Genomic DNA, 54,561 nt, shown 5'->3' on the forward strand with positions numbered 1-54,561 from the left:
GTCCCAGGCGGTCTGCGCAGCGGACTGGCCGCCCTCGGTCGCGGCTCCCAGCAGCTCGAAGCGCTCCTTCAGCTCGGCGTTGTCCTCGACGTTCACCTTGCCGTCGGCGGTGTAGTAGCCCTCGTCGAGCTGGTTGACCATGGCGTTCCAGACGAAGCCGGAGTGGTCGTACCAGGCCTTGCCGGTCTTGGCCGTGTAGTCGGCGCCGACGGCGAAGTAGTTCTCCCAGTCGCCGTCGAGCAGCTGGGCCACGGACTCGCGGTCGCTGGGCAGGCCGGCGGCCTCGAACGCGGCGCCGTTGTAGCAGATGCCGCTCGGGCCGATGTCGGTGCCGTAGCCGATGACCCGGCCCTCGGCATCCGTCGCCTGGCCGTACTTCCAGTCGACCCAGTCGGCCTTGCGGTCCTCGATGCCGAAGTCGCGCAGGTCGACGAAGGTGTCGGAGACGTCCATGATGGCGCCGAGCCACCCCTCCTCGATCGCGACGATGTCGCTGAGGCCGGAGCCGGCGGCGATCTTGGTGAAGGCATCGGTACGGGCGTTGCCGCCGGTGTCGATGTTGGTCGCCTCGATCGTGACGTTCGGGTGCTCCTTCTCGTACTCGTCGTAGAGGTCTTCGTAGCCGAAGGTGCCGAACGTGGTGACGGTCAGCGTGACGTCCTCGTCGCCACTGCCGCCGGCGTCGCCGCCGGTGGCGCCGGAGCAGCCGGCCAGGGCGAGGGCGGAGACGGATGCCACGGCGGCTGCCGTCAGGATCCGGGTGCGGGCACGTGTGTTCACAGGTCACTCCTTTGTGGTGGGGGTCGCGCAGTGTGGTGCTCAGGGCGTTGTGGGAGCGCTCCCACGAACTGAGACGTCACTCTATGGGAGCGCTCCCACGGATGTCAAGCGCGACGGAGGAGGTAGCCTTGCCCGGTGCCCGAAGCCGCTCTCTCCCCCGCCCTCACCCGCGCCGCATCGCTGATCCGCAGCATCCCGGACTACCCGGAACCCGGCATCGTCTTCCGCGACATCACCCCGCTGCTCGCCGACGCCGAAGCACTTCGCGTCACCACCGAGGCGATCATCGAGCCCTTCGCCGGACAGTTCGACGTGGTCGCCGGCATCGAGGCGCGCGGCTTCATCCTCGCCGGAGCGGCCGCGATCGCGGCAGGGGTCGGCCTGATCCCGATCCGCAAGGCGGGCAAGCTGCCGCGGCCCGCGGCATCCGTCGACTACGCCCTCGAGTACGGCACCGCGACGATCGAGATGCACGACGACCTGCCCGCCGGATCCCGCGTGCTGCTCATCGACGACGTGCTCGCCACGGGCGGCACGCTCGCCGCCGGACGGGAGCTCGTCGAGCGCCTCGGCAGCCACGTCGCGGGCATCTCGGTGCTGTTCGAGATCGACGGGCTCGGCGGCCGTGCAGCCATCGGCGATCTGCACACGGTCTTCCACTCCGACCCCGCGTAGGACGAGGTGCCGGGGCCGGTAGACTGAGCGCGCCAGCCTTCCCGCGACTTCCGGAGCCGTTCATGCCCACCATCGTCGTCGACGTCATGCCCAAGTCCGAACTCCTCGACCCGCAGGGGAAGGCCGTCTCGGGCGCGTTCGCCCGCCTGGGCGTCGAGGGCTTCGCCGACGTCCGCATCGGCAAGCGCTTCGAGCTCACGGTCGAGGGCGAGGTCACCGACGAGCTGCTCGCCGAGGCGAAGCGCGTCGCCGACGAGGTGCTCTCGAACTCCGTGATCGAGGACGTGGTGGGCGTCGAGGTCGTCGAATGACCGTGCGCATCGGCGTCGTCACCTTCCCCGGCTCGCTCGACGACCGCGACGCGCAGCGCGCCGTCCGCATCGCCGGCGCCGAGCCCGTCGCCCTCTGGCACGGCTCGCACGACCTCGAGGGCGTCGACGCCCTCGTGCTGCCCGGCGGCTTCAGCTACGGCGACTACCTGCGCGCCGGAGCCATCGCCGCGCTCTCGCCGATCATGGCCGAGGTGAAGGATGCCGCGGCCAAGGGCATGCCCATCCTCGGAATCTGCAACGGCTTCCAGATGCTCGTCGAGGCGCACCTGCTGCCCGGCGGCCTGATCCGCAACGACCACCAGCACTTCGTGCGCCGCGACCAGAAGCTGGTCGTCGAGAACTCCGACACCGCCTGGACGAACGCGTTCCGCACGGGCCAGGAGATCGTCATCCCGCTGAAGAACGGCGACGGCGGCTACATCGCCGACGACGCGACGCTCGACCGCCTCGAGGGCGAGGGCCTGGTCGCGTTCCGCTACGCCGGCGTCAACCCGAACGGCTCCCTGCGCGACATCGCCGGGCTCACCAACGAGGCGGGCAACGTCGTAGGGCTGATGCCGCACCCCGAGCACGCGGTCGAGCCGGGCTTCGGCCCGGACACGGCGGTCGCGATGCGCAGCGGCATCGACGGCATCGGCTTCTTCGCGAGCGCGGTCGCCGCGGTCGCACGCGTCGCGGCGTAGAACCGCCAGGTCAGCCGGGCGGAAGGCGGAAGGGGTTGTCCCCGGCCTCCGCGAGCAGATACCAGGCGGTCGCACCCGTGTGCAGGCTCGCGTAGTACAGGTCGCCGAAGCCGGAGTCGAGGCCGTCGCTCGACGTCGCCACGATCCCCTTGCCGTCTCCGTTGAGGGCGTCGCGCTGCACCAGACGGATGCTGCTCAATAACGCCTCTGCACGATCCGCATCACCCTGCCCGCCCCGAAGCCGGAGCCCGAGCGCGAGGTTCCCCGCGCCCTCGAACCACACCTTCGAGACGTCGGTGTCGCTGATCGACGGTCCCGTGTAGGGGCCGTCGTTCGCGATCAGGTGGGCGAGCGTCCAGTCCAGCGCCGCGCCGTAGCGCGGGTCGCCGGTGCCGAGGTAGCTCCACGTCTGGGCATCCAGGGGCACGGGTCGGGTGTTGATCGTCGATCCGTCGAGGCCCGTGCCGGTGTCGACATGGCCGTCCGCGCTCTGCATCGCGGCGACGAACGCGGCGGCGACCGCTGCCCGATCCGCCCACACGGCCTCGCCGGTGAGCTGGGCCAGCTGCGCGAAGAACCCGGAGATGTCGCTGTTGTGCTCGGTCGACTTCCACGTCAGCGAGGTGCCGTCGTCCAGCTGGCCGCCCGTGTATCCGAAGGGAGCGCGGACCATGTCGGCGGTGTTCGCCTGGATCCACTCGGCGATCCGCAGTGCCCCGTCGAGGTACTTCGTCTCACCCGTCGCGTGGAACAGCCTCGCGAGGCTCATCCCGACCCAGGCCTGGTTCCCGGTGAAGGTACCGGGGCCGGTGATCTCCACCCGCCCCTGACGGATGCCGTGGGGCTCGTACGACGTGCGAACGCGGCCGTCGCCGATCGGATCCTCCTCCTGCACGAACAGCAGCGTGTCGCCGATCGCCTGCGCACGGCGGAGGTCGGCGGGCAGGCCTCGGGCCGTGTAGGCGATCACGACGAGCGCGTCGTCGTAGACGAACGACGGCGTGAAGTCCCAGCTCGGGGTGGTAAAGAATCCACCCTGATAGCTGCGGGGCAGACAGCGCCCGGCCCCGTCGCAGAACTCGTCGACACGGGCGTCGAGGAACTCGTAGGCCCGCTCCATCGACGCCGCGGCATCCGGAGCGCTCACGCCGGGCACGGGATCATCCGCCGGTTCGATGACCCCCGAGGCGGCAGGAGCCGCTCCCGCGAGCACGGCCGCGACGACGAGCGCAGCGATGACCGCCCACGGCGCGCGCGGTGAACCGGACATGCGGGCCCCTCCGTCGACATCCCGGGCCGAGTGCGCGACCCGCGGGCGACCGAGAGGTCACCAGGAAGAGCCTGACCGGTTCGTCGCGCTCCGGGAAGCGGCGAAAGTCCAGTGTTCCCGTGCCATTCGGCGAACATCGCGATCAGGGATCGCTCCTATCCCAGCGCGGGCGGCCAGACGCCGATGATGATCGCCATGACCACGACCGTGACCAGCTCGTGCGCGATGTTCAGGGTCGTGAGCCTGGTCGAGCGCCCTTCGAAGGCGTCGTGCGTGATGAAGCGGGCGGCCGTGAATCCGGCCCAGAGCGTCACGCCCGTCACGATCGTGCCCCAGAAGAACGGGCCGCCGTAGAAGTGCCAGGCGATGGCGGATGCTCCGGCGAGCACCCATGCCGTGAGGAAGCTCACGATGACCGTGGTGATGATGGGCCACATCGCCGTCGCGGCCGGCCGATCCATGTCGACGTTCGCGAGCTTCGACCAGCGCGTGCCGAACACCTTCGGGGCGTACCAGACCGAGCCGACGAGCATGCTCGACGCGGTTGCCAGCAGCACCGCCCAGTAGTTGATCTCGGGAACCATCATTGCCTCCTCGAATCGGATGCCGTCAGGCTACTCCCCTGTGGTCTCGCGGCCTGCAAGCGGCGCCGGGAGCGCGCATCCGCCCCACCCTCCGAACCGATTCGATCGCCGGTCTGGCGGGAATGTAAGCGTTTGCACTAGTCTCGTCCCATGGCACAGCTTGAACAGATCGCAGCCCCCGGTTCCGAGTGGTGGCGCAGCGCCGTCATCTACCAGATCTACCCGCGCTCCTTCGCCGACGCGTCGGGCGACGGCATCGGCGACCTGCCGGGCATCACAGCACGGCTCGACTCGCTGAAGGATCTCGGCGTCGACGCGATCTGGCTGAGTCCGTTCATGACCAGCCCCCAGCGCGATGCCGGCTACGACGTCGCCGACTACCGCGACGTCGACCCGCTCTTCGGCACCCTCGCCGACTTCGACGAGATGCTGGCCGAGGCCCATGCCCGCGGCATCCGCGTGGTCGTCGATCTCGTCCCGAACCACTCCTCGGCGCAGCACGCCTGGTTCCAGGAGGCGCTCAAGGCCGCCCCCGGAAGCCCCGAGCGTGCGCGCTACATCTTCCGCGACGGCAAGGGCGAGAACGGCGAGCTCCCGCCGAACAACTGGGAGTCCGTGTTCGGCGGCGGCATGTGGGAGCGCATCGTCGAAGCCGACGGCACTCCCGGCCAGTGGTACCTGCACATCTTCGACCCCACGCAGCCCGACTTCGACTGGAACAACGAAGAGGTGCGCGAGGAGTTCCGCTCGATCCTGCGCTTCTGGCTCGACCGCGGTGTCGACGGGTTCCGCGTCGACGTCGCGCACGGCATGATCAAGGCCGACGGCCTGCCCGACTACACGCCCCCGGCCGACGCCGACTCGATGGGCGGCGGCGAGGCGAACGTGCCGTACTGGGGCCAGGACGGCGTGCACGACATCTACCGCGACTGGCACGAGGTGCTCGCCGAGTACGACGGCGACCGCGCACTCTGCGGCGAGGCCTGGATGCCGACGCTGAAGCAGACCGCTCTCTGGGTGCGCCCCGACGAGATGCACCAGACGTTCAACTTCCCGTATCTCATGACCCCGTGGGACGCGAAGGAGCTCGGCGATGTCATCCGCGAGTCGCTCGACGCGTTCGGCGCGGTCGGCGCCCCCAGCACCTGGGTGCTCTCGAACCACGACGTCGTGCGTCACGCGAGCCGGCTCGCGCTGACGGCCGACAACCCGCAGGGCGAGGGCATCGGACCGAACACGCCCGACAAGCCCGACACGGCGATCGGACTGGCACGCGCCCGCGCGGCGACCACCCTGATGCTGGCCCTCCCCGGCTCCGCGTATCTCTACCAGGGCGAGGAGCTCGGTCTCCCCGAGGCGATGGAGATCCCCGACGCGTTCCGGCAGGACCCGACCTGGTTCCGCACGAACGGCGAGCGCTACGGACGCGACGGATGCCGCGTGCCGCTGCCCTGGACCGCAGAGGGCACCGCCTTCGGGTTCAACGACACCGGGGCATCCTGGCTGCCGCAGCCGGCCGACTGGGCGACCTACGCGCGGGATGTCGAAGAGGCCGATCCGACGTCGACGCTGTCGCTGTACAAGCAGCTGCTGGCGGCACGACGCGAGCACGGCTTCGGCAGCGGCTCGCTCGTGTGGGAGGACGCGGGAACAGATGCCGTGGCCTTCCGCCGCGGCGACGTGCACGTGGTCGCGAACCTCGGCACCGCCCCGCTCGAACTGCCCGCCGGCGCGAAGGTGGTGCTGTCGAGCCGGCCGTTCGACGGCACCTCGCTGCCCGTCGACACGGCGGCCTGGTACACGACGGCCTGATCACCCTTCCGTTCCGGTCGCGATTTCTCACCGAGAGCCACCCGCCGAGGGTGAGAAACTGCGACCGGAACAGGATCCGACGGAGGAACCGCATGGCGAGCATCGATGAGGTGGCCCGGCTCGCCGGGGTCTCCACGGCGACCGTCTCGCGCGCTCTGAGCGGCCGCGGGCAGGTCTCCGCGTCCGCCAGGGAGCGTGTGCAGGCGGCGGCGCAGACGCTCGGCTACGTCGTCTCCTCGCGGGCCTCGAGCCTCGCCTCGGGGCGCACGCGGAACATCGGCGTCGTGGTGCCGTTCCTCGACCGCTGGTTCTTCAGCACCGTGCTGTCCGGGGTCTCGGCCGCTCTGATGCGCGAGGGCTACGACATCACGCTCTACAACATCACCGCCGACAAGGACGTGCGTCGGCACGTGTTCGACACGTTCCTGCGCCGTCAGCGGGTGGATGCCGTGATCGCGGTGTCGATCGAGCTCGACGAGGACGAGACGCAGTACCTGCTCGAGCTCGGACTCCCGGTCATCGCGATCGGCGGACCGAACCCGAAGCTCGACACCCTGACGGTCGACGACGTCGCCGTGGCGCAGCTGGCCACCGAGCACCTCATCGGACTCGGCCACACCGACATCGCGCACATCGGGGCGAACCCCGAGTTCGACCTCGACTTCCATATCCCGACCAACCGACGACTGGGTTTCGAGCGGGCGCTGGCGAAGGCCGGCATCCCCCTCAACCCCGCCTTCCTGGAGCCCGCGGACTTCACGGTCGAGGGTGGCTATCGGGCGGCCAAGCAGCTGCTCGGCCGCCCGGGGCCCCGCCCGACCGCCGTGTTCGCCGCATCCGACGAGATGGCGATCGGTGCGCTTCTCGCTGCCCGCGACCTGGGCTTCGGCGTGCCGGACGACCTGTCGATCGTAGGCATCGACGGGCATGAGCTCGGGGAGTTCTTCCGACTCACGACCGTCGACCAGTTCCCGCTCGGCCAGGGGGAGCGAGCGGCGGATGCCGTGCTCGCGAAGCTCTCCGAGCCGGATGCCGTGCGCATCCCGGCCGCCCTGCCGTACGAGCTGAACGTGCGCGGGACGACCGCCCGACTCGTCTGAGCTGTTCCGCCGACCCGGCAGAAGCGGTCAGGTCATGATGCGACGATGAGGCCCTTCGCGGCGCGGGCGGTCTCGAAGCGGCGCTGCACGTCGGGCCAGTTCACGAGCTCCCAGAACGCCTTCACGTAGTCGGCGCGCACGTTGAGGTAGTCGAGGTAGTAGGCGTGCTCCCACACGTCGAGCTGCAGAAGCGGCGTCACGCCGAGCGGGGCATTGCCCTGCTGGTCGAACAGCTGGAAGATCACCGGTCGCGCTCCCACGGAATCCCAGGCGAGAACGGCCCAGCCCGAGCCCTGCACGCCGAGCGCGGTGGCGGTGAAGTGCGCGCGGAAGGCATCGATCGACCCGAACGCGTCGACGAGCGCGGCTTCGAGCTCGCCCTCGGGAGCCCCGCCGCCCTCGGGCGAGAGGTTCTGCCAGAACACCGAGTGGTTGATGTGGCCGCCGAGGTTGAACGCGAGGTCCTTCTCGAGCTTGTTCACGTTCGCGAGGTCGCCGGCGCTGCGTGCGGTCGCGAGCTGCTCGAGTGCGGTGTTCGCGCCGGTGACGTAGGCCTGGTGGTGCTTCGAGTGGTGCAGCTCCATGATCTTGCCGGAGATGTGCGGCTCGAGAGCGGAGTAGTCGTACGGGAGCTCGGGGAGCGTGTAGAGAGCGGACATGATGTCTTCCTTTCAGAGGTGGGTGTCGTGCGGCAGCGGATGGAAGCGGCGGTCGAGGTAGACGAGCGGCCGCCCGGCGGTTCCGGGAAGCACCTCGAGCACCTCGGCGATGACCACGGTCGACGAGCCGACCGGGACGGTCTGGATGGGGCGGCAGCGCAGCGCGACGCGGGCTCCGGCGAGGTGCGGCTCACCGGTCGGGAGCGTCGCCCATCCCTGCTCCGTCGTGAAGCGCTCGGAGCCGCTGACCGCGAACGTCTGCGCGAGAGCGGAGTGCTCGTCGTCGATGAGGTGCACGACGAAGGAGTCGGCTGCGAGGATCGCGCCGGCGGAGCCGGTCGCCCGGGTCACCGAGAACACGATCGCGGCGGGGTCGACGGCCACCGAGGCGACGCTCGACGCCGTGAGCCCGACCGGCCCCGCCGGGGTGCTCGCCGTGATGATCGCCACACCGGCGGGATGTGTGCGGAAGGCCGCCTTGAGCCCGTCGCCGACCGGCGTGGGCACGGGTGCCGTGCTCATCGAGCGACCTCCATCCGCTGCCCCTGCCTGGCGTGCGCGAGCATCTCCGAGCGATCGACGATCTTGGTGCGCTCGCGTCCTCGTTCGGCTCCGGCACCGCGCTCCGCGGCGTCGATCCGCAGCCAGCCGTCGAGATCGACGGCGCGCGCGAGGTGAGCGATCGGGTCGTCGTCGCGGTCCTCGCGTGCGACGTCGGCGACCGCGAGATCGTCCACGAGGTGGGAGACCGTCTGCGCGGCATCCGATTTGGTCGAGCCGATGAGACCGACCGGACCCCGCTTGATCCAGCCGGTGGCGTAGAGCCGCGGAACGGGTGACCCGTCGACATCCACGACGCGGCCCTCGACATGCGGCACGACGCCCGGATCTGCGGCGAACGGCACCCCGGGAACCGGCGACGACCGATATCCCACAGCACGGTAGACGGCCCCGACGTCGTAGCGCAGCAGCTCCCCGGTGCCGACCATGCGGCCCAGCTCGTCGGATGCCGTGCGCTCCATCTCGATCCCGGTGACCCGGTCGCTGCCGAGCAGCCGGACCGGACGCTGCCGCAGATGCAGGTGGATGCGGCGTGAGCCGGTGCGGCTCGCGGGATCGAGCGCGGCCCATTCGGTCAGGGTGCGCACGATGATGCGACGCTGCGTGAACTGCGCCATCATCCGCTCGGCGTGCGCGTCGAGCGCGAGCTCCTCGGGGTCGACGATCACATCGACGTCCTCCTGATCGGCGAGCTCGCGCAGCTCCATCGCGGAGAAGCGCACGTCGGCGGGACCGCGTCGGGCGAAGAGGTGGACGTCGCGCAACGGGCTCGCAGCGAGCCCGTCGAGCACCGCGTCCGGGGTATCGGTGCGCATCAGCGCCGATGCGGGCTTGGCGAGGATCCTCGTCACATCGAGCGCGACATTGCCTGCGCCGAGCACGGCGACCGACTCGGCCGTGAGCGGCCAGATGCGCGTCGTGTCCGGGTGGCCGTCGTACCAGGCGACGAACTCCGCGGCACCGAACGATCCCGGCAGGTCGATGCCGGGGATGTCGAGGGCGACGTCGAGGTCGGCGCCCGTCGCGATGATCACACCGTCGTAGGCTGCGCGGAGTGCGTCGACGGTGACATCGACACCGATCTCTACGTTGCACCGCAGCCGGATCCGGGGGTTCACGAGCACGTCGTGCAGCGCATCGGTGATCCTGCGGATGCGCGGGTGGTCGGGGGCGACGCCGTACCGGACCAGGCCGTACGGTGCGGGGAGCTTCTCGAAGAGGTCGATCGAGGCGTGCGGCACGCGCCCGAGCAGGATGTCGGCGGCGTAGATGCCCGCGGGTCCCGCCCCGACGATGGCGATGCGCGGTTCGGTGATGGTCATGCGTGCGCCTCCTGGGGTGGAAGGACGGCGACGACGGGGTGGTCGAACGACAGCATCCCCGTCTTGGCGGCGCCTCCCGGCGATCCGATGTCGTCGAAGAACTCGACGTTGGCCTTGTAGTAGTCCTGCCATTCGCCGGGCAGGTCGTCTTCGTAGTAGATCGCCTCGACCGGGCACACCGGCTCGCAGGCACCGCAGTCGACGCACTCGTCCGGATGGATGTACAGGGAGCGTTCACCCTCGTAGATGCAGTCGACGGGGCATTCGTCGATGCAGGCCTTGTCCTTCACGTCGACGCACGGCAGGGCGATGACATAGGTCATCGGGTGGTCTTCGTCCGGGTCACAATGTCACGGTAAAACCTCAACTGCACTTGAGGTCAAATCGGCGCGGCTCAGGCCACCTCGAACCCGGCGGTCAGCAGCACCTCGTCCCGCGACGACGGTCCCACCAGCAGCTCGAACGCCCCCGGCTCGACGACGCGGATGCCGGCGGCATCCACGATCGTGCAGTCGGCGACCGGCAGCTCCAGCCGCACCCGCACCGACTCGCCCGACTCGATGTCGACCTGGCGGTAGGTCTTGAGCTCCTTGTCGGTCCAGCTCACGCTGGTCACGGCATCCCGCACGTACACCTGCACGGTCTCGCGCACCGGGCGCTCCCCCGTGTTCGTCACGGTGATGTGCCCGACGATCGTGTCGTCCACCGCCAGCGCTGGCGACTCGAGCGCGAGGTCGGAGTACTCGACCGTCGTGTACGACCGCCCTTCCCCGAACGCCCAGGCGGGCGCCTGGGTGAGGTCGGCGTAGCGATCGCCGTGCTGCCCGCGGATCTGGTTGTAGTACGTCGGCTGCTGACCCACATGCTGCGCGAACGAGATCGGCAGGCGCCCCGAGGGCTCGACGGCTCCGGAGATGATCTCGGCGAGCGCGCGCCCGCCCTGCATCCCCGGGTTCGCCGCCCAGATCACGGCGGCCGCCCGCTGCACGGATGCCGGCAGCACGAGCGGCTTCGACGCGAGAAGCACCACGACCACGGGCTTGCCCGTCGCGATCACCGCGTCGAGCAGGGCGATCTGCCCGCCGATGAGCTCGAGCGTCGCGGTCGATCGCCCTTCGCCGACGAGCTCGATACGGTCGCCCACGACGGCGACGACCACATCGGAGGCGGATGCCGCCGCGACGGCCTCAGCGATCAGAGCCTCATCCGGCGCGCACGGCTTCACCACCGGCGGTCGCGGCTGGTGGTCCGGGAAGAACGCGCCCTGCGGGTCCTCCTCCAGGGTGAGGATGTCGGCGCCGCGGGCGTAGGAGACGTTCCAGTCGTCGATGCCCTCCAGTCCGTCGCGGACGGTCGTGATCATGTCGCGCGGCTGCCCGTCGAGCCAGCCGGCCTGTCCCGACCCTCCCGCCCAGTCGCCGAGCTGCGTCTGCGCGTCGTCGGCGAGCGGGCCGACGACCGCGACCCGGAGCGAAGCGGTGGCGTCGAGCGGCAGCACGCCGTCGTTCTCGAGCAGCACGATCGAGCGGCGGGCCGTCTCGAGATTCAGCTCCGCGTGCGCAGCGCTGCCGACGACGGCATCCAGCTCCGCTCCCGGGAGCCGCGGGTCCTCGAAGAGCCCCAGCTCGAACTTCAGCGTGAGGATCCGCGCGGCCGCGGCGTCGAAGGCGTCCTCCGCGAGAAGCCCCTGCGCCACGGCATCCAGAGCACCCTCGAAGAATCCGGGTGTCGTCATGATCATGTCGTTCCCGGCCCGCACCGCCGCCGCGGCGGCGTGCGCGATGTCGGGCTGGATGCGCTGCTCCCAGACCATGCGCCCGACGTTGTCCCAGTCGGTGATGAGCGTCCCCGTGTAGCCCCACTCGCCGCGCAGCACATCGCTGAGCAGCCACTCGTTGGTCGTGATCGGCACCCCGTCCATGGTCTGGTACCCGAGCATGAACGACCGGCAGCCCTCACGGGCGACCCGCTCGAACGGCGGGAGGAACCAGGACCGGAGCTTCCGTCGGGAGATGTCCGCCTCGCTCGCGTCCCGCCCGCCCTGCGTCTCGGAGTAGCCGGCGAAGTGCTTGGCCGTCGCGAGGATCGCGGTGGGATCGTCGAGACCGTCGCCCTGATAGCCGCGCACCATGGCACTGGCGAGCTCGCCGATGAGGAACGGGTCCTCGCCGAAGGTCTCGCTCACCCGTCCCCAGCGCAGATCGCGCGAGATGCAGAGCACCGGCGAGAACGTCCAGTGGATGCCGGTGACGGCGACCTCCTCCGCCGTCGCGCGGGCGACGCGCTCGAGCAGACCGGCATCCCACGACGCCGCCATGCCGAGCTGCGTGGGATAGATCGTCGCACCGGGCCAGAACGAGTGGCCGTGGATGCAGTCCTCGGCGACGAGCAGCGGGATCCGCAGGCGGGTCTCGGCCGTCAGCTCGTTCGCCCGCAGGATGCGCTCCGGCGAGGTGTGCAGGATGGACCCTGCCTGTCGGCGCAGGATGTGGTCGTCGAGATCGTCGCGTGCGTCGAGCTGCAGCATCTGCCCGATCTTCTCCTCCAGCGTCATCCGGTCGAGGAGATCGGCGACGCGCTCGGGGATCGGCAGTGCGGGGTCGCGGTACGGGAGGGTGGTCGTCAGCGTGGGAGAGGTCATCACTTCGTGTTCTGTGTCTTCGTCATGTTCGTCGTGTTCGGAGACGACGCGGTCTTCGGGGAGGTCGGGATGCTCCGCACGGCGGTGACCGCGTCGTTCACGTTGAGGCCCTTCTTCTTCATGGCCCTGGCCCGCTCGCCTGCCGAGCGCAGGCGCGGGTTGACGTACTCGTCGATCCCGAAGTTGATGAGCGAGAGCGCGACGCCGATGATGGCGATGCAGAGACCTGCGGGAACGTACCACCACCACAGCCGGGGGAACGCGCCGTTCTGCTGGGCCCAGAACAGGATCGTGCCCCAGTTCAGGTTGCTCACCGGGATCACGCCGATGAAGGCGAGCGTGGTGAGGCCCAGGATCGCAGCGGTCACGGTTCCGACGAAGCTCGACGCGATGAGCGCCATGAGGTTCGGCAGCATCTCGACGGTGATGATGCGGCGCAGGGGCTCGCCGTTCGCGCGCGCCGCCTGGATGAAGTCGCGATTGCGCAGCGACATCGTCTGCGCGCGCAGCACTCTCGCGCCCCACGCCCATCCGGTCAGGCCGAGGACGGCGGCGATCACGATCAGCGGCGGGTTCTCGAACTGCGACGCGATGATGATGATCAGCGGGATGCCGGGGATCACCAGGAACACGTTGGTCAGCGCCGAGAGAGACTCGCTCTTCCAGCCGCGCACGTAGCCGGAGATGACCCCGATCGTGATCGCGATGACCGTGGCGATGGCGGCGGAGAGGAAGCCGACGACGATCACGCCGCGGGTGCCGAAGATGATCTGGCTGAGCACGTCCTCGCCCATGTGGGTGGTGCCGAGCCAGTGCTCGAACGACGGCGGCTGCCGCAGCGCCGAGCGGTCCTTCTCGGTCGCGCCGTAGGGGGCGATCCAGTCGGCGAGGATCGCGACGAGGACGAACACACCGAGGATGATGAGCCCGGCGATCGACTTGCGGTTGCGGAACATCGCGAACGCCTGCGCGAGCTGCGAGCGGAAGGTGCGCTGCTCCGGAGGGACGGATGCCGGCGCACGCAGGGTCGCTGTCTCCGGCATCCCCGAGACGACCGGCGATCCGTCGGGGGCGGTGGTTCCGGCGGTGGTGGGAACGGTCATCTCAGGCCTCCGTCTGACGAGTGCGCGGGTCGAGGTAGGCGTACACGACATCGGCGAGGATGTTCGCGACGAGCACCGACAGCGTGATCACGAGGAACACGCCCTGCATGAGCGCATAGTCCTTGGCGTTGGTGGCGTCGAGCAGCAGCTTGCCGACACCGGGGTAGCTGAAGACCATCTCCATCACGATCGTGCCGCCGACGATGAAGCCGATCGAGAGGGCGAAGCTCTGGATCTGCGGCAGCACGGCGTTGCGGGCGGCGTAGGCCCACAGCACGCGGCGGTTCGGCATGCCCTTCGCCTGCGCGACGGTGATGTAGTCCTCGTCGAGCACGGTCAGCATCATGTTGCGCATGCCGAGCATCCATCCGCCCAGCGAGGCGATGATGATGGTCAGCGCCGGGAGGGTTCCGTGCATGATCACCTGGCCGATGAAGTCGAGGCTCCACTCCGGCGACTGTCCCTTGTCGTAGGCGTGCGAGGAGGGGAACCACTTCAGCGTCGAGGAGAAGATCGCGATCGCGATGAGGCCGAGCCAGAAGTACGGGATGGTGTTGAAGAACGTGGTGATGGGGATCAGCGCGTCGAGCCTGCTGCCGCGCCGCCAGCCGACGATGGCACCGCCGATCGTGCCGATCGCGAACGAGATGATCGTGGCGAGTCCGACCAGGCCGAGCGTCCACGGCAGCGCCGCCGACAGCACCTCGCCGACCGGGCGCAGACCGTGCAGGGTCGAGATGCCCAGATCGCCGCGGAACAGCATGCCCCAGTACTCGAGGTACTGCTGCCAGATCGACTTGTCGGTGTCGATGCCGAGCAGGATGCGGAGCGAGTCGGCGGCCTCCGGGCTCACGTTGCGGTTGCGCGCGAGGTACGAGCTCACCGCGTCGCCCTTCATGAAGCGCGGCAGGAAGAAGTTGATCGTGAGCGCGGCCCAGAGGGTGAAGAGGTAGAAGACGGCGCGCCCGGCGAAGAACCGCCAGGGCACCGGTCGGCGGGTGCGCTCGGCGGTCGTCGCCGTCGTGCCGACCTCGAGGGCGTCTTTCGCGACGAGATCGTTGTCGTCGAGCTGGGGGAATGCCGTGCTCACAGTGCACCTCCGGTCGATGCGGCCGAGGCGAAGTGCTTCTCCGGGTCGGGGGATGCCGCGCGCAGCTCGCGGGTGTACGGATTCTGGGGGTTGAGGATGACGTCGTCGGCGGTGCCGTACTCCACGACCCGCCCCTGGTTGAGCACCATGATCTCGTCGCTGAAGTGCCGGGCGGTGGCGAGATCGTGGGTGATGTAGAGCACGCCGAGCCCCTCCTCGCGCTGCAGGTCGGCGAGCAGGGTCAGCACGCCGAGACGGATGGAGACGTCGAGCATCGACACCGGCTCGTCGGCGACGAGCAGCGACGGGCGCGAGGCGAGCGCGCGGGCGATGGCGACGCGCTGGCGCTGGCCGCCGGAGAGCTCGTGCGGGCGGCGGTCGATCACGGCATCAGCATCGAGGCGCACCCGGGCGAGCAGACGACGGACCTCGGCGTCGGTGTCCTTCTTCGGCACGACGGCGTCGAGTCTGATGGGCCGCTCGAGGTGATAGCGGATCGAGTGGTACGGGTTGAGCGAGGCGAAGGGATCCTGGAAGACCATGCGCAGCTGCTGCCGGTAGCGCCGCAATCCCCTGCCACGACGCGGGATCGGCTGCCCGTCGAGCAGCACCTCGCCGCTGGTGGGCGTCTCGAGCTGCGTGAGGATCTTCGCGATGGTCGACTTGCCGCTGCCGGACTGGCCGACGAGGCCGATCGTCCGCCCCGAGGTCAGCGTGAAGCTGACGTCGTCGAGCGCCTTGATGCGTCCGGCACCGCGGACGTTGTAGCTCTTCGTGACGCCGCGGAACTCGAGCGTGGTCATCGGACCAGCACCCCTCTCTCCCCGGTCAGCCGGGGGAACGACGACAGCAGGGTCCTCGTGTACTCGTGCTGCGGACGCCGCCAGATCTCCTCGGCGCTCGCGAGCTCGATGATGCGTCCCTCGCGCATGATCGCGATCCGGTCGCTGATCTCGAGGAGCAGGGGGAGGTCGTGGGTGATGAAGATCACCGAGAAGCCGAACTCGTGACGCAGCTGGGAGATCTGCTTGATGATCTCGCGCTGCACCAGCACATCGAGCGCGGTGGTCGGCTCGTCCATCACCATGAGCTGGGGCCGCAGCGCGAGGGCCATGGCGATCATCACGCGCTGGCGCATGCCGCCGGAGAGCTCGTGCGGGAACGACCTCATGCGCTGTCGTCCGACCTTCACGATCTCGAGCAGCTCCTCGGCCTCGGCCCGGCGCTGGCGGCGGTTCATCCCCGGGCGATGGATCTCGAAGACGTCCTCGAGCTGGGAGCCGATCGTGTCGACCGGGTTGAGGGCGTTCATCGCCCCCTGGAACACCATCGAGACCTTGTCCCAGCGGAAGCGCTGCATCGCGTCGACGTCGAGGGCGTTGATGTCGACGTCGTCGCCGGAGACATCGTGGAAGATGACGTCTCCGCCGGTGATGACGGCCGGCGCGCGCAGCAGGCGCTGCACGCCGTACGCGAGCGTGGTCTTGCCGCATCCGCTCTCGCCGGCGAGTCCGAGGATCTCGCCGCGCTGCAGTTCGAGGGTGACATCGGTCACCGCCTCGACCGGAGGATCGACGTCGTACACGACCGAGAAGTCGCGCACGGAGAGGAGGGGGTCTGACATGGTGTGTGTCCTTCATCGATCAGAGGGGGAGGCGCCGACCCTTCGACAGGCTCAGGGACCCATTGCTGGGTGGCTGAGCCTGTCGAAGCCGCCGACGCTCCCCGTCGGATGCGTTACTCGGCGGGCTTCAGCTTCGTGAGGATCTGCACGATGTTCTGCTGCGTCGGGTCGGCCGACGCGTACGGGTCCTCCTCCGACGGCCAGCCCACGTAGTTCCGCGTGTTGAACTCGCCGAGCAGCGGGTGCGCACCCAGCGGGATCGCCGGAACCTGCTCGACGAAGATCTTCTGCATGGTGTCGAGGGCCGCCGTGCGCTCCTCATCGGATGCCGCGTTCGCGTAGGTGTTCAGCGCCTCCGTCGCGGCCGGGTCCTCGAAGCGTCCGAAGTTGAAGCCGGCGATGCCGTCGGGCGAGATCCAGCGCGGGTCCATCGTCGAGGTGTACAGACCGTAGGCGGTGCCGCTGTCCTCGAGCCAGTGGATGATCGCCGAGAACGAGCCGTCGTCGCGCGGGCCCTGCCAGCCGCCCCAGTCGGGCATGTCGATCTTCACCTCGGCGCCGATGGACTCGGAGACGTCTTCGGCGATCAGCTCCTGCGCGGTGTTCCAGTCGCTCCATCCGGAGGGAACCGAGAGCGTGAACGAGACGGGCGTGCCGTCGGGGTCGATGAGCGCATCGCCGCTCCACGTGTAGCCGGCTGCTTCGAGCACGCCGCGGGCCTTCTCGGCATCCACCGAGTAGTCCTTGCCCTGGAACTCGGGCTGGATCTCGTCCTCGAGGATCGAGGAGAGTCCGGTGACCGACCAGACCGGCTCGCTCGCACCCTCACGGGCGATGTCGACGTAGGCGTCGCGGTCGATCACCCAGGCGAGGGCCTGACGGAACGCGGGGTCGTCGAACGGCTTCTGGTGCAGGTTCATGAAGAGCGTCGCGGATCCGGTCGTCGGCGCAGCCCAGAACTTGTTGTGCTCGGGGTCGGCGGAGAGGAACTGCTCCTCGATCTGCGGGATGAACGCCTGCGCCCAGTCGGCTTCGCCCTGGGCGAGCGCGGTGGTCAGCGCGGTGTTGTCGCCGTACGAGACGTAGTGCAGCTCGGGCACGGCCAGGTCGCCGCCCCAGTAGTCGTCGCGCGCCTCGAGGGTGACCGACTCGGTCGACCAGTTCGACAGCGCGTACGGGCCGGTGCCGACCAGGTCGTCGCCCTTGACGGGGTTCGTTGCCGGATCGTCGAGGTTCTCCCAGATGTGCTTGGGGACGATCGGCACGTGCAGCACGCGGGCCTGGTTGACGAACTTCGACTGGCCGAAGGTCAGGGTGACGGCGTCGCCCTCGACCGTCGCACCCTCGAACTGCAGGCCGGCGGTGTCGAGCGCCGGGGTGGAGACGAGCTCGTACGTGAAGACGATGTCGTCGGCGGTGAACGGCTCGCCATCGCTCCAGGTGACGTCCTTGCGCGGGACCACGGTGACCGCGGTGTAGTCGTCGTTCCATTCGATGCTCTCGGCCAGCCACGGGGTGACCTCGCGGTCGCCGGTCTGGTTGACGAGGCCGAGCGTCTCGAAGATGACCTTGCCGTAGCCGTACTTCGAGGCGGACGAGTCGCCGACGAACGGGTTGTTCGACTCGGTGGTGATCGCGCCGTCGGGCTTCGCGATGGTGAGGGAGGCCGAATCGCCGGAGCCGGCGTCGTCGTTTCCGCCGGCGGAGCAGCCCGCGAGGGCTGAGATTCCGAGGGCGGTGATCGCCGTGACGGCGATCAGGGATTTCCTGAGCTTCATTGCTTCTCCTTGGGCACGGTCGTTGTGCTGCGTGGGGGACATTCACTTACTGGCGAGAAAGTAAGTGATTGCGAGGTTACCCACTGGTAAGTTCATTGGCAAGTACGAGTCGGAGAGGAGCACCGCGTGGCAGACGAGAAGTCGCGAGTGCGTCCGTCGACCCTCGCGAAGCGTGAGCAGATCCTCACCGCAGCGGTCGAGATCTTCGGCAACAAGGGGTCGACGAACGGCACGCTGGCCGACGTGGCCGAGCAGGTCGGCCTCACCCACGCCGGCGTGCTCCACCACTTCGGCTCCAAGCAGAAGCTGCTGCTCGAGGTGCTCTCCTACCGTGACCAGGCGGATGTGGCGGCACTCGAGAAGAAGCACATCCCCGGCGGGCCCGAGCTCTTCCTGCACCTCGTGCGCACGGCCTTCGCCAACGAGAAGCGCCCGGGCATCGTGCAGGCGTACACCGTGCTCTCCTCCGAGTCCGTCACCGACGACCATCCCGGGCGGGAGTACTTCGAGGAGCGGTACACGACGCTGCGCCGCGAGGTGACGGCGGCGTTCCACGAGCTCTGCGCCCAGGAGGGCGTGGACGACCCGCAGAGCATCGCCGCGGCATCCGCCGGCATCCTGGCCGTCATGGACGGGCTGCAGCTGCAGTGGCTCCTGCACCCCGGCGTCATCGACCTCGGAGAGGCGAGCGAGTTCGCGATCCGCGCGATCGTGAACGGCGTCCTGCATCCGGGACCTGAGCTGGGGACCTACGCCCGCGAGTAGGCTCGGGGCCATGACGATCGACCTCGAAGCGCTCTACATCGACCTGCACCAGCACCCCGAGCTCTCGTTCCAGGAGACGCGCACCGCCGGCATCGCCGCCGCCCACCTGCGCGATCTGGGCCTCGAGGTCGAGGAGGGCGTCGGAGTCACCGGAGTCATCGGAATCCTTCAGAACGGTGACGGCCCGGTCGTGTGGGTGCGGGCGGACATGGATGCGCTGCCCGTCGAGGAGCAGACCGGGCGGGCGTATGCGAGCACGGCGAAGGGCGTCGATCCCTCGGGCAACACCGTCCCGGTCATGCACGCCTGCGGGCACGACATGCATGTCACCGCGATGATCGGCGCGGTCGAGAAGCTGGTCGCCGAGCGGGCCGACTGGTCGGGCACGCTCGTGGTGCTGATCCAGCCGGCCGAGGAGTACGGCGCCGGCGCGCGGGCGATGCTCGACGACGGCCTCCTCGACCGCTACCCGAAGCCCGACATCGTGCTCGGACAGCACGTCACCCCGCTGCCCGCCGGGATCATCGGCGTGCGCAGCGGTACGCAGATGGCGGCATCCGACGGTCTCACGGTGGTCCTGCACGGCCGGGGCGGCCACGGCTCCCGCCCTCACTCCACGATCGATCCGGTCGTCATGGCCGCCGCGACCGTCATGCGACTGCAGACCATCGCCTCCCGCGAGATCGACCCGCAGGGCGTGGGCGTCGTGACGGTCGGCTCGATCCACGCCGGCCTGAAGAACAACATCATCCCGGCCGAGGCGACGCTCGAGCTGAGCCTGCGCTACCCGAACGAGCAGGCCCGCGAGAAGGTGCTCGCGAGCGTCGAGCGCATCGTGCGCGCCGAGGCCCTCGCCTCCGGCGCGGAGCGCGAGCCCGAGATCCGCACGCTGCACACCCTGCCGGCCACCATCAACGACGACGATGCCACGGCGCGCGTGACCGCGGCCCTGCAGCGCGCACTGGGCGAGGAATCCGTCATCGATCCCGGCATGTTCACCGGCAGCGAGGACGTCTCGTGGTTCGCGCGGGACGCCGGTGTGCCGCTGGTCTTCTGGTTCTGGGGCGGCGTCGACCCCGCGCGCTTCGCCGAGGCCGTCGAGGCCGGCCGACTGGACAAGGACATCCCGACCAACCACTCGCCGTTCTTCGCCCCGGAGATCCACCCGACCATCGAGGTCGGCGTGACCGCGCTGTCGTCGGCGGCCCGCGAATTCCTCGGCTAGCCGCCCGTGACCGGGCACGAACCGAGAGGCCCTCTGCTCGTCGTCGGCGAGCTCTGCGTCGACCTGATCATCGAGGTGGATGACGAGATCCGCTTCGGGCAGCACGAGCAGATCGTTCCCCGCACGACGTTGACGATGGGCAGCTCGTCGGCGATCACGGCGTGCGGAGCCGCCGCCCTCGGCGTCGACACCCGACTGATCAGCGTGCGCGGTGACGACACGTTCGGGCGCTTCCTCGACACCGAGCTGCGCGAGCGCCGGGTCGACACCGCCGGCGTTCGCGTCGACGCCGCGCTCCCCACCGGCGCATCCACGCATCTCACGCGGCCGAACGGCGATCGCGCCATCCTCACATCGATGGGCTCGATCGGCACTGTCCGGGCCGCCGACGTCACGGCCGACGACCTCGCCTCCGCCGCGCACCTGCATGTGGGCAGCTACTTCCTCCAGCACGACCTGCACGCCGAGGCACCCGCGCTCTTCCGCGCCGCTCGGGCGGCCGGGGTGACCACGTCACTCGACGGCAACTTCGACCCGGACGAGCGGTGGGGTTCCGGCATCCTCGACCTGATGCCGCACGTCGATGTCTTCTTCGGGAACGAGGAGGAATTGACCGGCATCACCCGAGCGGACGACATCGACGCGGCGATCGCCGAGCTCCTCGCGGTCATGCCGGAAAGCGCGGTCGTCGTCGCGAAGCTCGGTGCCGACGGCGCGGTCGCCGCCTGGCGCTCGGCCGAGGACATCGAGCGGATCCGCGCGAGCGTTCCGCCGCTCGACTCCGACCTCGTGGACACCGTCGGTGCAGGCGACACGCTCGCGGCCGGCTTCCTCACCGCCCGCCTGCTCGACATGCCGGCCGACGACGCGATCGCGTTCGCCGTCGCCTGCGGAACGGCGTCCACGCGGGGCCCCGGCGGGGTCGGCGCGCAGCCGGATCGCGCGACGGCCTTCGCGCTTGCGGCGCAGACCGCCGTCGTCCGCTGAGACAGGTGGTCGTCAGAGGTGGCGGACGGTGATCGCCTCGCGTCCGTAGGTCTGCCGCGCGGTGCGCATGCAGCGTGAGCAGAGGATCTCGACGCGCCGGGGATGACCCTCGCCGCAGACGCAGTCGATCGTGACCCGCCACTTGGCCTTGCGTCCGCAGGCCTGGTAGGCCTCCTCGCCGCCGTGGTCGCATTCGCAGAGCTGACGCCCTCGGTCCATGCCGGGGAGTTCGCCGACGTCGACGACGCTCTCGGTCCCGACGCTCGCTGAAGTCACCAGGTGATGCTTCCAGGAGTCGCCCGTCGACCGCAAGAGCACTCGACGCCTCAGCGGGTCAGATACTCCAGGTGGAGTGCGAGCGAGGCCTCGAGCGTGTCGGTCTCTCCCGTGGATCGCAGGACCTGCACCCCTCCCTGGATGCCGGCGATGACGGATGCCGCGACCCGCGCGGCATCCGCGTCGGCCCGCGCCTCTCCGGCCCCCTGCATCGCGCGGATGCCGCGGGCGAGGCGCTCCCGCCAGTCGAGGAGCAGCGTGGAGATGACCTCGGCGGCACCGGGAGTCGACGCCTGGTCCATCAGCGCGGCAAGTGGGCAGTTGGCTCCCAGCGCGCGATAGCGGGAGACGACCGCCGTGCTCCACTGCTCCCAGCCGCTCCGGCTGGTGAGGTCGTCGAGCTGCGGCTGCTGATCGTCGATCACCCGATTGGCCTCGCGCCGGATGGCGGCGAGCAGCAGCTCCTCCTTGCCCGCGGGGAAATAGTGGAACAACTGCCCCTTGCTGGTCCCGGTCACCGCCCGGATGTCATCGAGGGTGATCTCGCCGGGGGCGTCGCTGCGCAGGTAGGCACCGGTCGCCTCCAGGATGCGCTCTCGAGTGGCACGGCCTTTCGCGGTGAGGGTCATGCTCCCATCCTGCCCGCTTTCTGGACTCGCGAGTCCAGAATCTTCGGCGTACCGTCACCGGCATGACAGACAGACTGCAGAACAAGACCGCTCTCGTCACGGGCTCGACGAACAACATCGGACGCGCCATCGCGTCCGCGTTGGCCGCAGAGGGCGCCCACATCATCGTCTCGGGGCGCGACGCCGATCGCGGTGCCGACGTCGTCCGGGAGATCCGCGACGCCGGCGGGCGAGCGGACTTCGTGCGCGCCGATCTCACCGGGGATCCGGCGGCCAGCGCCTCCCTCGCCACCGAGACGCTCGCGCTCACCGGCGGTCGTCTCGACATCCTCGTCAACAACGCCGGCGTCTACCCGCGGCACTCCACGGAGGATGCCGGCGACGACCTGTTCGACCTGATCTACGGTGTGAATGTGAAGGCGCCGTTCCATCTGGTGCAGGCTCTCGTCGCGCCACTCACGAAGAGCCACGGCGTCATCCTCAACCTCGGCTCCTGGGTCGCGCGGCTCGCGGTGCCGTCGAGCCCGCTCTATTCGTCGTCGAAGGCGGCGATGGAGGCGCTGACGCGGGCCTGGTCCTCGGAGCTCGGGCCCCGCGGCATCCGAGTGGTGGGCGTCTCCCCCGGCGTGATCCGGCCGCTCGGCTCCGATCCGGACGCTCCGCACAGCGCCGACACGATGATGGCCGATGCTCCCGCGGGCCGCGCGGGCGAGGCGTCCGACATCGCCGCGGCAGCCGTCTACCTCGTCTCGGACGAATCGGTGTTCGTGCACGGCACGACGCTCGACGTCGACGGCGGACGTGCGAACGTCGCGATGTCGGCGGAGCGAGACGCCGACGTCGACGGCGGACGTGCGAACGTCGCGATGTCGGCGGAGCGAGACGCGGCCTGACACCGACGGCCCCTCGGCCGGATCAGCCGCCGATGGCGTTCATGCCGCGCGCCGGCTGCAGGAACGAGGGGTCGTCGATCGCGTGGCCGGGCAGCTTGCCGTGCACGCACGAGCGCAGCATCCCGGCGATCGCGTCGGCCCGCTGACCGGGGACGGCCCCTTCGCCGCGCATCACGGCGGTGAGGTCGTACTCGGCGTTCGAGAACAGGCAGTTTCGCAGCTGGCCGTCGGCCGTCAGCCGCAGCCGGTCGCAGGCGCCGCAGAACGGCGCAGTCACAGAGGCGATCACGCCGACCTCGTGCGGACCGCCGTCGATGCGCCACTTCTCGGCCGGTGCTCCACCGCGTCCGGGGACGGGGTCGAGCTGCCACCGCTCACCGAGCCTCTCGAGGATCTCCTCACGCGTCACCATCGTGGAGCGATCCCAGGTGTGCCCGGCGTCCAGCGGCATCTGCTCGATGAAGCGCAGCTGCGCGCCGACCTCCATCGCGAACGCCACGAGATCGGTGAGCTCGTCGTCGTTCACGCCGCGCATCGCGACGGCGTTGAGCTTGAGAGGACGGAGTTCGGATGCCGCAGCGGCGGCGATGCCCTCGAACACGTCTTCGAGCCGGTCGCGACGGGTGAGGTCGGCGAAGCGCTGTCGGTCGACGGTGTCGATGCTGATGTTCAGACGCGTGAGGCCCGCGTCGATCAGGTCGGGGAGCTTCTTCGCGAGGCTGATGCCGTTCGTGGTCATCGCGACCTCGACCGGGCCGTCCTCTCCCTCGATGCGGGCGATCCGGCGCACGACGTCGACGATGTCGGCGCGCAGGAGCGGCTCGCCTCCGGTGAGCCGGAACGTGCGGATGCCGAGAGCGGCAGCCACCTCGGCCACTTCGACGATCTCGTCGGTGGAGAGGATGCTGGTGCGCGCGAGCCACTCGTTGCCCTGCTCGGGCATGCAGTAGGTGCAGCGCAGGGAGCAGCGGTCGGTCAGCGAGATGCGCAGATCGCGATGCACACGGCCGTGCGTGTCGACGAGCGCGCCGCTCGTCGGGACGGTTCCGGGCGCCGTGATGACCTCGGGCGCGCGGACGCCGATGACGACGGGCACGGCCGTCATCGCTTCACCTCGCTCGTAGTCATCTTCCGAGACTAACCCGCGTCACGCCCTCGAGGGTAGGCGAGACCGCGACGACCGGCACATTGCCAGCGTCGCCGAGGGGTCAGGACGACGCCGTTTCGCCGGAGTCGCGCAGCGAGTGGATCATGCTGCGGAGGATCCTGCGCGCCTCCGCCTGTTCCCGCACGGACATCCCGCCCAGCATCCGGACCTCCACCGCTCGGACCGCAGAGCTCGCAGCCGCGAGCCGCTCCCGACCGACGGGCGTGAGCCGCGCGGGAAGCACCTTGCCCACGGGCGCCTCGGCGGGGCGCGTCACCGACCCGTCACGCTCCAGCGCCTGCAGCAGGACGTTCATCGACTGCCGGGTCACGAACGTGCCCCGTGCGAGTTCGGAATTCGAGAGCCCAGGGCGCTGCGCCAGCAGCTCGAGGCAGGCGTAATGGGTGACGGTCATGCCGAGCGGCCGCAGAACCGCCTCCATCTCGAAGCGCAGGGCGCTCGCGGCTTCCTTCAGCAGGTAGCCCAGGGAGGTCTCGAGGTCGACGCCCGCACGGTCTTGACTCATGTCAGTATTCTGACATACACTGACATGTCAGATAACTGACACAACGAAAGGACACGCTCATGCCCGTCACCGGCCCCGATTTCCTCTCTCTCCAGGCTCGCGATCTCGCCGCTTCTCAGGCGTTCTACGAGAAGTACCTCGGTCTCGTGCGTTCCCCCGCGGGGCCGCCGCACGCGGTCGTGTTCGAGACGACCCCGATCGCCTTCGCACTGCGCGACGTGGTCCCCGGCACGGATCTGTCGTCCGGCGAGCACCCCGGCATCGGCGCGGCGATCTGGCTGCACGCCACCGACGTCCAGACGATCCACGACGCCCTCGTCGCCGACGGGCACACCATCGCCTCGGCGCCGATCGACGGGCCGTTCGGCCGCACGTTCACGTTCGCCGACCCGGACGGCTACCGGATCACGCTGCACGACCGCGCGTAGCGCCCGCGGCTCGGATCGCTGTCAGCCGCCCGCCACGAACCGCACATCGGCGGGGTCGATGCGCAGCCGCAGCGGATCCCCCGGGGCGAGTCCCACGGCATCGGCGAGCGGCACGTCGACCTGGCAGTACGGCGTGTGCACCCGGATGCCGGCCAGCGTCGACTCGAGCCGGGTGACCTGCGTGCGCCACGCGGCGGCATCCGTCACCGCGTGATCGACGAGGCGCACATCCTGCGGGCGGAACACCGCTACCAGCGCTGCTCCGTCCGACGCGGCCAGCGCGCGCGACGCGGCATCCGCGCTCTCGAGGCGGAGCCCGTCGCTCGACCACCCGCCGTCCTGTGCGATGCCGACGACGCGATTGACGCCGGCGATGGAGGCGACGAAACCGGATGCCGGTGCCGCCAGCACCTCGCGCACGGGCCCGCTCTGCGTCACGCGACCGGACTCGATCACGACGAGGCGCTCGGCGAGCGCGACGGCATCCGCCGCATCGTGCGTCACCGCGATCGTCGTGGTCCCCGCGAGCTGGTCACGGAGCATCCGCCGGATCTCCCCTGCCGTCTCGGGGTCGAGCGCGACGAGCGGCTCGTCCAGGAGCACCGCACGCGGAGACGCGGCGAGCGCACGGGCGACGGCGACGCGCTGCCCCTCGCCGCCGGAGAGCTCTCGAGGCATGCGGTCCCCTGCTCCCGGAAGACCGACACGGACGAGCCAGTCGTCCGCGGAGTCGCGCGCCGCGCGGGCGTCGACACCACCCGCACGCGGTCCGAAGGCCACGTTCTCGCGCACCGACAGGTGCGGGAACAGTCGCGCGTCCTGCCCGAGCAGCACGATGCCGCGACTCATGGGCTCCGTGCGCACACGCGGAGTCGCGACGCGATCGACGACCCTGCCTCCGACCGCGATCTCGCCGGCGGTCAGCGGCTCGAGCCCGGCGAGCGCCTGGAGGAGCGTCGACTTGCCCGCCCCGCTCGGCCCCATCACCGCGACCGTCTCGCCGGGGGCGACCTCCAGGGCGACATCGACGGCGAAGTGCTCACGAGCGACGACCACGTGCGCACGCAGCCCGCTCATCGCGCCGCCCCCGGTCGCCAGCCGCGCACCAGCAGCAGCACCGCGATGGCGGTGGCGAGGAGCAGCAGCGCGAGCGCGACCGCCGCCCCCTGCGACACCCCGGCGCCGTTGAACGCGGTGTAGATCGCGAGCGGCATGGTCTGGGTGACGCCCGGGCGGTTGCCGGCGAACAGCGCGGTCGCCCCGAACTCGCCGATGGCGCGGGCGAAGCACAGCACGATGCCCGCCACGATGCCGGGCGCCGCGAGCGGCAGGGTGATGCGGCGGAGGATCGTCCACCGCCCCGCACCGAGCGCCGCGGCCGTGCGCTCGTAGTCGACGCCGGAGGTGCGCACCGCGCCCTCGACGGCGAGCACCAGGAACGGCAGGGCGACGAAGGTCTGCGCGAGCACGACAGCGGGGGTGCTGAACGACAGCCCGAGGCCGCCGAGCCATCCGGCGCGTCCGAACAGGTACAGCAGTGCGACGCCGCCGACCATCGGGGGAAGGACGAGCGGAACTGTCACCGCGGCGCGGAGCACGGCCGCCAGGCGAGGGCCCGAGCGGGCGATGTACAGGGCGAGCGGCACGCCGACGACGACACACAGCAGCGTGGCGACGAGTCCGGTGACGAGCGACAGCGTGAGCGCCGAGAGCGCGGCCTCCGAGGTGACGTCCGCGATGAACGTCGACCACTGCACGCGGGCGACGAGCGCGGCGAGCGGAACGATCAGGAGAGCCAGTCCGACGAAGGCGGGGACAGCGAGCGCGCGGGGCGCGTAGCCCTGCGCGCCGGCCGGACTCATGGCTTGCCGAATCCGAAGTCCGCCAGGATCTTCTGACCCGCGTCCGAGAGCACGAACGCGACGAACGCCTCGGCGGCATCCGGGTTCGCTGCATCGGCGAGCGCGGCGATCGGATAGTGGTTCACGACGTCCTCGGCGCCCTCGGGCACGATCACCTCGACGTCGTCGCGACCGACCACATCCGTCGCGTACACGAGACCGGCGTCGGCTTCGGATGCCGCGACCTTCGTGAGCACGGCGGTCACGTTCTGCTCGAGGCTCGCCGCCTGGACCGTGACACCGGCGGCGGTGAGGAGCTTCGCGGATGCCGCGCCGCACGGGACCTCGGGGGCGCAGAGCACTGTGGTGACCTCGGCGAGGTCGGCGAGCGATTTCACGTCTCCGGGGTTGCCTGCGGGAACCGCGATCACGAGGGTGTTGGAGGCGAAGAGCGCCGGGTCGATCGCGGCATCCTTCGCCTTGTCCATGTTCGCCTCGTCGGCGGAGGCGAAGACGTCGGCCGGGGCACCCTCGAGGATCTGTGTGACGAGAGTCGACGAGCCGTCGTAGACCGGGCTGACCGTCACGTCGGGGTTCTCGGCCGTGAACTCCTCGGCGATCGCGTCGAAGGCACCCGACAGCGATGCGGCGGCGTACACGTTCAGCTCACCGCTCAGGGTGCTCTCCGCGGTCGTCTCGGAGGGTGAGGCCGACGGAGCGGATCCGGCCGCGCCCGCACACCCGGTGAGGGCGAGGACGGCGGCAGCGAGGAGCGCGGTGGCGGAGCGGCGGAGTGCGCGGTTCATGTCAGTCCTTCGGGAGTTCGACGACGACCTGCGTCGCCTTGACGGATGCGGTGGCGAGAGAGCCGACCTCGAGATGCAGTTCGCGCGCGGCCTCCGCTGACATCAGCGACACGACCCGGTGCGGGCCCGCCTGGAGATCGACCTGGGCCATCAGCCCGTCGATCTGCACACGCGTGACGATGCCGACGAAGCGGTTGCGGGCGCTGGACAGCAGGTGGTCCGCGGCCTTCGCCTCCTCGGCGAGCGCGACCGCGCGGGCGGCGAGCGCGTCGCCCGGGATCTCCGCCGGGACGGCATCCGTCACGGGCAGGAGTCCGTGATCGATCCAGCGCCGGACGGTGTCGTCGCTCACTCCGAGGAGCTGCGCGGCGCGTGCGATGCGGTAGGTCTGCATGGGGCGAATCTACCGCAGATGCGGAACAAGAAGATCTCTGTTTCCGCATCTGCGAGGTTTGTGCGCGATTTGGTCCACCCGGATTCGCTGACGGATGCCACGGATCGACACGCCACAACAGACGTCGGCTCCGATGAACGTCACTGCACAATCGACGTTCATCGCGACTTCTCCCCAGGGTGGGAGGTCATGTCCAGGGGACTGAACGTTGACTGTCTAGAGCCCATAAATTATGGTCGTGGTCAAGCCGATGAGATACACAGCACTCACCGCGCTGCTCCGGGACGCAGGCTTCGGTGCCCGGCAGGGAAAGGGTGATCATGAAGTGTGGTCGAAAGGACGACATCACGTGTCCATCACCCGAACGCGGGACATCTCACCCGGTCTCGTACGCAAGGCCCTGAAGACGATAGAGGCGTCGAAGGAGGACTGATGACGGACATCACAGCAACCGCTCGCAAGTGGGAGCATGGCTGGGAACTGTGGCTCGACGGCGAGGCCGCCACACAGGTCGCCACTCTCGACAAGGCAGAACAACAGGTCCGCGATTATCTCGATACCGAGGATCCCGACCTCGACCACAGCGCATGGAACGTCACGGTCGTGCCTGACATCGGCATCCTCGGTGAGGAAGTCGCCGCTGCTCGGATCGCCAAGAATGAGGCGATCGCCGCCTCTGCGGCCGCCGCCTCTCAGGCGCGACAAGTCGTCCGGCATCTTCGGGAAGCCGGTTTCTCCGTCACCGACTCTGCAGCGATCCTCGGAGTCTCCCGGGGGCGCATCTCGCAGCTCGTCAGCGACTGACGCGCCGGATCGCCTGCACGCCTCGGTGTATCCAACTCGCCTCCGGCGGCAACGGCAACACGCTCAAGGGCGACGGTACTCCGCGACGATCGCCCCCTTCTGCGTCACGACGGAACGGGTGAGGGTCAGCGTCGCAGGAACCGTGTCATCGGCGAACAGGCGCTTTCCCCCGCCCACGGTCACCGGGAGGATCGTGAGGATGTATCCGTCGATCAGATCGGCCCGCTGAAGGCTGTGCAGGAGTGTCGCGCTGCCGAGCATGACCAGCTCGCCGTCGCCTGCCTCCTTCAGGTGCGCGATCGTATCGACGGCCTCTCCGGCGACGAGCTCGCTGTTCGGATGGGGCAGCTCAGCCGCAGGGTTCCTGCTGGCGACGAACTTCGGCGTCTCACGCAGCACATCGGTGAACGGATTGGGTTCGGATGTAGTGAGCCAGTGGCCGACGAGATCGTCATACGTCCGTCGGCCGAAGACCATGCCCTCGGTCGCACCGCTCCCGGCCATCGCCGCGGCTCCGGCCTCGGGGTCGCCCGCCATGTGGTTCGCGGCCCACCCGCCGCGGGTGAACCCGTCGGAGGTGTCTTCATCGGCGCGACCAGGAGACTGCATGACTCCGTCGAGCGAGCTGAACTCCACGGCGATGAGCGTGCGCATGTCGGCATCCGTCTCCCGGGCGCAGGCGGCCCGTTCGGCGCTCACGATACTCGCCGCATGCCCGTGTGCGACATACTCCCTCGTGCCGTGCCTGCGACGAGGCATACGCTGAAGCCATGCAACCTCTCGTCGCCCCCGCATCCGCTCTGGAGCCGACCGAGCTCGTCCGCACCGCCCGGCACGCGGTGCTCGCGGGCATCGGCGAAGAGGGCCAGCGTCGCCTGAACGCCGCTCGTGTCACCGTCGTGGGTGCGGGCGGACTCGGCTCACCCGCGCTTCTCGCTCTTGCCGCCGCCGGCATCGGGGCCATCACCGTGATCGACGACGACGTCGTGGAGCTGACGAACCTGCAGCGTCAGCTGGCGCACCGGGTCGAGGACATCGGCACGCGCAAGACCGCGTCCGCGGAGCGGGCGATCAGCGCTCTCGCCCCGCAGACCGTCATCACGCAGTTCCCGGAGCGACTCGACGCCGCGAACGCCGCACGACTGCTCGCCGGCGCCGACGTCGTCGTCGACACGAGCGACTCGTTCGCCACCCGCCGCGACGTCGCCGCCGCGACGCAGGAGCTCGGCGTCCCCCTGGTGTGGGGCGCCGTGCAGGAGTGGCATGCGCAGGCCACGGTCTTCTGGTCGACCCCGCCGGAGGGCGAGCCGGTGGTGCTCGCCGACCTCTTCCCGCTCGGCACCGAGGGCGAGCCGCCGAGCTGTGCCCAGGTCGGCGTGCTCGGCGCTCTCTGCGTGCAGGTCGGCGGGATGCTGGCCGGCGAGGTGATCAAGCTCGTCACGGGAGCCGGGAAGCCCCTGCTGGGCAGGCTCGCGATGATCGATGCGCTGACATCCCGCCAGCACGAGATCGCGATCCGCCCCGCGTCCACGCAGACCGCGGCGGTGTCCGCATGAGCGGCGCGACCGGGCGGCGCTCCGTCGAGGAGCAGCTCGCCGTCGTCCTCGACGCCGTGCACGTTCTCGAGGCCGAGACCCGTGCGGTGCAGGATGCCGCGGGGCGCACGCTCGCCGATCCTGCTGTCGCCGCCCACGACATCCCGCTGTTCGACAACTCCGCGATGGACGGCTTCGCGGTACGCGGTGCCGACGTCGAGGCGGCATCCTCGGCGAACCCGGTCACCCTCCGCGTCGTCGCGGACCTGCCGGCCGGGGTGTCTCTCGACCCGCCGCTGGGCCCCGGCGAGGCCGCACGCATCATGACCGGCTCGCCTTCTCCGGCCGACGCCGACACGATCGTGCCGTTCGAGGACACCGCGGGCGGCCTCGCGGACTCCCTGGGAGAGGTGCAGGTTCTGCGGGCACCCGCGAAGCCGGGCGCGTTCGTGCGTCGGCGCGGGGCGGACCTGCGGGCGGGCGACGACGTCGTGCTCGCGGGCGAGCGCCTGGGCGCGTTCCAGATCGCCGCCGCGGTCGCCGCCGGGATCGCCGAGGTGACCGTGACCCGCGCGCCGCGCGTGGCCGTGGTGTCGACCGGCAGCGAGCTGCTCGCACCCGGAGAGCCCGCGGCACGGGGACGCATCCCCGATTCCAACGGGCCGCTGCTCGCACAGCTGGTGGCGGATGCCGATGCCGAGGTCGTGCTCGTCGCACGCGTGCCCGACGAGGCCGATGCCGTCCGCGCGGTCACGGCAGAGGCCACCGCTCTCGGCGCCGATGTGATCGTGTTCTCGGGCGGTGTGAGCGCCGGAGCGTACGAGCCCGTGCGCGGCGCGTTCGACGGGAAGGGCGAGGTCGAGTTCGTCGGCGTCGCGATGCAGCCGGGCAAGCCGCAGGCGTTCGGGGTGCTGGATGCGGGGGCACTCGTCTTCGGCCTCCCCGGCAACCCGGTCAGCGTCGCCGTGTCGTTCGAGGTGTTCGTGCGCCCCGCTCTGCTCGCGATGCAGGGGCGCACCGGCATCCATCGCCCGCACGCGACGTTCACCGCCGACGCCGCCTGGACCACTCCCCCCGGTCGCCGCCAGTACCTCCCTGCCGTGGTCGATCTGATCGCCCGCACCGTGCGCCCCGCGACGTCCGGCGGCTCGGGGTCGCACCTGGCGGGCGGCCTGGCCCGCGCGCAGGCGTTCGCGATCGTCCCCGCCGAGGTGGAGGCCGTTTCCGTGGGCGACGCGATCGATGTCATGCTGGTCGGATGAGCTTCCCTCACCTTGACGCGGCCGGCCGCGCGCACATGGTCGATGTGACCGCGAAGCAGCCGACCGTCCGCACGGCGTCCGCACGCGGCTTCGTCCGCTGCAGCCCCGAAGTGATCGCGGCCCTCCGTGACGGCACCGCCCCGAAGGGCGACGTGCTCGCCGTCGCGCGCATCGCCGGCATCCAGGCCGCCAAGTCCACGCCCGCGCTGCTCCCGCTGGCGCACGTCATCGGCGTGCACCGCGCGAGCATCGAGCTCGACATCATCGACGACGGCGTGCTCATCGAGGCGACCGTCGGCACGGCCGACCGCACCGGCGTCGAGATGGAGGCCCTCACGGCCGTGTCGGTGACGGCCCTCGCCATCGTCGACATGATCAAGGGCATCGATCGCGCGGTCGTGATCGAGAACGTGCGCATCGTCGCGAAGTCGGGCGGGCGCTCCGGTGACTGGGTCCGCCCCGGCGAAGAGGCACCGGGAGACGCACGATGACCCGCGTACGCTACTTCGCCGCCGCCGCAGAGGCCGCCGGAACGGATGCCGAGGAACGGGACGAGCCCACGCTGCTCGCGTTCCGCGCCGCGGTCGTGGCGCAGCATCCGGCCCTCACCGACATCCTGCCGCGCTGCGCGGTTCTCGTCGACGGCGTCCGCGCGGATGACGACCGTCCGCTCGACGATGCCGAGCTGATCGACGTCCTGCCGCCCTTCGCCGGGGGCTGAACCCGGCCCGGCGGCTCAGCCGCCGATGCCCTTCCACGACGTGGTGCCGTCGGACTCGAGCTGGCGCTTCCACACCGGCAGATCGCGCTTGATGTCCTCGATCACCGCACGGCACACCTCGAAGGCCTCGGCGCGGTGCTCGGAGGCGACCGCGATCACGACGGCCGCGTCGCCGACCGCGAGACGTCCGACGCGATGACTGACGGCCACCACCGCGGAGGCATCACCGCCGGCCTGCTCGGCGATGCGGCGCAGCGTCGCCTCGGCATCCGGATGGGAGCTGTACTCGAGCCCGACCACCGGCGTCTGCGCGTCGGGGTCGTTGTCGCGCACCCGCCCGACGAAGGTGGTCACGCCGCCGAGGCGCGGGTCCTCCACGGCCCGGAGATGCGCGTCGAGGTCGAGGAGCTCCTCGCTCATCGCGGCCAGTCGTACATCGTTCATGAGTGGTCTCCGCCCTCTACCTGATCCACGATATGCCCGGCGACGCCGAGAATCACGGGCACACCGGATGCCACGGCACGCGTGGACCCGGGAAGATTCACGACCAGCGCCCCGGAGGGATCGATGATGCCGGCGAGTCCGCGCGACAGCACCGACAGCGGGGTGTCGGCGAGTCCGCTGCGGCGCAGCTCCTCCGCGATGCCCGGGAGTTCGCGGGTGATCACGCGGCGAGTGCCCTCGGGCGTCTGGTCGCGCGGTGCGACGCCGGTCCCGCCGGTCGTGACGATCAGCCGGATGCCACGCGCGACGGCCCTGCGCAGAGCATCCGCCACCGAGTCGGCGCCGTCCGGGATGATCTCGGCATCCGGGCAGTGCCAGCCGGCATCCCGCAGGAGGCCGACCGCGATCGGTCCCCCGCGGTCCTCCCGCTCTCCTCGCGACGACCGATCGGAGACGGTGATCACGAGGGCAGGCAGCGACGTCATGGGTCCACCCTACGGGCCGGCGCCGCGCGCGGGATCACGTGACCCGGATCAGCGAACGCTGCCACCCGGTCGAGCCGTCGGGAGCGATCGGTGCACGTTCCTCGATCTGCAGATCGCCGTTCTTGTTGACCGCGCGGACGGCGACGTAGTGCGTGCCGGGCGTCGCGTCCCACTCCATGAACCACTGCACCCAGGTGTCGTCGTTGATGGGGGTCGACATCGTGGCCGGCATCCAATCGCCCTCGTCGATCTTCACCTCGACCCGTTCGATGCCGACCGACTGCGCCCAGGCCACGCCCGCGATCGGGATCTTCCCCGCCGGCACGGCCTCGCCGATGCTGGGGGTGTCGAGCCGCGACGAGAACTTGATCGGCGCCTCGGCGCTGTAGCCGCGCGGGGTCCAGTAGGCCTCGTCGTCGGCGAAGGTCGTGACCTTGAGCTCGGTGAGCCACTTCGTCGCCGACACGTAGCCGTAAAGTCCCGGGACGACCATGCGCACCGGGAATCCGTGCTCGAGCGGCAGCGGCTCGCCGTTCATCCCGACCGCGAGGATCGCATCGAGGTTGTCGTCGGTCAGCGCGGACAGCGGCGTGCTCGCGGTGTACCCGTCGACGCTCTTGGAGAGCACCATGTCGGCGCCGGACCTGACGCCGGCCTTCTTCAGCACATCGCGCAGCGGGACACCGAGCCACATCGCGTTGCCGACGAGCTCGCCGCCGACCTCGTTCGAGACGCAGGTGAGCGTGATCGCGTACTCGTCGAGGCCCATGTCGAGGATGTCCTGGAACGACATCTCCACGCGCTGGTCGACCATGCCGTCGATCACGAGACGCCAGGTCTCGGGGTCGATCGTGGGAACCGTGAGCGCGGTGTCGACGCGGTAGAAGTCCTTGTTCGGCGTGAACAGCTCGCTCAGACCCTTGATGTCGAGCTCCGCACCCTGCGGCACGGTCACGGTCGACTTCGGTGCGGGGAGCTTGAGGGCGTTGCGGATCGACTCGACCGAGCCGACGGCCATGGTCACGGCACGCGAGGCGACGCCCACGACGACGGCGGAGACACCGGCGATGGCGGCGAGGGCGAAGAAGCGACGACGGTCGATTCCCTTCGGGGCGGCCGGGTTCTCGGGCACCTCGCCTGTCGCGGGAGCATGTGGCTGCACGGCGGCTGCACGCCAGGCGCGCAGCCGCCGCACGAGCAGGACGAGGATCAGGGATCCGACGACCGTGCCGATCACGGGCGGGAGGAAGGCGAGCGGAGTGACGCCGGCGCGCGTCACGATGGCGGCCGTGGAGAGCACGCCGGCGATGACCAGCGCGATGACGCCCAGCGGTGCCTTCACGAGCTGCAGGATGCCGGCGATCGCCGAGGCGATGACCACCGCGAGGCCCAGTCCCGCGAGGAGCGCGATCTTGTCGTACTCGCCGAACGTGGCGATCGCGAACTCCTTGAACGGCTGCGGGACGATGTCGATCACGAAACCGCCGACCGCGAGGATAGGGCTGGCCGCGCGCGCGAAGATGAGCGCGAACAGTTCGGCGGTCGCGAGGAACACCGCGCCGCTGATCACGCCCGCGAGGGCGGCCCACGCGATGAATCGTTTCCCGCTGCGTCGCTCGGCCATGATCGTCTCCTGTTCCACCGGTGAAGGTGCTCGCAGGTAGTTCGGAGGCAGAGCGGAAACGGATCGGAGCGACGTTCCGGCGCGTGCTCCGTGTTCTCGCGTTCACAATTCAGGAGAAACGCGCGGGCATTGCCCGAAACGGGTCCTTCTGGGGCAGTTTCCGGAAGAATCTGCTGAATTGTGAACGTCTCGAGTCGGTGCCGCGTCGCGAACCGCGGGCCGGATCAGGCGATGACGCGCTCCGGCCGCGCGTAGACGTTCATCGAGCTCCCCCGCACGAACCCCGCGAGAGTGAGCCCCGACGCGGCCGCGAGCTCGACGGCGAGCGATGACGGCGCGGACACGGCGGAGAGGATCGGGATGCCGGCCATCACGGCCTTCTGAACCAGCTCGAAACTCGCCCGCCCCGACACCTGCAGCACGGCTCCGCTCAGCGGCAGGCGGTCGTCGAGGGCGGCCCAGCCGATCACCTTGTCGACGGCGTTGTGCCTGCCGACGTCCTCCCGCAGCACCAGCAGCTCGCCGGTCACGGCGTCGAAGAGCGCCGCGGCGTGGAGGCCGCCGGTCTTCTCGAACACCGCCTGGCCGGCGCGCAGCCTGTCGGGGAGTGCGAGCAGCAGCGCGGCATCCACGGTCACGGCATCCGCTGCCACATCGAAACGCGAGGTCTTCTCGATCGCCTCGATCGACGCGGCACCGCAGACTCCGCAGGAGCTCGTCGTGTAGAAATTGCGGGCGATGTCGGTCAGCAGCGGCTCGAGACCTGGGCGCAGGGTGACGTCGAGCACGTTGTACGTGTTGCCCGAGGCGAGGACGGATGCCGGCGGCTCGGAGCCGATCGTCAACAACGGGGCGACGGTGCCGGGCGCCCCGCCGCCTGTGCCCGGACCACCGCAGTGGATCGCGGAGAGGAAGTCGCCACCGGCCCCGATCACGCCCTCCGACACGAGGAACCCGGCCGCGAGCTCGACATCGTGGCCGGGGGTGCGCATCGTCACGGTCAGCGGGGCTCCCGCGACGCGGATCTCGAGCGGCTCCTCCACCGCGAGGGTGTCGGCGCGGCGGCGGACCGTGACCTCGTCATCGACGACCGCGATGCGGGTGACCGGTGAGCGGGCGGTGAGGCGGCCCACGTCAGCCGCCCGACACGGTGGCGCGGTGCTCGAGACGCACGATCACGGCCTTCGAGGTCGGCGTGCCGCTGACGTCGGCGACGGAGTCGAGGGGCACGAGCACGTTCGTCTCCGGATAGTAGGCCGCCGCGTTGCCGCGCGGCGTGGAGTACGGCACGACGCGGAACTCCTCGGCGCGACGTTCCTCGATGGAGCCGTCGGCGCGCGTCCACTCCGAGACCAGGTCGACGATCTCCCCCTCGGCGAATCCGAGCTCGGTGATGTCCTCCGCGTGGACGAGCACCACCCGGCGTCCGCCGTGGATGCCGCGGTAGCGGTCGTCCTTGCCGTAGATCGTCGTGTTGTACTGATCGTGCGAGCGCAGAGTCTGCAGCAGGAGGCGGCCCGGCGGGATCACCGGGAACTCGAGGGGGTTGGCCGTGAACCGGGCCTTGCCGTCCACCGTCGCGAATCGGCGCTCGTCGCGGGGCCCGTTCGGGAGGAAGAAGGTGCGCCCCTTCTCGATGCGCGTCTCGAAGTCGTCGAACCCCGGGATCACGCGCTCGATGTGGGAGCGGATGAGCGCGTAGTCGGCCTCGAGGGCTTCCCAGTCGGCTCGCGGCACGTTCCCCGTCGAAACCGGCGAGCGCCGCTCGCCCTCGATCTCACCGTGCTCGGGGAGGCCTCGCTCAGGGTCGCCGTCGTGAGATACGGGCGCCTGCGCGGGTGACGCTCCCTCGTCGAAGAGGTGCGCGCAGAGCCGGGCGACGATCGCGACCTCGCTGAGGAGATCGTCGGCAGGAGGCGCCAGACGGCCGCGGGACGCGTGGACGGCGCCCATCGAGTCCTCGACCGTGACCCGCTGCTCGGAACCGCCGCGGCGGTCGCGGTCGGTGCGCCCGAGCGTCGGCAGGATGATGGCGCGACGGCCGGTCACGACGTGCGAGCGGTTGAGCTTGGTCGAGACGTGCACCGTGAGGCCGACCCGAGCCATCGCCGCCTCGACGACCGCCGTGTCGGGGGTGGCCGAGACGAAGTTGCCGCCCATGCCCATGAAGACGCGTACCCGGCCGGCACGCATCGCGCGGATCGCCTCGACGGTGTCGAAGCCGTGTTCCCGAGGTGCCGTGAAGGCGAACTCTCGATCGAGCGCTGCGAGAAACGCCTCGGACGGCTTCTCGTAGATGCCCACCGTGCGATCGCCCTGCACGTTCGAGTGCCCGCGCACGGGGCAGACTCCGGCGCCCGGGCGGCCGATGCTGCCCTGCAGCAGGAGCACGTTGACGACGTCACGCAGGGTCGGAACCGAGTGCTTGTGCTGCGTGAGGCCCATCGCCCAGCAGACGATCGTCGCCTTCGAGGTGCGCACCTCCTCGGCGATCTCGCGCAGCACCTCTTCGGTCATGCCGGTCGCCTCGGTCAGCGACGCCCAGTCGGCGCGGGCCATCGCGTCGCGGTACGCGTCGATCCCGCTGGTGTGCGCGTCGATGAAGGCGTGGTCGAGCACGCCGCCGTCGCGTTCCTCGACCTCGAGCAGGTGTTTCCCTATGGCCTGGAACAGCGCCTGGTCACCGCCGGAGCGGATCTGCACGAACCGGTCGGCGATCTTCGTGCCGCCGAAGGCCACGCCTCGCGGGGTCTGCGGGTTCTCGAAGCGCATCAGACCAGCCTCGGGCAGCGGATTCACCGCGATCACCCGGGCGCCGCGCTGCTTGGCCTTCTCGAGTGCCGACAGCATCCGCGGATGATTCGTGCCGGGGTTCTGCCCTGCGACGATGAGCAGGTCGGCGTCGTGCACGTCCTCGATAGAGACTGTGCCCTTGCCGATGCCGATGGTCTCGGTGAGCGCGGATCCGCTGGACTCGTGGCACATGTTCGAGCAGTCCGGCAGGTTGTTGGTGCCGACGCCGCGCACGAGCAGCTGGTAGAGGAACGCGGCCTCGTTCGACGTGCGACCGGAGGTGTAGAAGACGGTCTCGTCAGGGTCGTCGACCGCGGCGATCTCGTCGGAGATGGCCCGCAGCGCGTCGTCCCACGTCAGCGGCCGGTAGTGGGTCGCGCCCTCGTCGAGGATCATCGGATGCGTCAGTCGCCCCTGCTGACCGAGCCACCAGTCGTCATGGCGGCGGAGCTCTTCGAGCGAGTGCTCCTGGAAGAACGCGGGGCCTACGGTGCGGAGAGTCGCCTCCTCGGCGACCGCCTTGGCCCCGTTCTCGCAGAACTCCGCGACGTGGCGCTTGTCCTCCTCCGGCCAGGCGCAGCCGGGGCAGTCGAACCCGTCCTTCTGGTTGACCCGCGCGAGCGTCTGCACCGAGCGCACGATGCCCATCTGATCGTTCGCGATCTGCAGCGCATGCAACACAGCGGGCACTCCCACAGCGACCTTCTTGGGCTCGGAGACCCGAACGCGAGCCTCATCGATGTCGGTCTTCGGTGCCTTCGTCGCCATGCCGCCATGTTAGGTCAGCATCCTCGGATCGGGGCTCGAGCCCGCGGCATCCGCCCTCAGACCCCGACGATGCGCGGGGGCGGCGGCGGGGCCAGCTGCCGACGCGGCACGCCGTGGGCCTCGCGGTGCAGGCGCTCCATGCGGGTGTCGAGCTCGGCGGCGGCCGCCGCGGCATCCGTCAGGCTGTCGACGAGGTGCGACGGGACCTGGTTCGAGAACTTGTAGTAGATCTTGTGCTCGAGGCTGGCCCAGAAGTCCATCGCGATGGTGCGGAACTGCACCTCGACCGGCACCGACAACGCCCCGGTCGACAGGAACACCGGGACCTCGATGATCGCGTGCAGGCTCTTGTAACCGTTCTCCTTCGGCTGCGCGATGTAGTCCTTCACCACGCGGACGGTGACGTCGTCCTGCTGGGTGAGGAGGTCGAAGAGCTGGTAGACGTCGGCTACGAAGCTGCAGGTGACGCGCACACCCGCGATGTCGGTGATCTCGGCGCGGATGCGGTCGAAGTCGGGCTCGTCGATGCCCTTGCGAGCGATCTTCTCGACGATGCTGTCCGGGGTCTTCAGCCGGCTCTTCACGTGCTCGATCGGGTTGTACGCGTGGTCGTGCGTGAACTCGTCGCGCAGGATCGAGATCTTCGTCTCCACCTCGCGCATCCCGAACTCGTACTCGCGCAGGAAACGCTGGAACTCGTCACGCAGCTCGCGTGTCTTGCGGATGGAGTCTTCGGTGACCTGAAGGGTCGTCATGTCCTCGACGTTACGGGTTCGTGATCGGAAACCGCTGTGGATCGACGTCATGTCGCCCTCCGAAGAGACGACAGCGTGAGCGCCTCGCCGGCGCTTACGCTGTGGCAACCCCGCCCGCTGCACAGTGAGAGCTGCAGCACGGAAGGGGCATCCATTGGCACCTGCATCCCCCGGTTCCCGACACCGGATCGCGCGGAGCACACCGCCCGGCGAGTCGACGGCACCCGTCGGCGCGTACGCGGCCTACCTGGCCTGGCGCTCCCTGAACGAGCCCCGGCAGCCGCAGCCCTCCGAGCGTCCTGCCGTGTCGGAGCGCACCTCATGATCGGCGACCTCTCGGCCCTCCTCGCCGGATTCGGGGTGCTCGTGGCCACCGAGTTGGTCCTGTCGACGATTCTGGCGTTCTGCATGATCGCCTTCCTCTGCGCTCTCTTCGCCGTCATCCTGGCGACTCTCGCAGTCCGATGGTTCGTGGGTCTGTTCCGCGTCCGCGGAACGGCGGACGGGTCGCCCCCGTCAGGGAACGACCCGTCTGTCATGCGCTGAGCGCGGCGGTCGGTGAGGTCCGAGCGGCGCGGATGGCGGGTATGGATCCCGCGACCGCTCCGACGAACATCGTGACGACGACGCCGGCGACGAGCACCAGGGGAGGGATGGACACGAGCCACCCGTTGCCCGTCGCGACGATCCAGGTGATCAGCCACCCGATGAGCGAGCCTCCGAGCCCGCCGAGCGAGGCGAGCAGAACGGCTTCCACGAGGAACTGCGATCGGATGTGCCCGCGGGTCGCTCCGATCGCTCGCCGGAGGCCGATCTCGCGGCGGCGCTCGAGGACCGTGATCACCATGGTGTTCGCGACGCCGATACCGCCGACCAGAAGAGCGATGGAGCCGACGCCCACCAGGAGTCCGGTGAAGGCCTGATCGATCGTGTTCTTCGCGGCGAGCGCATCGGACGGGCGACTGACCTTGACCTCGTTGGGCGCCTCCGGATCGACCGTGCGTGGGAGGAGCTCGCGCGCCTCGTCCACCGCGTCGTCCGCAGAGCGCTCATAGATGGTCGTCGGCGAGCCGTCGAATCCGAAGAGCTCCTCGGCGATGCCTGCGCCGATCAGGGCGGCGGTGTCGAGCTCGGGCGCGAGCGGCGCCCGCTCGAGGATCCCGACGACGGTGAAGTACCGTCCGCCCAGCCAGACCTGGCTCCCGACCGTGGTGATGCCGAGCCTCTCGGCCGCCTTGAACCCGAGCACGACCGTCGGGAGCTTGTCCGTCACCTCGTTCATCCACGCGCCCGCCTGCAGGTCGGAGCCGGTCGCCTCGAGCAGATCGTCGCCGGCGGCAGCGACCGTCAGCCCTCCGGTCTCACCCTTGTCGATCGATGCGCTCCGATAGACATGCACGTCTTTGAGTGTCGATATCCAGGTCGCCGTCTCGACACCGGGAAGGTTCCGTACGCGGATGATCGCGTCTGCGGGGAGCTTGGTGTCTCCCCCGAAGACGTCGCTGCCTGCCGTGACCGTCAGGAGGTTGGTCCCCAGCGAGGCCAGGCGCTGCTTCACGAGCGCCTCGCTCGACGTGGAGATCCCGATCACGGCGATCATCGCGGCGATGCCGATCGCGATGCCCAGCGCCGACAGGACCGCCCGCAGCGGGTGCGCGCGAAGGCCGTGGAAGCCGAGTCCGAGCAGGTCGGATGTGCGCAGTCTCGCCTGCAGCCGCACGTTCATGCCGTCACCTCCAGACTGGGTGCCGACGAGACCGCGACGTCGGACGGACGCCCCGTGTCTGCGACGATCTGGCCGTCGCGGATGCGGATCTGCCGCGGCATCCGATCGGCGAGCTCCTGGTCGTGAGTGATGACCACGACCGTGGTGCCCGCCCGGTTGAGCTCCTTCAGGATCTCGACGACGGCGGCGCCCGACGTGCTGTCGAGGCTTCCCGTGGGTTCATCGGCGAGCAGCAGGGCGGGCTCACCCACGACGGCACGGGCGATCGCGACACGCTGTCGCTCCCCGCCCGAGAGCTGTCGCGGCTGATGGCGCAGCCGATGCCCCAGCCCCACGCGCTCGAGCGCGACCGCCGCGCGCTTGCGACGCGCCGCCGTCGGCGTACCGGTGTAGAGCAGCCCGGTCGCGACGTTGTCGAGAGCGGTGACGCCGTCGGAGAGATGGAACTGCTGGAACACGAAGCCGATGGTGTGGGCTCGCAGAGCGGAGAGCTGCGAGTCGCCCAGCTCGGCGACGTCGTACCCTGCGATCCGGGTGAGACCCGAGCTCGCTCGATCGAGCGTGCCCATGAGGTTCAGGAGCGTCGATTTCCCCGAGCCGCTCGGGCCCACGATCGCCACCATCTCGCCCCGGTCGATGCGAAGATCCACCCCGCGGAGGGCGAGGGTCGGGGGCGACCCGTAGGAACGGGTCACCCCCGAGAGCTCGATCACGGCGCTCATCTCGCCACCGCCACGACGTCGCCTTCGGCGAGGTCGCCTCCGACGACCTCCACCATCCCGTCCGCGAACTTGCCGAGCTCGATCATGACGAGCTCGGTCTTCTTGTTCACGACGCGCTCGACCGCCGACCCTCCACCCGGCTGCGCGAGCAGGGCGGTCACGGGGACCAGCAGCACGTCCTCGGCGATGACATGGACCAGCGTCACACTCACGCTGACCGTGTCGAAGGCCGCCGCGACCGTCGGGTCGTCGAGCACGATCGTGATCGGCAGCTTCAGCGTCTTGCCGCCGTTGTCGTTGTCCCGTTCGACGGGCGCGCCCACGGCGGTGACCGTGCCGGGTGCGACGGTGCCATCGGGCAGTCGCACATCGACCTTGGCGCCCACCGGCGCGTTCGCCGCCAGGTTCGGGTCGATGTCGACGGCCGCCTCCTTGGTGCTGTCGGAGACCTTCAGCACCGCTCCGCCCGCCGGGCTGCCGACCTTCGCGACGGCATCCTGAACCCGCACCTCTCCGGGAGCGAAGACGATCCGTCCCATCTCGATGCGGCCCGTCTCCTCGAGACCGAGGGCTTTCTGCCACTCCTTGATCGCTTCGATCGTCGCCCACCGGAACTCATCGTCCGGCTCGCCGTCGAAGAAGCCGAGGGCCTGGAGGTTGGCCTCGAGCTGTCGGACGTCCTCGCCGTCGGCCATGCCCTCGGCGAACTCGCGCCACACGGGCAGCACCCCGAACATCAGGATGACCGGGGTGTCGTCCACACGGAAGAGCTCGTAGCCGCGGCCGACGACGGTACCCGGTGCGGGCACGCCCGTGACGGTGCCGGCGAGCGGAGACCCGAGGTCGCGGACGTTCTTGAACTCGAGCTTGCCCGTCACCCGGACCTGCTCGGTCAGATTCCCGCGGGCCACCTCCGTGGTCTCGGCGGGCGGCTTCTTCTGCTCGTCGTCTGCCTCGGCCGGGGGCCGGGTCAGCAGGATCGTCGCCGCGACCGCCGCCACCACGACGAATGCGGTCGCCGCGATGATCCAGCCGCGGCGACCGCGGCCCGAGGAGGAGCGCTGCTCCTCCTCGTCGCCGTCGCCGCCGTCATCTCCGCCGCCGCCGATCGCGAGAACGGTGTCCAGATCGTCGGCGTCAGGATCTCTCTTCCTCAGGATGCCGAATGAGGGCCTCATCCTTCTGCTCCGGGGAAGCCCGCCTCGGTCATGCACGCGTCCATGTCGGCCGGGTCGTAGTCGCCCATGGGCATGGCAGCGACGGTTCCGGCAGGGCCCGGCTCGGGGTCGGGAAAGTCGTATCCCGCGTCGCGCATGCACTGGGCGAAGGTGAGCATCATCTCGTTCATCTCGTCGTCGGAGGGCATGTCGTCGCGGGTGGGCGGATCTCCGAGCTTCTCGTCGCAGACCTCGCGGGCGTCCTCCATCGCGGCGATGTCGGCGTCGCTCGGCGGCTCCGGAACCTCTTGTTCGACCTCGTCCCCGTCGCTGCTGGCCTTGACCATGAACTGCGACATGTCGACGCCCTCGTCCTTCATGCACTTCTCCCAGGCGAGCTGCCAGTCCTCGAACTCCTGTTCCTGACTGGCGCTGTCCAGGTCCGGAGACTCGTCTGCGGCGTCGGGCGTGGGGGCGCAGGCGGCGAGGCCGCCCACGAGCATCAGGCCTGCCAGGAAGATCAGGCCGCGGTTGCGTGTGATTCGCATGGGGTGTCCTTTCGGTGTTCCCTCGCGCTGAGGGGTGAGGACAGTCCACGGGGCGGCCGGTCGCACGAGGGTAAAGAGAACCCTTTACCTTCCGCGAACCTGCATAGTGATTGCATGTGATCTGGAGTGAGGAGAACTCGAGATGCGAGTCCTGATTGTCGAAGATGAGCGGTACCTGGCCGAGGCCGTGCACACGAAGCTGGGCCTGGAGGCGATCTCGGCGGACATCGCCGATGACGGCGCGGCCGCGCTCGAAGCCGTCGCGCACACCGAGTACGACGTCGTGCTCCTGGACCGCGACATTCCCGTGATCCACGGCGACGAGGTGTGCCGGCGACTCGCACTCGACCCCGATCGACCGGCGATCCTGATGCTCACCGCGGCTCGCCTGCTCGACGACAAGGTCGACGGCCTCACGCTCGGAGCGGACGACTACCTCGCGAAGCCTTTCCAGTTCCCGGAGCTGATCGCTCGACTGCGCGCCCTGAGTCGGCGCCGGTTCAGCGCGCTGCCGCCGATCCTGGAGGCGGCGGATGTGCGCCTGAACCCGATCCGTCGAGAGGTGACCCGCTCCGGGAGATACGTGAACCTCACCCGCAAGGAGTTCGCCGTCCTGGAGGTGCTGATGCGTGAGCCCGGCACGGTCGTGAGCGCCGAGAGACTGCTCGAGAAGGCCTGGGACGAGAACGCGAACCCCTTCACGAACTCGGTCAAGGTCACCATCAGCACGCTGCGCCGGAAGCTGGGCGAGCCCCGCGTCATCGAGACGCTGCCGGGTGCCGGATATGTCATCGGCCGGGCGGGCTGACGTGTCCGCCACACGACCGACGGGCGCCACCGAGCCGAACCGTCTGAGGCTGAGCATCGAGGGCTTCCGATTCACGCTGAGGACCCGCCTCGCCCTCACATACGCCGGGCTCCTCACGCTGGCGGGCGCGCTGATGATGCTGATCGTCTACATCGTGGTGGGCTACCTCCCCACCTACGCCTTCGCGGTTCCGGCGACGACCGCGGAACCTCTGCAGACCACGCCGACCGAACCGCTCTACGACACCGGCATCGCCTCGACCGACACCCTGCTCGTCTCGTCCCGGGGCGATGTGCAGACGCTGATCCTGATCATCGCCGCGGTGCTCCTGGTCCTCCTCGCCGGTGGCGGAGGATGGGCCGGATGGGCCCTGGCAGGGCGAATGCTCCGGCCGCTGCAGGAGGTCAACGCCGCGGCGCACCGCGCAGCACGCGGACACCTCGACCATCGGATCGCCCTCGCCGGCCCGCGCGACGAGCTCACCGACCTGGCCGACACCTTCGACGAGATGCTCGAAGGGCTCGAGCGCTCTTTCGGGACCTACCGTCGCTTCGCGGCCAATGCCTCGCACGAGCTGCGGACGCCGTTGGCGACGACCCGCGCGATGCTCGACGTCGCCCTCAGCGGGGCGGATGCGCACGAGCGCCCTCTGCTCGAGCGCCTGCGCGAGACCAACGAGCGCAGCATCGACACGGTGGAGTCACTGCTCGACCTGACCGAGGTCGACGCTTCGAGCGCCGACCATGGCACCGTCCACTTGGAGCAGCTGGCGACGTTCGTACTGGCCGAGGTCTCCGACGAGGCGGAGGCCGCGGGAGTGCGGATCGACTACCGGCTGTCGACCTCCCCGGTGTCCGGCGACACCTCGCTGCTCCGCCAGCTGCTCTTCAATCTCATCCAGAACGGCATCCGGCACAACGAGCCCGGCGGGTGGGTGCGGGTGACGACCGTCGCGCACCCGCGAACCGGGGTCGAGCTGCGGGTCGAGAACTCGGGAGCGATCGTGGCGGATGCCGACCTCGAGTCCCTCACCGACCCGTTCTTCCGCGTGCGTGGCCGGTCCACGGAGTCGACCTCGAAGGGCCGGGGTCTCGGCCTGTCGATCGTGAAGGCCATCACGGATCGCCACGACGCCACCCTTCGATTCACGGCGAGAGAGGACGGCGGCCTCATCGCCTCCGTCGTCTTCCCGCCGGACAGCGCGCGCTGAGTCCCGTCGCGTCCGCACCAGGACGGAGACCCGACCCGTAAGGATTCCGTGAGGGTCGCCCGACACGCCGTAGGGATTCCGTGAGGATGTCGTGAGGATGCCGTCGGCAGGCGTAGTGTCGCCGGACGTGTCAGATGAAATCAAGGACGGCGCGGATGCACCTCCGCGCGCCAAGCGCATCCTCATCGGCGACCCGCTGACGAGTGAGCAGGTCGAGGACCAGCTGCTCCCGAAGAAGATGGCGCTGCCGATCTTCGCGTCGGACGCGCTGAGCTCCGTGGCGTACGCGCCGCAGGAGCTCGTGATGATCCTCCTGATCGGCGGGCTCACCTTCCTCTCTTTCACCCCCCTCGTCGCCGCCGCCGTCGTCCTGCTGCTGATCGTCGTCGTGCTCAGCTACCGGCAGCTCATCAAGGCCTACCCCTCCGGCGGAGGCGACTACGAGGTCGCCTCGAAGAACCTCGGCGAGATCCCCGGCGTGATCGTCGCGGCCGCTCTGCTCGTCGACTACGTGCTCACGGTGGCCGTCTCGGTCGCCTCGGGCGTGGACAACATCATCTCGGCCGTCCCTGGTCTCGATCCCCTGCGCGTGGAGCTGGCCGTCGGCTTCGTGATCCTGATCATCATCGTGAACCTCCGCGGCGTGCGCGAGGCATCACTCGTCTTCGCCATCCCGACCTACGTGTTCATCGGCTCGGTCGGCTTCATGATCGTGACCGGTCTGGTGCGCACGTTCCTCGGTGACGCCCCCATCGCCTCGAGCGCCGAGTTCTCGGTGCAGGCCGAGAACCTCAGCCAGGCCGCGGTCATCCTGCTCATCCTCCGCGCGTTCTCGAGCGGATGCTCCGCCCTCACGGGCGTGGAGGCCGTGTCGAACGGCGTTCCCGCGTTCCGCACTCCCAAGGTGCGCAACGCGCAGTCGACCCTCGTGCTGATGGGCTCGATCGCCGCCTGCCTGTTCGCCGGGCTCACGGCTCTGGCCCTGATCACCGGCGTGCACTACGCCGAGAACCCGTGCGACCTCATCGGCTTCGACTGCACGAATCCGCAGCCCAGCCTGATGGCGCAGATCGCCAGCGCGACGTTCGGCGGCGGCAGCATCCTGTTCTTCATCGTCCAGGCGGCGACCGCCTGCGTGCTGCTGCTCGCGGCGAACACGGCGTTCAACGGCTTCCCTCTGCTCGGTGCGGTGCTCGCCCGCGACGGCTACGCGCCGAAGTCGCTGAACACCCGCGGCGACCGCCTGGTGTTCTCGAACGGCATGATCCTGCTCGGCATCGGCGCCATCATCGTCCTCGTGGTGTTCCAGGCGCGGCTGACGACGCTGATCCAGCTGTACATCATCGGCGTCTTCGTGTCGTTCTCTCTCGGCCAGATCGGCATGGTGCGGCACTGGCGGCGCGTGCTGCGGGGACCTGCCGAACGCCGACCGGGCGACGCGGTCGACGGCGCCGCGGCATCCGACCGGCGATCCGCCAAGGTCGGTCTCATCATCAACTCCGCCGGCGCCGTGATGACGGTGGCGGTGCTGCTGATCGTGACGATCACCAAGTTCACCCACGGCGCGTACCTGGTGTTCTTCGCGATCCCGATCCTCGCCTTCCTGATGATGGGCGTGAAGCGCTACTACCGCGACGTCGATCACGAGATCGCGATCGACGACACCACCCGCTTCGGAGCGACGGGCGACGTCGCGATCGTGATGGTCAGCAAGCTGCAGAAGCCCGTCGCGAAGGCCGTCGACTACGCCGTCGCCGCGAAGCACGGCAAGACGATCGCGGTCCACGTCGCCGTCGATGCGGATGCCGCCACCGAGCTGCAGAAGCAGTGGGCGGATCACCTGATGCCGATCCCGCTCGTGATCCTCGAATCGCCGTACCGGTCGTTCGCGCAACCGGTCACGCAGTTCATCAAGCAGTACCGGGCGAAGCACGGCTCCTCGGTCGTGACCGTCTACCTGCCGCAGTACATCGTGGGGCACTGGTGGGAGTCGTTCCTGCACAACCGCCGCGCCCGGCGACTCGCCAACCAGCTCATGCTCGTCCACGGGGTGTCGATCACCCTCGTGCCCTGGCTGCTGGATTCGTCCGAGCTCATCTACGGCCGACGCTCCCGCCCCCTGCCGGGCCAGGAGCGCGCCGGTCGCCCGGTCGTGGTGTCGGGCCGTCGCGCACATCGCCCGGAGGGCCCGCCGCAGGCGTGAGGCGGCGCGGCATCCGTAGGCTGAGGGCATGACCTCACGCAGAGCCTTGATCGTGCGCGGCGGCTGGGCCGGGCATCAGCCGGTGGAGACGACGGATGTGTTCGTCCCGTTCCTCGAGGGCAACGGCTACGACATCAGGATCGAGGAGTCGAGCGAGATCTATGCGGATGCCGCCGCCATGGCGGAGATCGACCTGATCGTGCAGTCGGTGACCATGTCGGAGATCTCCGGCGCCGCTGTGAGGGGTCTGCGCGATGCCGTTCTCGCCGGAACCGGATTCGCAGGTTGGCACGGCGGCATCGTCGATTCGTACCGTGCCAACTCGGACTACCTGCAGCTGGTCGGCGGGCAGTTCGTGAAGCACCCGGCGAAGGCGCAGGATCAGATCCGCGGCGACGGCGCCGACAGCTTCCTGCCGCACACGATCGACATCACCGATCTCGGCCGCGATCACGAGATCACGCGCGGCATCGACGACTTCGCACTCACCACCGAGCAGTACTGGGTGCTGCACGACGACCTCAACGACGTGCTGGCCACGACGACGCATCCCGCCCGACCCGATCAGCCCTGGCACCGGCCGGTCACCTCACCGGCGATCTGGACGCGGCTCTGGGGCGCCGGCCGCGTCTTCGTCGCCACCCCCGGCCACGATCCGGAGGTGCTCCGCGACGCCAACGTGCGCACGGTCGTGGAACGCGGCCTGCTGTGGGCGAGTCGCGGGACTTCGACGTAACGGCGACCGATCCCGGCCCCTTTCCGAATTCCCGTGAACTCTTCTCCCGGGATCGGGCAATAGTTTGTATGACCATCCACGACTCACACGCCGTCGACCCGGCATCCGTCCTGTTCCCCCGGACCGTCCAGGTCGACCTCAGCTGGCTCTTCGCCGACCTGCAGGAAAGCCTGCGCGACCCCGACCCGTCTCCGGCGACGCGTGCGGACGGGGGCGGAGATGCGGTGACGGATGCCGCGCGCTCGCGCCTCTCGACCTCGCATCACTCGGCGATGAGGAGGGCGATCGACTTCGTCATCCGCCGCGTCGACAGGACGGCGACGCGGTCGGCGTGATCGCTCCCGTCAGAGGGAGAGGTGCAGCCGGAGCGCCTCGTCGATCGCGCCCATGATCTCGGCGGGGACCCACCCGACCGGGCGGACGATCCTCGCTGTCGAGATGGTGCGGACCTGTTCGCTCTGCGCCTTGGAGTCTCGCTCCAGACCGGTCGCCGCCGCAGGAAGAAGCACATGAAAGGGAAGCACCTTCGCCGTGTTCGACGTCAGCGGCACGACCGTCACCGTCGCATGGGGTCGGCGAACGGCGACCGCGTTGGCCGTGTTGTTGCTCACCACCACCGCCGGACGCGTCTTGTTCGCCTCAGGACCAGTCGCAGGGTCGAACGACACGAGGACGATCTGACCTCGCCGGAGAAAGGGAACCGCGGATTCGGATCCGGTCACGCCGAGGCCAGCCCGTCATCGGCGACGGTGTCCCACTCCTCGTCGTAGCCCTCGCCGAACGCCTGCGCATAGGCATCCGCGAGTCGGCTCTCACGCAGCAGGCGCACCGCGTCCTGCACGGCTGCAGAGCGCGAGGCGTAGCGGCCGCTCAGTTGCTCCGTGTCGAGGAAGGCGATGTCGCTCTCGCTCAGGCTCAGGCTCACCTTCGCGTTGCTCATGCGAGCATGCTACCAAGGTAGCAAGGGTTGTGCTACCCGCCGACGCGAGCTGCGGTTCCGGTCGCAGTACCGCATCGATCCGAGCGGACGATCGCTGCGAATGTGCGACCGGAGCGGGTGTGCGGCTCATAGGATTCAAAAGGCGGGATGACGGGAGGGCGCATGAGCGGAGAGCAGGCCCTTCGACAAGCTCAGGGACCCACGAGGGAGCAGAGATCACGAGGTCGCCTCCGCGTGCTCCTCGGCGCCGCGCCTGGTGTGGGGAAGACGTTCGAGATGCTCGCCGAAGGGCGGCGCCTGCACGAGGAGGGCCACGACGTCGTCATCGCCCTCGTCGAGACGCACGAGCGCGCCGCGACGATCGCGCAGGCCGTCGGCCTCGAAGAGGTCGCCCGTCGCGTCGACCAGCATCGCGGCGTCCCGCTGACCGAGCTCGACCTCGACGCGGTCCTGGCCCGCGCCCCCGAGATCGCCCTCGTCGACGAGCTCGTGCACACGAACAGCCCCGGCTCGCAGCATCCGAAGCGCTGGCAGGACGTCGAGAGCCTCCTCGCCGCCGGCATCGACGTGATCACGACCGTGAACGTGCAGCACATCGAGTCGCTGAACGCCGTGGTCGAGAAGATCACGGGCATCGCCCAGCAGGAGACGATCCCGGATGCCGTGGTGCGCGCAGCCGACGAGATCGAGGTCGTCGACCTCGCACCGCAGTCGCTGCGGGACCGGCTCTCCGCGGGTCTCGTCTACCCGGCCGAGCGCATCGACGCCGCCCTGTCGAACTACTTCCGCCTCGGCAACCTCACCGCGCTCCGCGAGCTCGCTCTCCTGTGGCTCGCCGACGAGGTCGACAGCGCGCTGCGCACCTACCGCGCCGAGCAGGGCATCGAGGGCACCTGGCAGGCGCGCGAGCGCGTGGTCGTCGCGCTCACCGGCGGGCCGGAGGGCGAGACCCTGCTGCGCCGCGGCGCGAGGATCGCCGCGCGGTCCGCCGGCGGAGAGCTGCTGGCCGTGCACGTATCCGCCCAGGACGGGCTCCGCGACGAGACGCCCGGCGCCCTCGCCGCCCAGCGCACCCTCGTCGAGTCGCTCGGCGGCAGCTACCACCAGGTCGTCGGCGACGACATCCCCGCGACCCTCGTCGAGTTCGCACAGGGCGCCGACGCCACGCAGCTCGTCATCGGCGTCAGCCGCCGTGGACGCCTCACCGCGGCATTGACCGGACCGGGCATCGGCTCCGAGGTGATCCGGCGCTCCGGCGACATCGACGTGCACATCGTCACGCACGCGGCCGCCGGAGGGCGACTCGCGCTCCCCCGCATCACCGGCGGAGCACTCGGCTGGCGGCGGCAGGTGCTCGGGTTCGCGGTCGCCCTGCTGTTCGGCCCGCTGCTCTCCTGGGTGATGTTCACGTTCCGCTCCCCCGAGTCCATCACGGCCGAGGTGCTCGCCTATCAGCTGCTGGTCGTGGTGGTCGCCCTGATCGGCGGCATCCGTCCTGCGGTCTTCGCGGCGGTGCTCTCGGGCATCACGCTCGACTTCCTCTTCGTCGCGCCCCTGTTCACGATCACGGTCGCGCATCCGCTGCACGCGCTCGCTCTCTCGCTCTACGTCGTCATCGCGATCCTCGTCAGCATCATCGTCGACCAGGCCGCCCGTCGCGCTCGCACAGCGCAGCGCGCCGCAGCCGAGGCCGAGCTGCTCGCCGCCGTCGCGGGCAACGTCCTCCGCGGCGACAACGCCGTGCTGGCCCTCGTGAGCCGCACCCGAGAGGCCTTCGGGCTCAGCGGCGTGCGACTGCTCTCACCCGACGGCGAGGTGCTCGCGAGCGACGGCGAGCCCGTGGCCGACGGCCGCGCCACGACGATCCCGGTCGGCATCGGCGCCGACGGAGCTGCCCGTGCCGTGCTCGAGCTGAACGGGGAGCCGCTCGCCGGCCCCGAACGCCGCCTGCTCGATGCGATCGTGGCGCAGCTGTCGGCGGCGATCGAGCACACCGATCTGCGCGCGACCGCCCTCGAAGCCGAGGCACTGGCCGAGACCGATCAGGTGCGCAGCGCCCTGCTCTCGGCGGTCAGCCACGACATCCGCCGCCCGCTGGCATCGGCGGTCGCCGCGATCGGAGGGTTGCGCGGTGCCCAGGAGCTGTCGGCATCCGATCGCGCCGAGCTGCTCGCCACCGCCGACGAGAGTCTCGCGACGCTGTCGACCCTCGTCACCGATCTGCTCGACGTGAGCCGCGTGCAGGCGGGGGTCCTGGCGGTCTCGGCGACACGGCTGGACGCGACGGCACCGATCCTCGCCGCGGTCGACGAGCTCGGTCTCGGTCCCGCCGACGTCGACCTGGCTCTCGATCCGGCGCTGCCCGCGCTGCAGGCCGACCCGGTGCTGCTGCAGCGGGTGCTCGTGAACGTGCTCGCCAACGCGCACCGTCACGCGCCCGAAGGCAGCCGGGTACTCGTGTCGACCAGCGCGCTCGGTGACCGCGCCGAGATCCGCGTCATCGATCGCGGCGCCGGCGTCGCCCCCGAGAGACGCGACCGCATCTTCCAGCCCTTCCAGCGGTTCGGCGACACCGACAACACGACGGGACTCGGGCTGGGACTCGCCCTGTCGCGCGGATTCACCGAGGGCATGGGCGGTACTCTGACACCCGAGGACACGCCGGGCGGCGGCCTCACGATGGTCATCTCCCTGCCGCTGGCCGCAGGGTCCACCGACCTTCGACAGGCTCAGGACCCGCGAGAGACAGAGGCACAGTGAAGCTCCTCATCGCCGACGACGACCCGCAGATGGTGCGGGCTCTGCGGATCACCCTCGCGGCCCACGGCTACGAGGTCGTCGTCGCAGCGGACGGAGCGGCAGCGATCGCGGCGGCGGCGCAGACGCATCCCGACCTCATCATGCTCGACCTCGGGATGCCGCAGCTCGACGGCATCGAGGTGATCCAGGCCCTGCGCGGCTGGACGAACGTGCCGATCATCGTGGTGTCGGGCCGCACCGGCTCCGCCGACAAGGTCGAGGCGCTGGATGCCGGAGCCGACGACTTCGTCACCAAGCCGTTCCAGGTGGACGAGCTGCTGGCACGGCTCCGGGCGCTCTCCCGCCGATCCGCTCCCGCGGGGGGCGAGTCGGTCGTCACGTTCTCCGACGTCGTCGTGGATCTCTCGACGAAGACCGTCACACGGGCCGGCGCCCGCGTGCACCTGACCCCGACCGAGTGGCGGATGCTGGAGCATCTGTCGCGGCATCCGGGCGCTCTCGTCACGCGTCAGGACCTGCTGAAGGAGATCTGGGGCAGCGAGCAGGTGTCGGATTCCGGATACCTGCGGCTCTACATGTCGCAGCTGCGCAAGAAGCTCGAGCAGGAGCCGGGCACGCCCGTGCACCTGCTCACCGAGTCGGGGATGGGCTACCGGCTCGTGCTCTGAGCGCTGCGTGGTGGGGGCTCGCAGCCCGTTCGTCGCGCTCGGCCGTTCACAATTCAGTCAGAACTTCTGATTCGGCGACCCTGGCCGGCGTTTCGGGACTTCCGCGCAGATTCTTGCTGAATTGTGAGCAGGCTGGGGTCCGGACTGCTCGGCGACCGCCCGGCGACTGCGAAGCTCCCGGCCGTGCACAATTCAGTCAGAACTTCCGGATACGCGACCTTGAGCACCCGATTCGACGCCTCCGCGCAGATTCTTGCTGAATTGTGAACGGGCAGCGGCGGTGACTACGCCGCTGCGACAGTCCGACGGCGACGGAGCGAAGCCACGACGCCGGCCAGGACCAACAGCACGGCCACGATGATCGCCGTGACCGCGGTCGTGGTGCTCTCCGGCTCACCCGTCAGGCGCCCGACGGCCAACCAGGCGAGCCCCCAGGACGTGGCGAGTGCCGGGGCGATACGGCCGGTGAACCAGGCGGATGCCGCGCCGATCACGAGCACGACGACCAGCACGGCGACGGCCCAGACCTCGGCCTGATCCGCCCAGCTCTCAGGGCCGATCTGCGTGAGCCACGCGGTGATGTTGGCGACGGTCGCGATCGTCACCCAGCCGAAATGGAGGCCGCTAGCGCCGTCGGTAAGGATGCGGTCGGCGAGGTTCTTCGCCGGGAAACGCCCCAGCAGCGCGATGACCCGTGCGATCGTCGCCAGCAGCAGCACGATGACGATCCAGGTGAGGACGAGCGTGAGGAACTGGGCCGTCACGAGCCACAGCCCGTTCAGCACCATCGTCGCCGCGACCCACCCGCCGACGGCGCGCTGGCGCTCGTCCGCGCGCTGCGCCGGGAGCGCCTGCCACACCGTGTACGCGATCAGTCCGAGGTAGATCAGGGACCAGATCGAGAAGGCGGGGCCGGCCGGGGCGAGGTACGACCCCTGCGCTGAGAGCGCGCCGTCCTGCAGCTCGTTCACCGAGGTTCCGCCGAAGGCGCCGGATCCCACGGCGGCGGCGATCAGCATGAAGGATGCCGAGGCGATGATCACGGTCTGGCGGATGATGTCCTGCGTCCGGGATTCCATGGCTGCGACAGTAGCCTCCCCCTGCGCGCCCGGCAGGAGGATTGACAACCGGCATCCAATTCGCTAACCAGGTAAGACACACACGAGGTTCGCGACCGGCGCCCGTCAGACGGTCGTCGCGACGGCCGCGTCGATCAACACCTCGGCGGCACTGCGCGCCTGCACCGCGACCTGCGGGTCGGCCGAGATCGCCGCGGTGCTCTGGGCACCCTCGGCGAGGATGGACAGTTGCGCCGCCAGGAGCGGAGACGCTCCGGTCCCAGCAACCAGTCCAGCCATGTACTGCTGGAACTCGGCCTTGTGCGAGCGGACGATCTCGGCGACCTCGGGGTTGGTGCCGCCGAGCTCACCGAACGCGTTGATGAAGGCGCAGCCCCGGAAGTCGTCGGCGCAGAACCAGTCCTCGAGGTAGCCGTAGACGGCGAGGAGACGGGCGCGAGGCTCGTCACCGGCATCCGTCACCGCGGCCGTCAGGCCGGACTCCCACTGTTCATGCTTGCGCGCCAGGACGGCGGCGACGATGTCGTTCTTGGCGGGGAACAGTCCATACAGCCGACGCAGCGACACGCCGGCGGCAGCGCGCAGCTCGTCCATGCCCACAGCCGCGTATCCCTTGCGGTAGTAGAGCTCGTCGGCCGCCGCAAGGATCTGTTCACGCACCGTTTCCTCGGTCATGATCTCAGTGTACTTGACATGAGAACGAACGTTCTCTACGTTGGACACATCGAGCGAGAACGACCGTTCTCACCGCAACCGAAAAGGATCAGCATCATGGGTTACATCACCGTCGGAAACGAGAACAGCACCCCGATCGAGCTGTACTACGAAGACCAGGGAGCCGGCCAGCCCGTCGTCCTGATCCACGGCTACCCGCTCGACGGC

Annotated in this window: 61 protein-coding genes (1 of these 61 only partly in view); 25 read left to right on the plus strand and 36 right to left on the minus strand. The window is 69.6% G+C overall.

From position 1 onward, the window contains the following. On the minus strand, positions 1-780 hold a 780-nt coding region (locus tag DC434_RS14230; protein ID WP_133192817.1), incomplete at its 3' end, for an ABC transporter substrate-binding protein. A 135-nt stretch (positions 781-915) separates the two neighbouring features. Here DC434_RS14230 and DC434_RS14235 point away from each other — a divergent pair. The 3 genes from DC434_RS14235 (at position 916) to purQ (ending at position 2,470) form a co-directional block, all read left to right on the plus strand. Continuing rightward, the gene (locus DC434_RS14235; protein ID WP_116635972.1) at positions 916-1,455 is read left to right on the plus strand and encodes an adenine phosphoribosyltransferase; all 540 of its coding nucleotides are present in this window, start codon (positions 916-918) and stop codon (positions 1,453-1,455) included. Between the two features lie 62 nt (positions 1,456-1,517). Next, positions 1,518-1,766, plus strand: a complete 249-nt coding sequence (gene purS / locus DC434_RS14240; RefSeq protein WP_116635973.1) for a phosphoribosylformylglycinamidine synthase subunit PurS — start codon at positions 1,518-1,520, stop codon at positions 1,764-1,766. Then, positions 1,763-2,470 carry a phosphoribosylformylglycinamidine synthase subunit PurQ gene (gene purQ, locus DC434_RS14245; RefSeq protein WP_116635974.1) on the plus strand — a complete coding sequence of 236 codons (708 nt, stop codon included), beginning with the start codon at positions 1,763-1,765 and terminating at the stop codon, positions 2,468-2,470. Before purS ends, purQ begins: the two co-directional genes overlap by 4 nt. Positions 2,471-2,480: 10 nt before the next feature. Here the strand turns inward: purQ and DC434_RS14250 are convergent, their stop codons facing one another. Further along, positions 2,481-3,740 (minus strand): hypothetical protein, encoded by a 1,260-nt coding sequence (locus DC434_RS14250; RefSeq protein ID WP_116635975.1) that lies wholly within the window; start codon positions 3,738-3,740, stop codon positions 2,481-2,483. Positions 3,741-3,895: 155 nt separating this feature from the next. Further along, positions 3,896-4,324 carry a DUF1761 domain-containing protein gene (locus DC434_RS14255; protein ID WP_116635976.1) on the minus strand — a complete coding sequence of 143 codons (429 nt, stop codon included), beginning with the start codon at positions 4,322-4,324 and terminating at the stop codon, positions 3,896-3,898. Positions 4,325-4,474: 150 nt separating this feature from the next. Between DC434_RS14255 and DC434_RS14260 the strand changes: the two genes are divergently transcribed. Together DC434_RS14260 and DC434_RS14265 are read left to right on the plus strand one after the other, a co-directional pair. Then, complete coding sequence (locus DC434_RS14260) at positions 4,475-6,136, plus strand: glycoside hydrolase family 13 protein (RefSeq protein ID WP_116635977.1); 1,662 nt, start codon at positions 4,475-4,477, stop codon at positions 6,134-6,136. Between the two features lie 92 nt (positions 6,137-6,228). Then, positions 6,229-7,236, plus strand: a complete 1,008-nt coding sequence (locus tag DC434_RS14265) for a LacI family DNA-binding transcriptional regulator (RefSeq protein WP_116635978.1) — start codon at positions 6,229-6,231, stop codon at positions 7,234-7,236. 32 nt (positions 7,237-7,268) lie between these two features. On the opposite strand, the gene DC434_RS14270 is transcribed toward DC434_RS14265, so the two are convergent. From DC434_RS14270 to DC434_RS14315, 10 genes are all read right to left on the minus strand, one after another. Next, the gene (locus DC434_RS14270) at positions 7,269-7,895 is read right to left on the minus strand and encodes a superoxide dismutase (RefSeq protein ID WP_116635979.1); all 627 of its coding nucleotides are present in this window, start codon (positions 7,893-7,895) and stop codon (positions 7,269-7,271) included. Between the two features lie 12 nt (positions 7,896-7,907). After that, a complete protein-coding gene (locus DC434_RS14275) occupies positions 7,908-8,417 on the minus strand; it encodes a flavin reductase family protein (protein ID WP_116635980.1) in 510 nt (169 codons plus the stop codon). Beyond that, complete coding sequence (locus DC434_RS14280) at positions 8,414-9,778, minus strand: FAD-dependent oxidoreductase (protein ID WP_116635981.1); 1,365 nt, start codon at positions 9,776-9,778, stop codon at positions 8,414-8,416. The genes DC434_RS14275 and DC434_RS14280 overlap by 4 nt, the downstream gene beginning before the upstream one ends. After that, positions 9,775-10,101, minus strand: a complete 327-nt coding sequence (gene fdxA / locus DC434_RS14285; protein WP_116635982.1) for a ferredoxin — start codon at positions 10,099-10,101, stop codon at positions 9,775-9,777. The genes DC434_RS14280 and fdxA overlap by 4 nt, the downstream gene beginning before the upstream one ends. A gap of 71 nt (positions 10,102-10,172) precedes the next feature. Beyond that, complete coding sequence (locus tag DC434_RS14290) at positions 10,173-12,419, minus strand: glycoside hydrolase family 3 N-terminal domain-containing protein (protein ID WP_116635983.1); 2,247 nt, start codon at positions 12,417-12,419, stop codon at positions 10,173-10,175. After that, positions 12,419-13,522 (minus strand): ABC transporter permease, encoded by a 1,104-nt coding sequence (locus DC434_RS14295; protein ID WP_207769975.1) that lies wholly within the window; start codon positions 13,520-13,522, stop codon positions 12,419-12,421. Before DC434_RS14295 ends, DC434_RS14290 begins: the two co-directional genes overlap by 1 nt. Before the next feature lies 1 nt (position 13,523). Continuing rightward, complete coding sequence (locus DC434_RS14300) at positions 13,524-14,612, minus strand: ABC transporter permease (RefSeq protein WP_116635984.1); 1,089 nt, start codon at positions 14,610-14,612, stop codon at positions 13,524-13,526. After that, positions 14,609-15,415, minus strand: coding sequence for an ATP-binding cassette domain-containing protein (locus DC434_RS14305; protein WP_116635985.1), 807 nt, complete (start codon positions 15,413-15,415; stop codon positions 14,609-14,611). Before DC434_RS14305 ends, DC434_RS14300 begins: the two co-directional genes overlap by 4 nt. Beyond that, the gene (locus DC434_RS14310; protein ID WP_116635986.1) at positions 15,412-16,236 is read right to left on the minus strand and encodes an ABC transporter ATP-binding protein; all 825 of its coding nucleotides are present in this window, start codon (positions 16,234-16,236) and stop codon (positions 15,412-15,414) included. The genes DC434_RS14305 and DC434_RS14310 overlap by 4 nt, the downstream gene beginning before the upstream one ends. 113 nt (positions 16,237-16,349) lie before the next feature. Continuing rightward, on the minus strand, positions 16,350-18,014 hold the full coding sequence (locus tag DC434_RS14315) for an ABC transporter substrate-binding protein (RefSeq protein ID WP_116635987.1): 1,665 nt from the start codon (positions 18,012-18,014) through the stop codon (positions 16,350-16,352). Positions 18,015-18,140: 126 nt separating this feature from the next. On the opposite strand from DC434_RS14315, the gene DC434_RS14320 reads away from it, so the two are divergent. The 3 genes from DC434_RS14320 to DC434_RS14330 are packed head-to-tail and all read left to right on the plus strand — an operon-like array spanning position 18,141 to position 20,991. Beyond that, complete coding sequence (locus DC434_RS14320; RefSeq protein ID WP_116635988.1) at positions 18,141-18,779, plus strand: TetR/AcrR family transcriptional regulator; 639 nt, start codon at positions 18,141-18,143, stop codon at positions 18,777-18,779. Positions 18,780-18,789: 10 nt separating this feature from the next. Then, on the plus strand, positions 18,790-20,004 hold the full coding sequence (locus DC434_RS14325; protein WP_116635989.1) for an amidohydrolase: 1,215 nt from the start codon (positions 18,790-18,792) through the stop codon (positions 20,002-20,004). A gap of 6 nt (positions 20,005-20,010) precedes the next feature. Continuing rightward, the gene (locus DC434_RS14330; protein ID WP_116635990.1) at positions 20,011-20,991 is read left to right on the plus strand and encodes a carbohydrate kinase family protein; all 981 of its coding nucleotides are present in this window, start codon (positions 20,011-20,013) and stop codon (positions 20,989-20,991) included. 12 nt (positions 20,992-21,003) lie between these two features. Here DC434_RS14330 and DC434_RS14335 read toward each other — a convergent pair whose 3' ends face one another. Together DC434_RS14335 and DC434_RS14340 are read right to left on the minus strand one after the other, a co-directional pair. Then, entirely contained in the window at positions 21,004-21,267 is a 264-nt protein-coding gene (locus DC434_RS14335; RefSeq protein ID WP_133192818.1) for a hypothetical protein, read from the minus strand. Between the two features lie 50 nt (positions 21,268-21,317). Further along, a complete protein-coding gene (locus DC434_RS14340) occupies positions 21,318-21,896 on the minus strand; it encodes a TetR/AcrR family transcriptional regulator (protein WP_116635992.1) in 579 nt (192 codons plus the stop codon). A 62-nt stretch (positions 21,897-21,958) separates the two neighbouring features. Here DC434_RS14340 and DC434_RS14345 point away from each other — a divergent pair, with 62 nt between their 5' ends. Beyond that, complete coding sequence (locus tag DC434_RS14345; protein WP_116635993.1) at positions 21,959-22,789, plus strand: SDR family oxidoreductase; 831 nt, start codon at positions 21,959-21,961, stop codon at positions 22,787-22,789. Between the two features lie 22 nt (positions 22,790-22,811). On the opposite strand, the gene moaA is transcribed toward DC434_RS14345, so the two are convergent. Together moaA and DC434_RS14355 are read right to left on the minus strand one after the other, a co-directional pair. Beyond that, positions 22,812-23,894 (minus strand): GTP 3',8-cyclase MoaA, encoded by a 1,083-nt coding sequence (gene moaA / locus DC434_RS14350; protein WP_116635994.1) that lies wholly within the window; start codon positions 23,892-23,894, stop codon positions 22,812-22,814. 103 nt (positions 23,895-23,997) lie between these two features. Beyond that, positions 23,998-24,462 (minus strand): MarR family transcriptional regulator, encoded by a 465-nt coding sequence (locus tag DC434_RS14355; protein WP_116635995.1) that lies wholly within the window; start codon positions 24,460-24,462, stop codon positions 23,998-24,000. A gap of 59 nt (positions 24,463-24,521) precedes the next feature. Between DC434_RS14355 and DC434_RS14360 the strand changes: the two genes are divergently transcribed. Next, positions 24,522-24,890 carry a VOC family protein gene (locus tag DC434_RS14360; RefSeq protein ID WP_116635996.1) on the plus strand — a complete coding sequence of 123 codons (369 nt, stop codon included), beginning with the start codon at positions 24,522-24,524 and terminating at the stop codon, positions 24,888-24,890. 21 nt (positions 24,891-24,911) lie between these two features. On the opposite strand, the gene DC434_RS14365 is transcribed toward DC434_RS14360, so the two are convergent. From DC434_RS14365 to DC434_RS14380, 4 genes are read right to left on the minus strand one after another with little or no spacing between them, the layout of a single operon-like run. Next, on the minus strand, positions 24,912-25,967 hold the full coding sequence (locus tag DC434_RS14365; RefSeq protein ID WP_116635997.1) for an ABC transporter ATP-binding protein: 1,056 nt from the start codon (positions 25,965-25,967) through the stop codon (positions 24,912-24,914). After that, a complete protein-coding gene (gene modB, locus DC434_RS14370; protein ID WP_116635998.1) occupies positions 25,964-26,752 on the minus strand; it encodes a molybdate ABC transporter permease subunit in 789 nt (262 codons plus the stop codon). The genes DC434_RS14365 and modB overlap by 4 nt, the downstream gene beginning before the upstream one ends. Continuing rightward, positions 26,749-27,537, minus strand: coding sequence for a molybdate ABC transporter substrate-binding protein (modA, locus tag DC434_RS14375; RefSeq protein WP_116635999.1), 789 nt, complete (start codon positions 27,535-27,537; stop codon positions 26,749-26,751). The genes modB and modA overlap by 4 nt, the downstream gene beginning before the upstream one ends. A 1-nt stretch (position 27,538) precedes the next feature. Then, on the minus strand, positions 27,539-27,931 hold the full coding sequence (locus tag DC434_RS14380; RefSeq protein WP_116636000.1) for a TOBE domain-containing protein: 393 nt from the start codon (positions 27,929-27,931) through the stop codon (positions 27,539-27,541). Positions 27,932-28,363: 432 nt separating this feature from the next. Between DC434_RS14380 and DC434_RS14390 the strand changes: the two genes are divergently transcribed. Further along, complete coding sequence (locus DC434_RS14390; protein ID WP_116636001.1) at positions 28,364-28,735, plus strand: antitoxin HicB; 372 nt, start codon at positions 28,364-28,366, stop codon at positions 28,733-28,735. Between the two features lie 63 nt (positions 28,736-28,798). On the opposite strand, the gene DC434_RS14395 is transcribed toward DC434_RS14390, so the two are convergent. After that, positions 28,799-29,434: a dihydrofolate reductase family protein gene (locus DC434_RS14395; RefSeq protein ID WP_165808080.1), complete on the minus strand. Its 636-nt coding sequence runs from the start codon at positions 29,432-29,434 to the stop codon at positions 28,799-28,801. Positions 29,435-29,505: 71 nt separating this feature from the next. On the opposite strand from DC434_RS14395, the gene DC434_RS14400 reads away from it, so the two are divergent. Genes DC434_RS14400 through DC434_RS14415 form a run of 4 tightly spaced genes read left to right on the plus strand, consistent with a single transcriptional unit; the run spans position 29,506 to position 32,253 of the window. Further along, positions 29,506-30,291: a HesA/MoeB/ThiF family protein gene (locus tag DC434_RS14400; RefSeq protein ID WP_116636002.1), complete on the plus strand. Its 786-nt coding sequence runs from the start codon at positions 29,506-29,508 to the stop codon at positions 30,289-30,291. After that, on the plus strand, positions 30,288-31,532 hold the full coding sequence (gene glp, locus DC434_RS14405) for a gephyrin-like molybdotransferase Glp (protein ID WP_116636003.1): 1,245 nt from the start codon (positions 30,288-30,290) through the stop codon (positions 31,530-31,532). The genes DC434_RS14400 and glp overlap by 4 nt, the downstream gene beginning before the upstream one ends. Further along, positions 31,529-32,023, plus strand: coding sequence for a cyclic pyranopterin monophosphate synthase MoaC (gene moaC / locus DC434_RS14410; RefSeq protein ID WP_116636004.1), 495 nt, complete (start codon positions 31,529-31,531; stop codon positions 32,021-32,023). The genes glp and moaC overlap by 4 nt, the downstream gene beginning before the upstream one ends. Then, a complete protein-coding gene (locus DC434_RS14415; protein WP_116636005.1) occupies positions 32,020-32,253 on the plus strand; it encodes a MoaD/ThiS family protein in 234 nt (77 codons plus the stop codon). Before moaC ends, DC434_RS14415 begins: the two co-directional genes overlap by 4 nt. 15 nt (positions 32,254-32,268) lie before the next feature. On the opposite strand, the gene DC434_RS14420 is transcribed toward DC434_RS14415, so the two are convergent. The 6 genes from DC434_RS14420 to DC434_RS14445 form a co-directional block, all read right to left on the minus strand. Further along, complete coding sequence (locus DC434_RS14420; protein ID WP_116636006.1) at positions 32,269-32,697, minus strand: molybdenum cofactor biosynthesis protein MoaE; 429 nt, start codon at positions 32,695-32,697, stop codon at positions 32,269-32,271. Further along, the gene (locus DC434_RS14425) at positions 32,694-33,182 is read right to left on the minus strand and encodes a MogA/MoaB family molybdenum cofactor biosynthesis protein (RefSeq protein WP_116636007.1); all 489 of its coding nucleotides are present in this window, start codon (positions 33,180-33,182) and stop codon (positions 32,694-32,696) included. Before DC434_RS14425 ends, DC434_RS14420 begins: the two co-directional genes overlap by 4 nt. Positions 33,183-33,216: 34 nt before the next feature. Beyond that, positions 33,217-34,806 (minus strand): molybdopterin-dependent oxidoreductase, encoded by a 1,590-nt coding sequence (locus tag DC434_RS14430; protein WP_116636008.1) that lies wholly within the window; start codon positions 34,804-34,806, stop codon positions 33,217-33,219. Positions 34,807-35,030: 224 nt separating this feature from the next. Then, positions 35,031-35,939: a formate dehydrogenase accessory sulfurtransferase FdhD gene (gene fdhD, locus DC434_RS14435; RefSeq protein ID WP_116636009.1), complete on the minus strand. Its 909-nt coding sequence runs from the start codon at positions 35,937-35,939 to the stop codon at positions 35,031-35,033. A 1-nt stretch (position 35,940) separates the two neighbouring features. Next, positions 35,941-38,367 carry an FdhF/YdeP family oxidoreductase gene (locus DC434_RS14440; RefSeq protein WP_116636010.1) on the minus strand — a complete coding sequence of 809 codons (2,427 nt, stop codon included), beginning with the start codon at positions 38,365-38,367 and terminating at the stop codon, positions 35,941-35,943. A 56-nt stretch (positions 38,368-38,423) separates the two neighbouring features. Beyond that, the gene (locus DC434_RS14445; protein WP_116636286.1) at positions 38,424-39,122 is read right to left on the minus strand and encodes a GTP pyrophosphokinase family protein; all 699 of its coding nucleotides are present in this window, start codon (positions 39,120-39,122) and stop codon (positions 38,424-38,426) included. A gap of 154 nt (positions 39,123-39,276) precedes the next feature. Between DC434_RS14445 and DC434_RS20160 the strand changes: the two genes are divergently transcribed. Together DC434_RS20160 and DC434_RS14450 are read left to right on the plus strand one after the other, a co-directional pair. Continuing rightward, positions 39,277-39,447: a hypothetical protein gene (locus tag DC434_RS20160; protein WP_165808081.1), complete on the plus strand. Its 171-nt coding sequence runs from the start codon at positions 39,277-39,279 to the stop codon at positions 39,445-39,447. Continuing rightward, the gene (locus DC434_RS14450) at positions 39,444-39,668 is read left to right on the plus strand and encodes a hypothetical protein (protein WP_116636011.1); all 225 of its coding nucleotides are present in this window, start codon (positions 39,444-39,446) and stop codon (positions 39,666-39,668) included. The genes DC434_RS20160 and DC434_RS14450 overlap by 4 nt, the downstream gene beginning before the upstream one ends. Here DC434_RS14450 and DC434_RS14455 read toward each other — a convergent pair. The 4 genes from DC434_RS14455 to DC434_RS14470 are packed head-to-tail and all read right to left on the minus strand — an operon-like array spanning position 39,658 to position 43,275. Continuing rightward, a complete protein-coding gene (locus tag DC434_RS14455; protein ID WP_116636012.1) occupies positions 39,658-40,848 on the minus strand; it encodes an ABC transporter permease in 1,191 nt (396 codons plus the stop codon). The genes DC434_RS14450 and DC434_RS14455 overlap by 11 nt on opposite strands. Next, positions 40,845-41,570: an ABC transporter ATP-binding protein gene (locus DC434_RS14460; protein WP_116636013.1), complete on the minus strand. Its 726-nt coding sequence runs from the start codon at positions 41,568-41,570 to the stop codon at positions 40,845-40,847. The genes DC434_RS14455 and DC434_RS14460 overlap by 4 nt, the downstream gene beginning before the upstream one ends. Continuing rightward, positions 41,567-42,748, minus strand: coding sequence for a peptidoglycan-binding protein (locus tag DC434_RS14465; RefSeq protein ID WP_116636014.1), 1,182 nt, complete (start codon positions 42,746-42,748; stop codon positions 41,567-41,569). The genes DC434_RS14460 and DC434_RS14465 overlap by 4 nt, the downstream gene beginning before the upstream one ends. After that, positions 42,745-43,275 (minus strand): hypothetical protein, encoded by a 531-nt coding sequence (locus DC434_RS14470; RefSeq protein WP_116636015.1) that lies wholly within the window; start codon positions 43,273-43,275, stop codon positions 42,745-42,747. Before DC434_RS14470 ends, DC434_RS14465 begins: the two co-directional genes overlap by 4 nt. A 142-nt stretch (positions 43,276-43,417) precedes the next feature. Here DC434_RS14470 and DC434_RS14475 point away from each other — a divergent pair, with 142 nt between their 5' ends. The 5 genes from DC434_RS14475 (at position 43,418) to DC434_RS14495 (ending at position 48,567) form a co-directional block, all read left to right on the plus strand. Continuing rightward, entirely contained in the window at positions 43,418-44,083 is a 666-nt protein-coding gene (locus tag DC434_RS14475) for a response regulator transcription factor (protein WP_116636016.1), read from the plus strand. Between the two features lies 1 nt (position 44,084). Continuing rightward, on the plus strand, positions 44,085-45,293 hold the full coding sequence (locus DC434_RS14480; protein ID WP_165808082.1) for a HAMP domain-containing sensor histidine kinase: 1,209 nt from the start codon (positions 44,085-44,087) through the stop codon (positions 45,291-45,293). Positions 45,294-45,390: 97 nt separating this feature from the next. Further along, positions 45,391-47,496, plus strand: coding sequence for an APC family permease (locus DC434_RS14485; protein WP_243408944.1), 2,106 nt, complete (start codon positions 45,391-45,393; stop codon positions 47,494-47,496). A gap of 28 nt (positions 47,497-47,524) precedes the next feature. After that, a complete protein-coding gene (locus DC434_RS14490; RefSeq protein WP_116636019.1) occupies positions 47,525-48,232 on the plus strand; it encodes a ThuA domain-containing protein in 708 nt (235 codons plus the stop codon). A 68-nt stretch (positions 48,233-48,300) separates the two neighbouring features. Continuing rightward, positions 48,301-48,567, plus strand: coding sequence for a hypothetical protein (locus tag DC434_RS14495; RefSeq protein ID WP_116636020.1), 267 nt, complete (start codon positions 48,301-48,303; stop codon positions 48,565-48,567). A gap of 9 nt (positions 48,568-48,576) precedes the next feature. Here DC434_RS14495 and DC434_RS14500 read toward each other — a convergent pair whose 3' ends face one another. Further along, positions 48,577-48,954 carry a type II toxin-antitoxin system PemK/MazF family toxin gene (locus tag DC434_RS14500; protein WP_116636021.1) on the minus strand — a complete coding sequence of 126 codons (378 nt, stop codon included), beginning with the start codon at positions 48,952-48,954 and terminating at the stop codon, positions 48,577-48,579. After that, positions 48,951-49,172 (minus strand): ribbon-helix-helix domain-containing protein, encoded by a 222-nt coding sequence (locus tag DC434_RS14505; protein ID WP_116636022.1) that lies wholly within the window; start codon positions 49,170-49,172, stop codon positions 48,951-48,953. Before DC434_RS14505 ends, DC434_RS14500 begins: the two co-directional genes overlap by 4 nt. Positions 49,173-49,334: 162 nt before the next feature. Here DC434_RS14505 and DC434_RS14510 point away from each other — a divergent pair, with 162 nt between their 5' ends. Then, a complete protein-coding gene (locus tag DC434_RS14510) occupies positions 49,335-51,932 on the plus strand; it encodes an ATP-binding protein (RefSeq protein ID WP_116636023.1) in 2,598 nt (865 codons plus the stop codon). Continuing rightward, positions 51,929-52,600 carry a response regulator gene (locus tag DC434_RS14515; protein WP_116636024.1) on the plus strand — a complete coding sequence of 224 codons (672 nt, stop codon included), beginning with the start codon at positions 51,929-51,931 and terminating at the stop codon, positions 52,598-52,600. Before DC434_RS14510 ends, DC434_RS14515 begins: the two co-directional genes overlap by 4 nt. A 284-nt stretch (positions 52,601-52,884) precedes the next feature. Here DC434_RS14515 and DC434_RS14520 read toward each other — a convergent pair whose 3' ends face one another. Both DC434_RS14520 and DC434_RS14525 read right to left on the minus strand, forming a co-directional pair. Beyond that, positions 52,885-53,679, minus strand: coding sequence for a TspO/MBR family protein (locus tag DC434_RS14520; RefSeq protein WP_116636025.1), 795 nt, complete (start codon positions 53,677-53,679; stop codon positions 52,885-52,887). Positions 53,680-53,784: 105 nt separating this feature from the next. After that, positions 53,785-54,354 (minus strand): TetR/AcrR family transcriptional regulator, encoded by a 570-nt coding sequence (locus DC434_RS14525; RefSeq protein ID WP_116636026.1) that lies wholly within the window; start codon positions 54,352-54,354, stop codon positions 53,785-53,787. 96 nt (positions 54,355-54,450) lie between these two features. On the opposite strand from DC434_RS14525, the gene DC434_RS14530 reads away from it, so the two are divergent. Continuing rightward, a protein-coding gene (locus tag DC434_RS14530) for an alpha/beta hydrolase (RefSeq protein ID WP_116636027.1) crosses the window boundary here: on the plus strand, positions 54,451-54,561 show its start. Its footprint extends 732 nt past the window's final position; only the first 111 of its 843 coding nucleotides appear in the window; the start codon lies at positions 54,451-54,453; its stop codon lies off the right edge, out of view.

Origin of the sequence: Microbacterium sp. TPD7012 (genome assembly GCF_003075395.1) — a bacterium.
GTDB lineage: Bacteria > Actinomycetota > Actinomycetes > Actinomycetales > Microbacteriaceae > Microbacterium.

Coding starts and splice junctions, on each gene's coding strand:
- DC434_RS14440 (WP_116636010.1), bottom strand. CDS start 38,367: ATGGCGACGAAGGCACCGAAGACCGACATCGATGAGGCTCGCGTTCGG.
- DC434_RS14455 (WP_116636012.1), bottom strand. CDS start 40,848: ATGAACGTGCGGCTGCAGGCGAGACTGCGCACATCCGACCTGCTCGGA.
- DC434_RS14345 (WP_116635993.1), top strand. CDS start 21,959: ATGACAGACAGACTGCAGAACAAGACCGCTCTCGTCACGGGCTCGACG.
- DC434_RS14465 (WP_116636014.1), bottom strand. CDS start 42,748: ATGAGGCCCTCATTCGGCATCCTGAGGAAGAGAGATCCTGACGCCGAC.
- DC434_RS14275 (WP_116635980.1), bottom strand. CDS start 8,417: ATGAGCACGGCACCCGTGCCCACGCCGGTCGGCGACGGGCTCAAGGCG.
- DC434_RS14355 (WP_116635995.1), bottom strand. CDS start 24,462: ATGAGTCAAGACCGTGCGGGCGTCGACCTCGAGACCTCCCTGGGCTAC.
- DC434_RS14290 (WP_116635983.1), bottom strand. CDS start 12,419: ATGACCTCTCCCACGCTGACGACCACCCTCCCGTACCGCGACCCCGCA.
- glp (WP_116636003.1), top strand. CDS start 30,288: ATGAGCGGCGCGACCGGGCGGCGCTCCGTCGAGGAGCAGCTCGCCGTC.
- DC434_RS14360 (WP_116635996.1), top strand. CDS start 24,522: ATGCCCGTCACCGGCCCCGATTTCCTCTCTCTCCAGGCTCGCGATCTC.
- modA (WP_116635999.1), bottom strand. CDS start 27,537: ATGAACCGCGCACTCCGCCGCTCCGCCACCGCGCTCCTCGCTGCCGCC.
- DC434_RS14390 (WP_116636001.1), top strand. CDS start 28,364: ATGACGGACATCACAGCAACCGCTCGCAAGTGGGAGCATGGCTGGGAA.
- DC434_RS14340 (WP_116635992.1), bottom strand. CDS start 21,896: ATGACCCTCACCGCGAAAGGCCGTGCCACTCGAGAGCGCATCCTGGAG.
- DC434_RS14495 (WP_116636020.1), top strand. CDS start 48,301: ATGACCATCCACGACTCACACGCCGTCGACCCGGCATCCGTCCTGTTC.
- DC434_RS14260 (WP_116635977.1), top strand. CDS start 4,475: ATGGCACAGCTTGAACAGATCGCAGCCCCCGGTTCCGAGTGGTGGCGC.
- DC434_RS14520 (WP_116636025.1), bottom strand. CDS start 53,679: ATGGAATCCCGGACGCAGGACATCATCCGCCAGACCGTGATCATCGCC.
- DC434_RS14280 (WP_116635981.1), bottom strand. CDS start 9,778: ATGACCATCACCGAACCGCGCATCGCCATCGTCGGGGCGGGACCCGCG.
- DC434_RS14325 (WP_116635989.1), top strand. CDS start 18,790: ATGACGATCGACCTCGAAGCGCTCTACATCGACCTGCACCAGCACCCC.
- DC434_RS14510 (WP_116636023.1), top strand. CDS start 49,335: ATGAGCGGAGAGCAGGCCCTTCGACAAGCTCAGGGACCCACGAGGGAG.
- DC434_RS14425 (WP_116636007.1), bottom strand. CDS start 33,182: ATGACGTCGCTGCCTGCCCTCGTGATCACCGTCTCCGATCGGTCGTCG.
- DC434_RS14315 (WP_116635987.1), bottom strand. CDS start 18,014: ATGAAGCTCAGGAAATCCCTGATCGCCGTCACGGCGATCACCGCCCTC.
- DC434_RS14450 (WP_116636011.1), top strand. CDS start 39,444: ATGATCGGCGACCTCTCGGCCCTCCTCGCCGGATTCGGGGTGCTCGTG.
- DC434_RS14430 (WP_116636008.1), bottom strand. CDS start 34,806: ATGGCCGAGCGACGCAGCGGGAAACGATTCATCGCGTGGGCCGCCCTC.
- DC434_RS14305 (WP_116635985.1), bottom strand. CDS start 15,415: ATGACCACGCTCGAGTTCCGCGGCGTCACGAAGAGCTACAACGTCCGC.
- DC434_RS14250 (WP_116635975.1), bottom strand. CDS start 3,740: ATGTCCGGTTCACCGCGCGCGCCGTGGGCGGTCATCGCTGCGCTCGTC.
- DC434_RS14380 (WP_116636000.1), bottom strand. CDS start 27,931: ATGCAGACCTACCGCATCGCACGCGCCGCGCAGCTCCTCGGAGTGAGC.
- DC434_RS14485 (WP_243408944.1), top strand. CDS start 45,391: ATGCCGTCGGCAGGCGTAGTGTCGCCGGACGTGTCAGATGAAATCAAG.
- DC434_RS14365 (WP_116635997.1), bottom strand. CDS start 25,967: ATGAGCGGGCTGCGTGCGCACGTGGTCGTCGCTCGTGAGCACTTCGCC.
- DC434_RS14475 (WP_116636016.1), top strand. CDS start 43,418: ATGCGAGTCCTGATTGTCGAAGATGAGCGGTACCTGGCCGAGGCCGTG.
- DC434_RS14295 (WP_207769975.1), bottom strand. CDS start 13,522: ATGACCGTTCCCACCACCGCCGGAACCACCGCCCCCGACGGATCGCCG.
- DC434_RS14505 (WP_116636022.1), bottom strand. CDS start 49,172: ATGAGCAACGCGAAGGTGAGCCTGAGCCTGAGCGAGAGCGACATCGCC.
- DC434_RS14525 (WP_116636026.1), bottom strand. CDS start 54,354: ATGACCGAGGAAACGGTGCGTGAACAGATCCTTGCGGCGGCCGACGAG.
- DC434_RS14265 (WP_116635978.1), top strand. CDS start 6,229: ATGGCGAGCATCGATGAGGTGGCCCGGCTCGCCGGGGTCTCCACGGCG.
- DC434_RS14420 (WP_116636006.1), bottom strand. CDS start 32,697: ATGAACGATGTACGACTGGCCGCGATGAGCGAGGAGCTCCTCGACCTC.
- purS (WP_116635973.1), top strand. CDS start 1,518: ATGCCCACCATCGTCGTCGACGTCATGCCCAAGTCCGAACTCCTCGAC.
- purQ (WP_116635974.1), top strand. CDS start 1,763: ATGACCGTGCGCATCGGCGTCGTCACCTTCCCCGGCTCGCTCGACGAC.
- fdxA (WP_116635982.1), bottom strand. CDS start 10,101: ATGACCTATGTCATCGCCCTGCCGTGCGTCGACGTGAAGGACAAGGCC.
- modB (WP_116635998.1), bottom strand. CDS start 26,752: ATGAGTCCGGCCGGCGCGCAGGGCTACGCGCCCCGCGCGCTCGCTGTC.
- DC434_RS14255 (WP_116635976.1), bottom strand. CDS start 4,324: ATGGTTCCCGAGATCAACTACTGGGCGGTGCTGCTGGCAACCGCGTCG.
- DC434_RS14460 (WP_116636013.1), bottom strand. CDS start 41,570: ATGAGCGCCGTGATCGAGCTCTCGGGGGTGACCCGTTCCTACGGGTCG.
- DC434_RS14445 (WP_116636286.1), bottom strand. CDS start 39,122: ATGACGACCCTTCAGGTCACCGAAGACTCCATCCGCAAGACACGCGAG.
- DC434_RS14470 (WP_116636015.1), bottom strand. CDS start 43,275: ATGCGAATCACACGCAACCGCGGCCTGATCTTCCTGGCAGGCCTGATG.
- DC434_RS14415 (WP_116636005.1), top strand. CDS start 32,020: ATGACCCGCGTACGCTACTTCGCCGCCGCCGCAGAGGCCGCCGGAACG.
- DC434_RS14270 (WP_116635979.1), bottom strand. CDS start 7,895: ATGTCCGCTCTCTACACGCTCCCCGAGCTCCCGTACGACTACTCCGCT.
- DC434_RS14490 (WP_116636019.1), top strand. CDS start 47,525: ATGACCTCACGCAGAGCCTTGATCGTGCGCGGCGGCTGGGCCGGGCAT.
- DC434_RS14400 (WP_116636002.1), top strand. CDS start 29,506: ATGCAACCTCTCGTCGCCCCCGCATCCGCTCTGGAGCCGACCGAGCTC.
- moaA (WP_116635994.1), bottom strand. CDS start 23,894: ATGACGGCCGTGCCCGTCGTCATCGGCGTCCGCGCGCCCGAGGTCATC.
- DC434_RS14310 (WP_116635986.1), bottom strand. CDS start 16,236: ATGTCAGACCCCCTCCTCTCCGTGCGCGACTTCTCGGTCGTGTACGAC.
- moaC (WP_116636004.1), top strand. CDS start 31,529: ATGAGCTTCCCTCACCTTGACGCGGCCGGCCGCGCGCACATGGTCGAT.